General features: G+C 70.8%; 40 protein-coding genes and 9 pseudogenes. 29 read left to right on the top strand and 20 right to left on the bottom strand.

Features of this window, described 5'->3' with window-relative positions:
* From Sri02f_RS38360 to Sri02f_RS38330, 7 genes are all read left to right on the top strand, one after another.
* Positions 1-328, top strand: a 328-nt coding sequence (locus Sri02f_RS38360) for an ABC transporter permease subunit (RefSeq protein ID WP_159106790.1), incomplete at its 5' end; no start/stop codon positions are given.
* A gap of 12 nt (positions 329-340) precedes the next feature.
* Complete coding sequence (locus Sri02f_RS38355; protein WP_109004066.1) at positions 341-1,321, top strand: ABC transporter substrate-binding protein; 981 nt, start codon at positions 341-343, stop codon at positions 1,319-1,321.
* A gap of 225 nt (positions 1,322-1,546) precedes the next feature.
* Positions 1,547-3,985 (top strand): GcvT family protein, encoded by a 2,439-nt coding sequence (locus Sri02f_RS38350; RefSeq protein ID WP_109005926.1) that lies wholly within the window; start codon positions 1,547-1,549, stop codon positions 3,983-3,985.
* Between the two features lie 37 nt (positions 3,986-4,022).
* Entirely contained in the window at positions 4,023-4,883 is an 861-nt protein-coding gene (locus Sri02f_RS38345) for a bifunctional methylenetetrahydrofolate dehydrogenase/methenyltetrahydrofolate cyclohydrolase (RefSeq protein ID WP_109005925.1), read from the top strand.
* 58 nt (positions 4,884-4,941) lie between these two features.
* On the top strand, positions 4,942-6,174 hold the full coding sequence (locus Sri02f_RS38340) for a sarcosine oxidase subunit beta family protein (protein ID WP_109005924.1): 1,233 nt from the start codon (positions 4,942-4,944) through the stop codon (positions 6,172-6,174).
* 11 nt (positions 6,175-6,185) lie between these two features.
* A complete protein-coding gene (locus Sri02f_RS38335; RefSeq protein ID WP_109005923.1) occupies positions 6,186-9,431 on the top strand; it encodes a sarcosine oxidase subunit delta family protein in 3,246 nt (1,081 codons plus the stop codon).
* On the top strand, positions 9,424-10,026 hold the full coding sequence (locus Sri02f_RS38330) for a sarcosine oxidase subunit gamma (RefSeq protein WP_109005922.1): 603 nt from the start codon (positions 9,424-9,426) through the stop codon (positions 10,024-10,026). The genes Sri02f_RS38335 and Sri02f_RS38330 overlap by 8 nt, the downstream gene beginning before the upstream one ends.
* A gap of 76 nt (positions 10,027-10,102) precedes the next feature.
* Here Sri02f_RS38330 and Sri02f_RS38325 read toward each other — a convergent pair.
* A pseudogene (locus Sri02f_RS38325) lies at positions 10,103-10,396 on the bottom strand (IclR family transcriptional regulator domain-containing protein); the annotation flags it as partial.
* A gap of 2 nt (positions 10,397-10,398) precedes the next feature.
* Between Sri02f_RS38325 and Sri02f_RS43410 the strand changes: the two are divergent.
* The 7 genes and pseudogenes from Sri02f_RS43410 to Sri02f_RS38290 all read left to right on the top strand — a co-directional run.
* Positions 10,399-10,542 (top strand): annotated as a pseudogene (locus tag Sri02f_RS43410) (MBL fold metallo-hydrolase); the annotation flags it as partial.
* 41 nt (positions 10,543-10,583) lie between these two features.
* Positions 10,584-11,717, top strand: coding sequence for an aromatic ring-hydroxylating oxygenase subunit alpha (locus Sri02f_RS38315; RefSeq protein ID WP_109005921.1), 1,134 nt, complete (start codon positions 10,584-10,586; stop codon positions 11,715-11,717).
* A gap of 79 nt (positions 11,718-11,796) precedes the next feature.
* Positions 11,797-12,356: pseudogene (locus Sri02f_RS38310) on the top strand (aminotransferase class I/II-fold pyridoxal phosphate-dependent enzyme); the annotation flags it as partial.
* Positions 12,357-12,593 (top strand): annotated as a pseudogene (locus Sri02f_RS43745) (L-serine ammonia-lyase, iron-sulfur-dependent, subunit alpha); the annotation flags it as partial.
* Between the two features lie 247 nt (positions 12,594-12,840).
* On the top strand, positions 12,841-13,890 hold the full coding sequence (locus tag Sri02f_RS38300; RefSeq protein WP_307721073.1) for a hypothetical protein: 1,050 nt from the start codon (positions 12,841-12,843) through the stop codon (positions 13,888-13,890).
* On the top strand, positions 13,887-14,495 hold the full coding sequence (locus tag Sri02f_RS38295) for a hypothetical protein (protein ID WP_109005920.1): 609 nt from the start codon (positions 13,887-13,889) through the stop codon (positions 14,493-14,495). Before Sri02f_RS38300 ends, Sri02f_RS38295 begins: the two co-directional genes overlap by 4 nt.
* Before the next feature lie 248 nt (positions 14,496-14,743).
* Positions 14,744-17,314, top strand: coding sequence for a GH32 C-terminal domain-containing protein (locus tag Sri02f_RS38290; RefSeq protein ID WP_109005919.1), 2,571 nt, complete (start codon positions 14,744-14,746; stop codon positions 17,312-17,314).
* Between the two features lie 133 nt (positions 17,315-17,447).
* Here the strand turns inward: Sri02f_RS38290 and Sri02f_RS38285 are convergent, their stop codons facing one another.
* A complete protein-coding gene (locus Sri02f_RS38285; RefSeq protein ID WP_109005918.1) occupies positions 17,448-18,209 on the bottom strand; it encodes an isocitrate lyase/PEP mutase family protein in 762 nt (253 codons plus the stop codon).
* Between the two features lie 231 nt (positions 18,210-18,440).
* A complete protein-coding gene (locus Sri02f_RS38280; RefSeq protein ID WP_245970982.1) occupies positions 18,441-21,785 on the bottom strand; it encodes an ATP-binding protein in 3,345 nt (1,114 codons plus the stop codon).
* Between the two features lie 236 nt (positions 21,786-22,021).
* Here Sri02f_RS38280 and Sri02f_RS38275 point away from each other — a divergent pair, with 236 nt between their 5' ends.
* Together Sri02f_RS38275 and Sri02f_RS38270 are read left to right on the top strand one after the other, a co-directional pair.
* Entirely contained in the window at positions 22,022-22,720 is a 699-nt protein-coding gene (locus tag Sri02f_RS38275) for a hemerythrin domain-containing protein (RefSeq protein ID WP_245970981.1), read from the top strand.
* Positions 22,717-23,658 carry a pyridoxamine 5'-phosphate oxidase family protein gene (locus tag Sri02f_RS38270; protein ID WP_109005916.1) on the top strand — a complete coding sequence of 314 codons (942 nt, stop codon included), beginning with the start codon at positions 22,717-22,719 and terminating at the stop codon, positions 23,656-23,658. The genes Sri02f_RS38275 and Sri02f_RS38270 overlap by 4 nt, the downstream gene beginning before the upstream one ends.
* Positions 23,659-23,795: 137 nt before the next feature.
* Here the strand turns inward: Sri02f_RS38270 and Sri02f_RS38265 are convergent, their stop codons facing one another.
* Together Sri02f_RS38265 and Sri02f_RS38260 are read right to left on the bottom strand one after the other, a co-directional pair.
* Positions 23,796-24,632, bottom strand: coding sequence for an ATP-grasp domain-containing protein (locus Sri02f_RS38265; protein ID WP_109005915.1), 837 nt, complete (start codon positions 24,630-24,632; stop codon positions 23,796-23,798).
* A 42-nt stretch (positions 24,633-24,674) separates the two neighbouring features.
* A complete protein-coding gene (locus Sri02f_RS38260) occupies positions 24,675-25,595 on the bottom strand; it encodes a helix-turn-helix domain-containing protein (RefSeq protein WP_109005914.1) in 921 nt (306 codons plus the stop codon).
* A 185-nt stretch (positions 25,596-25,780) separates the two neighbouring features.
* Here Sri02f_RS38260 and Sri02f_RS38255 point away from each other — a divergent pair, with 185 nt between their 5' ends.
* Positions 25,781-26,563 (top strand): MBL fold metallo-hydrolase, encoded by a 783-nt coding sequence (locus tag Sri02f_RS38255; RefSeq protein ID WP_109005913.1) that lies wholly within the window; start codon positions 25,781-25,783, stop codon positions 26,561-26,563.
* A 158-nt stretch (positions 26,564-26,721) separates the two neighbouring features.
* Here the strand turns inward: Sri02f_RS38255 and Sri02f_RS38250 are convergent, their stop codons facing one another.
* Positions 26,722-27,732 carry an alpha/beta fold hydrolase gene (locus Sri02f_RS38250; RefSeq protein ID WP_245970980.1) on the bottom strand — a complete coding sequence of 337 codons (1,011 nt, stop codon included), beginning with the start codon at positions 27,730-27,732 and terminating at the stop codon, positions 26,722-26,724.
* Positions 27,733-28,359: 627 nt separating this feature from the next.
* Positions 28,360-28,510, bottom strand: a pseudogene (locus tag Sri02f_RS43405) (IS5/IS1182 family transposase); the annotation flags it as partial.
* A 122-nt stretch (positions 28,511-28,632) separates the two neighbouring features.
* Between Sri02f_RS43405 and Sri02f_RS38235 the strand changes: the two are divergent.
* Positions 28,633-28,947 (top strand): Imm32 family immunity protein, encoded by a 315-nt coding sequence (locus Sri02f_RS38235; RefSeq protein ID WP_109005912.1) that lies wholly within the window; start codon positions 28,633-28,635, stop codon positions 28,945-28,947.
* On the opposite strand, the pseudogene Sri02f_RS43400 reads toward Sri02f_RS38235, so the two are convergent.
* The 6 genes and pseudogenes from Sri02f_RS43400 to Sri02f_RS38210 all read right to left on the bottom strand — a co-directional run.
* A pseudogene (locus tag Sri02f_RS43400) lies at positions 28,937-29,227 on the bottom strand (hypothetical protein); the annotation flags it as partial. The gene Sri02f_RS38235 and the pseudogene Sri02f_RS43400 sit on opposite strands and share 11 nt — an antisense overlap.
* Positions 29,228-29,285: 58 nt before the next feature.
* Positions 29,286-29,975: a TetR/AcrR family transcriptional regulator gene (locus Sri02f_RS38230; protein ID WP_245970979.1), complete on the bottom strand. Its 690-nt coding sequence runs from the start codon at positions 29,973-29,975 to the stop codon at positions 29,286-29,288.
* A 218-nt stretch (positions 29,976-30,193) separates the two neighbouring features.
* The gene (locus tag Sri02f_RS38225) at positions 30,194-30,952 is read right to left on the bottom strand and encodes an SDR family oxidoreductase (RefSeq protein ID WP_109005911.1); all 759 of its coding nucleotides are present in this window, start codon (positions 30,950-30,952) and stop codon (positions 30,194-30,196) included.
* Positions 30,949-31,737 (bottom strand): enoyl-CoA hydratase/isomerase family protein, encoded by a 789-nt coding sequence (locus Sri02f_RS38220; RefSeq protein WP_109005910.1) that lies wholly within the window; start codon positions 31,735-31,737, stop codon positions 30,949-30,951. Before Sri02f_RS38220 ends, Sri02f_RS38225 begins: the two co-directional genes overlap by 4 nt.
* The gene (locus tag Sri02f_RS38215) at positions 31,734-33,377 is read right to left on the bottom strand and encodes an AMP-binding protein (protein ID WP_109005909.1); all 1,644 of its coding nucleotides are present in this window, start codon (positions 33,375-33,377) and stop codon (positions 31,734-31,736) included. The genes Sri02f_RS38220 and Sri02f_RS38215 overlap by 4 nt, the downstream gene beginning before the upstream one ends.
* Entirely contained in the window at positions 33,374-35,122 is a 1,749-nt protein-coding gene (locus Sri02f_RS38210) for a CocE/NonD family hydrolase (RefSeq protein ID WP_218029933.1), read from the bottom strand. The genes Sri02f_RS38215 and Sri02f_RS38210 overlap by 4 nt, the downstream gene beginning before the upstream one ends.
* Before the next feature lie 329 nt (positions 35,123-35,451).
* On the opposite strand from Sri02f_RS38210, the gene Sri02f_RS38205 reads away from it, so the two are divergent.
* The gene (locus Sri02f_RS38205; RefSeq protein WP_109005907.1) at positions 35,452-36,492 is read left to right on the top strand and encodes an NAD(P)-dependent alcohol dehydrogenase; all 1,041 of its coding nucleotides are present in this window, start codon (positions 35,452-35,454) and stop codon (positions 36,490-36,492) included.
* Positions 36,493-36,632: 140 nt separating this feature from the next.
* On the opposite strand, the gene Sri02f_RS38200 is transcribed toward Sri02f_RS38205, so the two are convergent.
* On the bottom strand, positions 36,633-36,986 hold the full coding sequence (locus Sri02f_RS38200) for an ArsR/SmtB family transcription factor (protein WP_109005906.1): 354 nt from the start codon (positions 36,984-36,986) through the stop codon (positions 36,633-36,635).
* A 420-nt stretch (positions 36,987-37,406) separates the two neighbouring features.
* Positions 37,407-38,372: a hypothetical protein gene (locus Sri02f_RS38195; protein WP_109005905.1), complete on the bottom strand. Its 966-nt coding sequence runs from the start codon at positions 38,370-38,372 to the stop codon at positions 37,407-37,409.
* Between the two features lie 489 nt (positions 38,373-38,861).
* On the opposite strand from Sri02f_RS38195, the gene Sri02f_RS38190 reads away from it, so the two are divergent.
* The 5 genes and pseudogenes from Sri02f_RS38190 (at position 38,862) to ypfJ (ending at position 44,607) form a co-directional block, all read left to right on the top strand.
* Positions 38,862-39,311, top strand: a complete 450-nt coding sequence (locus Sri02f_RS38190; RefSeq protein ID WP_109005904.1) for a hypothetical protein — start codon at positions 38,862-38,864, stop codon at positions 39,309-39,311.
* Between the two features lie 134 nt (positions 39,312-39,445).
* On the top strand, positions 39,446-39,886 hold the full coding sequence (locus tag Sri02f_RS38185) for a hypothetical protein (protein WP_109005903.1): 441 nt from the start codon (positions 39,446-39,448) through the stop codon (positions 39,884-39,886).
* Between the two features lie 139 nt (positions 39,887-40,025).
* Positions 40,026-42,983, top strand: coding sequence for an aminotransferase (locus Sri02f_RS38180; protein WP_109005902.1), 2,958 nt, complete (start codon positions 40,026-40,028; stop codon positions 42,981-42,983).
* A 52-nt stretch (positions 42,984-43,035) separates the two neighbouring features.
* Positions 43,036-43,551: pseudogene (locus Sri02f_RS43395) on the top strand (glycoside hydrolase family 2 protein); the annotation flags it as partial.
* 165 nt (positions 43,552-43,716) lie between these two features.
* Positions 43,717-44,607, top strand: a complete 891-nt coding sequence (gene ypfJ / locus Sri02f_RS38175) for a KPN_02809 family neutral zinc metallopeptidase (RefSeq protein ID WP_109005901.1) — start codon at positions 43,717-43,719, stop codon at positions 44,605-44,607.
* A 157-nt stretch (positions 44,608-44,764) separates the two neighbouring features.
* On the opposite strand, the pseudogene Sri02f_RS38170 reads toward ypfJ, so the two are convergent.
* Positions 44,765-44,995: pseudogene (locus Sri02f_RS38170) on the bottom strand (YciI family protein); the annotation flags it as partial.
* 200 nt (positions 44,996-45,195) lie between these two features.
* Between Sri02f_RS38170 and Sri02f_RS38160 the strand changes: the two are divergent.
* Positions 45,196-45,948, top strand: coding sequence for an ASCH domain-containing protein (locus tag Sri02f_RS38160; RefSeq protein ID WP_218029932.1), 753 nt, complete (start codon positions 45,196-45,198; stop codon positions 45,946-45,948).
* A gap of 119 nt (positions 45,949-46,067) precedes the next feature.
* On the opposite strand, the pseudogene Sri02f_RS44390 reads toward Sri02f_RS38160, so the two are convergent.
* The 3 genes and pseudogenes from Sri02f_RS44390 to Sri02f_RS38145 all read right to left on the bottom strand — a co-directional run.
* Positions 46,068-46,350: pseudogene (locus Sri02f_RS44390) on the bottom strand (helix-turn-helix domain-containing protein); the annotation flags it as partial.
* An 83-nt stretch (positions 46,351-46,433) separates the two neighbouring features.
* Entirely contained in the window at positions 46,434-48,206 is a 1,773-nt protein-coding gene (locus Sri02f_RS38150; RefSeq protein ID WP_109005899.1) for a S8 family serine peptidase, read from the bottom strand.
* A gap of 429 nt (positions 48,207-48,635) precedes the next feature.
* Positions 48,636-49,529: a LysR family transcriptional regulator gene (locus tag Sri02f_RS38145; protein ID WP_109005898.1), complete on the bottom strand. Its 894-nt coding sequence runs from the start codon at positions 49,527-49,529 to the stop codon at positions 48,636-48,638.
* Between the two features lie 139 nt (positions 49,530-49,668).
* Here Sri02f_RS38145 and Sri02f_RS38140 point away from each other — a divergent pair, with 139 nt between their 5' ends.
* Together Sri02f_RS38140 and Sri02f_RS38135 are read left to right on the top strand one after the other, a co-directional pair.
* Entirely contained in the window at positions 49,669-50,487 is an 819-nt protein-coding gene (locus Sri02f_RS38140) for a 3'(2'),5'-bisphosphate nucleotidase CysQ (protein WP_109005897.1), read from the top strand.
* Between the two features lie 41 nt (positions 50,488-50,528).
* Complete coding sequence (locus tag Sri02f_RS38135) at positions 50,529-51,125, top strand: NADPH-dependent F420 reductase (protein ID WP_109005896.1); 597 nt, start codon at positions 50,529-50,531, stop codon at positions 51,123-51,125.
* Positions 51,126-51,363: 238 nt separating this feature from the next.
* Here the strand turns inward: Sri02f_RS38135 and Sri02f_RS38130 are convergent, their stop codons facing one another.
* Positions 51,364-51,843, bottom strand: a complete 480-nt coding sequence (locus tag Sri02f_RS38130; RefSeq protein ID WP_109005895.1) for a CGNR zinc finger domain-containing protein — start codon at positions 51,841-51,843, stop codon at positions 51,364-51,366.
* Between the two features lie 103 nt (positions 51,844-51,946).
* Here Sri02f_RS38130 and Sri02f_RS38125 point away from each other — a divergent pair, with 103 nt between their 5' ends.
* Both Sri02f_RS38125 and Sri02f_RS38120 read left to right on the top strand, forming a co-directional pair.
* A complete protein-coding gene (locus Sri02f_RS38125) occupies positions 51,947-52,813 on the top strand; it encodes an alpha/beta fold hydrolase (protein WP_109005894.1) in 867 nt (288 codons plus the stop codon).
* Between the two features lie 384 nt (positions 52,814-53,197).
* A complete protein-coding gene (locus Sri02f_RS38120) occupies positions 53,198-54,415 on the top strand; it encodes an IS110 family RNA-guided transposase (protein WP_109002418.1) in 1,218 nt (405 codons plus the stop codon).
* Positions 54,416-54,482 lie beyond the last annotated feature (67 nt).

Here is a 54,482-nt window from a genome sequence, read left to right as displayed (position 1 = left end):
CGCGGATGGGGTGCGGGCCGTGCCCGCGACCACCGTGGAGGCGGCCACCGCCGCCGGGTGCGACACCTGGCAGATCATCGCCAAGGTCCAGCTGCCGATGGCGCGTGGCGCCCTGACCCTCGCCACCAACCAGGGCCTGATCTACGTCCTGTCGATGGTCGTGGTCGGCGGCCTGGTGGGGGCGGGCGCCCTCGGCTACGACGTCGTGGCCGGGTTCTCGCAGGGCCAACTGTTCGGGAAGGGGCTCGCCGCAGGGCTGGCCATCGTCCTTCTCGGAGTCATGTTCGACCGGATCACTCAGGCAGCCGCGCGCCGCGCGAGCGCTTAAGGAGCACGACACATGGCAAGGCAAGCAAGACGATGGAGAGCCGGCGCGGCCGGCCTGGCGGTCCTCGGTCTCACCCTCACCGCGTGCGGCGGGGCGAAGGTCGGTGACAGCTCCTCCGCCTCCGGCGGCGGCGCGGGCGGTTCGGGCAAGTGCGGGGTCTTCAACCTCGCGGTCAACCCGTGGGTGGGCTACGAGGCGGACGCGGCGGTCGTCGCCTACGTCGCGCACCAGGACCTGGGCTGCACGGTCACCAAGAAGGACCTCAAGGAGGAGATCGCCTGGCAGGGGTTCGGGACGGGCGAGGTCGACGCCGTCCTGGAGAACTGGGGCCACGACGACCTGAAGAAGAAGTACCTCGGCGGGCAGAAGACGGCCGTCTCGGCCGGCTCGACCGGCAACAAGGGCATCATCGGCTGGTACGTGCCGCCGTGGCTGGCCAAGGCCCACCCCGACATCACCGACTGGAAGAGCCTGAACAGGTACGCGGCCGAGTTCAAGACCTCCGAATCCGGCGGCAAGGGCCAGCTCCTGGACGGCGACCCGTCCTACGTCACCAATGACGAGGCCCTGGTCAAGAATCTGAAACTCGACTTCAAGGTGGTGTACGCGGGCAGCGAGACCGCGCTCATCCAGGCCTACCGCAAGGCCGAGAAGAACAAGGAATGGGTGATCGGCTACTTCTACGAGCCGCAGTGGTTCCTCTCCGAAGTCCCGCTCGTGAAGGTGAACCTGCCGGCGTACAAGGCGGGCTGCGACGCCGACGCCGCGAAGATCGCCTGCGACTATCCCGTCTACGACCTCGACAAGATCGTCAGCGCGAAGTTCGCCAAGTCCGCCAGCCCCGCCTACCGCCTGGTGAAGAACTTCCACTGGACCAACGACGACCAGAACACGGTGGCCAAGTACATCGCCGTCGACAAGATGACCCCCGACGCCGCGGCCAAGAAGTGGGTCGACGCCAACCGCGCCAAGGTGGACGCCTGGATCAAGTAGGGGCGCAGACCGGACGCGGGAATCCGGTCGGATCGTGCCCGGTGGGCGGCGCGCGCGAGATGCGCGCCGCCCACCGGGCATCGCCGTGTTCCGGTCTGTTCTCCGAGGTCTCGGGGCCCTTGACACCCACCTGCGCGGAAGGCACATTGAGTTGCGCAACCTGAACCGCGTTGCGTAAACGGCAACTCGATCGGCTCGGCTGATCAACAGACCGGAGGTGCGGCGATGGCGGGACCCCGAGTGGTCATCATCGGAGCGGGAGTCGTGGGCGCGGCTCTCGCGGACGAGATCTCCGCGCGAGGCTGGACCGAGGTGACCGTGGTCGACCAGGGCCCGCTGCCCGCCACCGGGGGCTCCACCTCACACGCCCCCGGCCTGGTCTTCCAGACGAACTCCTCCAAGACCATGACCGAGCTGGCCCGGTACACGGTCGAGAAGTTCTGCTCCCTCGACGTCGACGGCAAGCCCTGCTTCCTCCAGGTCGGCGGTCTCGAAGTGGCCACCACCCCCGAGCGCCTCACCGAACTGCACCGCCGCCACGGCTGGATCACCGCCTGGGGCATCGAGGCCCGCCTGCTCACCGCGGACGAATGCCTCGAGCAGCACCCGCTGGTCAACCCCGACAAGGTCCTCGGCGGCCTCCTCGTTCCCACCGACGGCCTCGCCAAGGCCGTCCTCGCCGTCGAGGCCCAGATCCGCCGGGCCACCGAGCGCGGCGTGACCTTCCTCGCCCGCCACGAGGTACTCGACGTCCTGAAGGCGGACGGCGAGGTCACCGGTGTGCTGACCGACCAGGGTGAGATCCCGGCGGACATCGTCGTCTGCTGCGCCGGCATCTGGGGCCCGAAGATCGCCCGCATGGCCGGGATGAACCTCCCGCTCACCCCGCTCGCCCACCAGCTCGCCTGGACCGGCCCGATCCCGGCCCTCGCCGGTCAGACCGAGGAGGCGGTCCGGCCGATCCTGCGCCACCAGGACGCCGACCTCTACTACCGCGACCGCTTCGACGGCATCGGCATCGGCTACTACGGCCACCGCCCCATGCCCATCACCGCCGACGAGATCCTCTCCGTCGACGACGCCGACGGCATGCCGTCGGTCCTGAAATTCACCGAGGACGACTTCGCGGACGCCTGGACCGAGACCCAGGCGCTCCTTCCCGTCACCAAGGAGGCGAAGGTCGAGGAGGGCATCAACGGCCTGTTCTCCTTCACCACGGACAACTTCCCGCTTCTCGGCGAGTCACGGGACGTCAAGGGCTTCTGGGTCGCCGAGGCGGTCTGGGTCACCCACTCCGCCGGCGTGGGACGCGCCATGGCCGAATGGCTGGTCGACGGCTACTGCTCCTCCTTCGACCTGCACGAGTGCGACATCAACCGCTTCGAGCCGCACCAGCTCTCCCCGGAGTACGTCCTGGCCCGCGACTGCCAGAACTTCGTCGAGGTCTACGACATCCTCCACCCCCTCCAGCCGTCCGGGGACCCGCGCCCGATCCGCACCAGCCCCTTCCACGCCCGCCAGCAGGAGCACGGCGCCTTCTTCCTGGAGGCGAACGGCTGGGAGCGCCCGCAGTGGTACGAGGCCAACGCCCCCCTCGTGGACGGCCGCAGCATCCCGACCCCGGGCGACTGGGCCGCGCGGTTCTGGTCGCCGATCGTCGGCGCCGAGGCCCAGGCCACCCGCGAGACCGTCGCGATGTACGACATGACGGCCCTCAAGCGCCTGGAGGTGAGCGGCCCCGGCGCCGCCGACCTCCTGGAGCGTCTGTGCACCGGCAAGGTCGCCAAATCCGTCGGCTCGGTGACCTACACCCTCTTCCTCGACCACGACGGCGGCATCCGCAGCGACGTCACCGTCGCACGGCTGGCCCGCGACACGTTCCAGATCGGCGCCAACGGCAACCTCGACCTGGACTGGATCACCCGTCACCTCCCGGCCGACGGCACGGTCCAGGTCCGCGACATCACCCCCGGCACCTGCTGCATCGGCCTGTGGGGCCCGCTCGCCCGCAAGGTCCTGCAGCCCCTCACCGACACCGACTTCTCGAACGACGGGCTGAAGTACTTCCGCGCCAAGCCCGCCTACATCGGCTCGGTGCCCGTCACCGCCATGCGCCTGAGCTACGTCGGGGAACTGGGCTGGGAGATCTACACCACCGCCGACCAGGGCCAGAAGCTCTGGGACACCCTGTGGGAGGCCGCCCGGCCCCTCGGCGGCGTCATCGCCGGCCGCGGCGCCTTCAACAGCCTGCGCCTGGAGAAGGGTTACCGCTCCTTCGGCACCGACATGACCTACGAGCACGACCCCTACGAGGCGGGCGTCGGCTTCGCGGTCAAGCTCGACAAGGACGACTTCGTCGGCAAGGCGGCACTGCTGCGCCGCAAGGAGAACGTCCGGCGCAAGCTGTCCTGCCTCGTGATCGACGACCCCCGCTCGGCCGTCCTGGGCAAGGAGCCCGTCTTCGACGGCGACCGGCCGGTCGGCTACGTCACCAGCGCCGCCCACGGCTACACCATCGGCAAGGGCATCGCCTACGCCTGGCTCCCGGCGGAACTCGCGACCCCCGGGACCGTGCTGCACATCGGCTACTTCGACCAGCGCGTCGAGGCGGTCGTCACCGAGGAGCCCCTGTTCGACCCCACCATGTCCCGCCTCCGTGGCTGATCCCCGGCCACGACCGAAGAGGGAAGGAACACCGCCGGTGAACGCACAGCTGCTCGACGGCAAGGCCGCTGCCGCCGACATCCGACGCGAACTCACGGAGCGCGTGGCCAAGTCGGCCGCCACCGGCGGCCGCCCGCCGGGCCTCGGCACGGTCCTGGTCGGCGACGACCCCGGCAGCCGCGCCTACGTCGGCGGCAAGCACCGCGACTGCGCCCAGGTCGGCATCGCCTCCATCCGCCGCGACCTGCCCGCCGACGCCACCCAGCAGCAGGTCGAGGACGTCGTCGACGAGCTGAACGCCGACCCGGCCTGCACCGGCTACATCGTCCAGCTCCCGCTGCCGCGCCACCTCGACGCCAACGCCGTGCTGGAACGCATGGACCCGGCCAAGGACGCCGACGGACTGCACCCCGTCAACCTCGGGCGGCTCACCCTCGGCGTCGACGCCCCGCTGCCCTGCACCCCGCGCGGCATCGTCGAACTCCTGCGGCGCCACGGGGTACCGCTCGCCGGCGCCCGGGTCTGCGTCATCGGCCGGGGCATCACGGTCGGCCGCCCCATCGGCCTGCTGCTCACCCGCCGCTCGGAGAACGCCACCGTGACCCTGTGCCACACCGGCACCAAGGGCCTGGCCCGGCACACCCGCGAGGCCGACATCGTCATCGCGGCGGCCGGTTCGCCAGGGCTGATCACCAAGGACATGCTGCGCACCGGCGCGGCCGTCCTGGACGTCGGCATCACCCGCACCGACCAGGGCCTGGTCGGCGACATCCACCCGGACGCCGCCCAGGTCGCCGGCTGGATCGCGCCGATGCCCGGCGGAGTGGGCCCCATGACCCGCGCGATGTTGCTGGCCAACGTCGTCGAGGCCGCCGAGAGGAACGCCACCGCCCTATGAACGTGCACGTCCCCCAGCACCCGCAGCATCCGTGCCTCCCGGAAGACGGAGACGTCCGATGAGCCCCCGCACCCCCGGCGCAGACCTCCCCGAGCACCCCGACTGGCTGTGGCGTGACCCCGAGCCCGAGAAGTCGTACGACGTAGTGATCGTCGGCGGCGGCGGACACGGCCTGGCCACCGCCCACTATCTGGCGAAGAACCACGGCATCACCAAGGTCGCGGTGCTGGAGAAGGGCTGGCTCGGGGGCGGCAACATGGCCCGCAACACCACGATCATCCGTTCCAACTACCTGTGGGACGAGAGCGCCGGGATCTACGAGCACGCTCTCAAGCTCTGGGAGGGACTGGAGGAGGAGCTCGACTACCCGATCCTCTTCTCCCAGCGCGGTGTGCTGAACCTCGCCCACAGCCTCCAGGACGTCCGCGACAGCGTGCGGCGCGTGGAGGCCAACCGCCTCAACGGCGTGGACGCGGAGTGGCTCGACGCCGATGGCGTCAAGGAAGTCTGCCCGATCGTCAACATCTCCCAGGACGTGCGCTACCCGGTGCTGGGCGCCACCTACCAGCCGCGCGCCGGCATCGCCAAGCACGACCACGTGGCCTGGGGCCTGGCCCGCTCCGCCGACGCGGCCGGCATCGACATCATCCAGAACTGCGAGGTCACCGGTCTCGACGTGGTCGACAACCGCGTCGTCGGCGTCCGGACGACCCGCGGCCGCATCGCGGCCGGCAAGGTCGCGCTCTGCTCGGCGGGCCACACCTCGGTCCTCGCCGCCATGGCGGGCATCCAACTCCCCGTCCAGTCCCATCCGTTGCAGGCCCTGGTCTCCGAGCTCCTGGAGCCGGTGCACCCGACGGTCGTGATGTCCAACGCCGTCCATGTGTACGTCAGCCAGGCGCACAAGGGCGAGCTGGTGATGGGCGCGGGCATCGACGCGTACAACTCCTACACCCAGCGCGGTGCGTTCCACATCATCGAGGAGCAGATGGCCGCGGCCCTGGAGCTCTTCCCGGTCTTCGCCCGCGCGCACGTCCTGCGCACCTGGGGCGGCATCGTCGACGTCAGCCCCGACGCCTCGCCGATCGTCGGGCTCAGCCCCGTCGACAACCTCTACCTCAACTGCGGCTGGGGCACGGGCGGTTTCAAGGCCACCCCGGGCGTCGGCTGGGTCTACGCCCACACCATCGCCCACGACACCCCGCACGCCCTCAACGCCCCCTTCTCGCTCGACCGTTTCACCACCGGCGCGCTCGTCGACGAGCACGGCGCGGCCGCGGTGGCCCACTAGGGAGCCCAACCATGCTGCTCATCCCCTGCCCGTGGTGCGGGCCCCGCGACGAGGCCGAATTCCACTACGGCGGCCAGGCCCACGTGGCCTACCCCGAGACCCCCTCGGCCCTCACCGACGAGGAGTGGGCCCGCTACCTCTTCTTCCGCGACAACACCAAGGGCCCGTTCGCCGAACGCTGGAGCCATGCGGCGGGCTGCCGCCGCTGGTTCAACGCGGTCCGCGACACCTCCACGAACGAGATCCTCTCGGTGTACCGCTCGGGCGAGGACCGCCCGGCGACCCCCGCCCCGACGCCCGCGCCGCCGGCCCGTCCGGCCTTCGAGGGCGAGGCCGTTCGGGCCGCAGGGGAGCCGGCGAGCGCAGGCCCCGGGAGCGGGGTCGAAGGAGCGGAGTCCCGTCAGGACGGGACGGCCAGGGGCGGCGAGGGCGAGACGACCCAGCCGTTCCGCCACCCCACCCGAGGCCGCATCGACCGCGACACCCTCCTCACCTTCACCTTCGACGGCACGCAGTACCAGGGCCACCGGGGCGACACCCTCGCCTCCGCCCTCCTCGCCAACGGCGTCATCCACGCGGGCACCAGCATCAAGCTCGGCCGCCCCCGAGGCATCTTCTCCGCCGGCGTCGAGGAGCCCAACGCCGTCATCCAGATCGAGGAACCCTTTCCCGAGCCGATGCTCCCCGCGACCACCGTCGAGCTCTACGACGGCCTGGTCGCCACCAGTCTCCCCGGCCAGGGCCGCCTCGCCACGGCCCCCGACCCGGCCCGCTACGACGCCGTACACGCGCACTGCGACCTCCTGGTCGTGGGCGCGGGCCCGGCCGGCCTCGCCGCCGCCGCCGCGGCGGCGAACAGCGGCGCCCGCGTCATCCTCGCCGACGACCAGCCGGAGCTCGGCGGCAGCCTCCTCGGCACGGCCGAACACCTCGACTGGGTGGGCGAGACCGCCGACCTGCTCGACGCCGCCCCGGAGGTCCGGGTCCTGCGCCGTACGACCGTCTTCGGCTACTACGACGACAACCACCTCCTCGCCGTCGAGCGCCGCACCAACCACCTCGGCGGCGCGGCCCCCGCGAACGTCTCCCGGGAACGCGTCTGGCGCATCCGGGCCCGCCGCGTCGTCCTCGCGACCGGCGCCCACGAACGCTCGCTGGCCTTCGCGGACAACGACCGCCCCGGCGTGATGCTGGCCTCCTCGGCCCGCACCCACGTCAACCGGCACGGCGCCCTGCCCGGCCGCCACGCGGTCGTCCTCACCACCAACGACAGCGCCTACGCGGCGGCCCTGGACCTCGCCTCGGCGGGCCTGGCCGTCACGGCGATCGTCGACACCCGCCCCGAACCGGGGGAGTGGGCCGAACGTGCCACGGCCGCCGGCATCGAGGTCCTGGCCGGTCACGCCGTCACCGGCACGGAGGGTGGGGCCCGCCTCACCGCCGTGACCGTCGCCCCGTACGGGGAGTCCGCCGGGCAGCGGGAGTTCGCGGCCGACCTGCTGCTGGTCTCCGGTGGCTGGAACCCGGTGGCGCACCTGTTCAGCCAGTCCGGCGGCACGTTGCGCCACGACGGGACACTGGGCTCCTTCGTGCCCGACACCGGCCGCCAGGCCGTCGAGGTCGTGGGCAGCGCGAGCGGTGTCCTCGACCCGGCCGCCGTCCTCGCCCAGGGCGCCGCCGCCGGCGCCCGCGCGATCGAGGCCGAGGGGTACACGCCCGAGCAGCCCCGCCTTCCGGCCGTGGCGGCGCAGCCACGGCCGGCGCCCGCGATGCATGTATACGTCGTCCCGGGCGAGTCGGACGCGCCTCGGTTCGTCGACCTCCAGCGCGACGTCACGGTGGCCGACCTGGCCCGCGCGACCGGCGCCGGCCTCCGCTCGGTCGAGCACACCAAGCGCTACACCACGGCCGGCACCGCCAACGACCAGGGCAAGACCTCGGGCGTGCTGGCGAGCGGGGCCGTCGCCGAACTGCTCGGCGTGGACGTCTCGGCCCTCGGCACGACCACGTTCCGCCCGCCGTACACGCCGGTCTCCTTCGCCGCCCTCGCCGGCCGCGACCGGGGCCTGCTGAGCGACCCGGTCCGCACGACCGCGCTCCACGAGTGGCATGTCGGGCACGGGGCGCTGTTCGAGAACGTCGGTCAGTGGAAGCGGCCCTGGTACTACCCGCGAGGCGGCGAGGACATGGAGGCCGCGGTGCTGCGCGAGTGCGCCGCCACCCGCGAGGGCGTGGGCTTCATGGACGCCTCCACCCTCGGCAAGATCGACGTGCAGGGCCCGGACGCCGCCGCCTTCCTCGACCTGCTCTACACCAACATGATGAGCACCCTGAAGGTCGGCATGATCCGCTACGGCGTCATGTGCCGCCCGGACGGCATGGTCTTCGACGACGGCACGGTCATCCGGGTCGACCGGGACCGCTTCCTGGTCACCACGACGACCGGCAACGCGGCCGCCGTGCTGGACTGGATGGAGGAGTGGCTCCAGACGGAGTGGCCCGAACTGAAGGTCCACTGCACCTCCGTGACCGAGCAGTGGGCCACGGTCGCCCTGGTCGGCCCGAGGTCCCGTGAGGTGATCGGCTCCCTCGCCCCCGGACTCGCCGTCGCCAACGAGGACTTCCCGTTCATGGCCTGGCGCGAGACGACCGTCGCCGCCATCGAGGCCCGGGTCTGCCGGATCAGCTTCTCCGGTGAACTCGCCTACGAGATCAACGTGTCGCCGTGGGAGGCGCTGACCCTCTGGGAGGCGGTGTACGAGGCTGGCGCCCCGTACGGCATCACCCCCTACGGCACCGAGACCATGCACGTCCTGCGCGCCGAGAAGGGCTACCCGATCATCGGCCAGGACACCGACGGCACCGTCACCCCGCAGGACCTCGGTATGGGCTGGGCGGTCTCCAAGAAGAAGCCGGACTTCATCGGCAAGCGCTCGTTCGCCCGCGCCGACACGGTGCGCCCGGACCGCAAGCACCTGGTCGGCCTGCTTCCCGAGGACCCGGCCGCCTTCCTGCCCGAGGGCACCCACCTGGTGGCCGGCGGCGAACTGCCGGCCCCGCCCGTCCCGATGCTCGGCCATGTCACCTCCAGCTACCGCAGCGCGGCCCTCGGCCGGACCTTCGCGCTCGCCCTGGTCAAGGGCGGCCGGGACCGCATCGGCGAGCGGCTGTACGCCCCCGTGGGCGACCGACTGGTCCCCGTGACCGTCGCGAGCCCCGTCCTCTACGACCCCGAGGGAGCCCGCCGCGATGGCTGACACCGCCCTGACCTCCCGGCCCCGCAGCCCGCTGTCCCGGGCCGCCGACCGGCTGGCCGCCGCCACCCGCGACAGCGGGGGCATGATCCGGCTGGCCGAACTCCCCTTCCTCACCCAGCTCGACGTGCGTCTCGACGCGAAGGGGGCGGCGGCCGGCGCCGTCGGTCTCGCGCTGGGACTCCAGCTTCCCCTGGAGCCCGACACCGTCGTCCGCGCGGGGGAGTTGACCGCGCTGTGGCTCGGCCCCGACGAGTGGCTGCTCGTGGGGCCGCCGGGCGGCGAGCGCGAACTGGAGAGCCGGATCCGGGAGGCTGCGGGTGAGGAGCCGGTCTCGGTCACCGACGTCTCCGCGCAGCGCACGACGGTCCTCGTCGCCGGCGGAGGAGCCCGTGACCTGCTGGCCCACGGCTGCTCGCTGGACCTGCATCCGAGGGCCTTCGGTTCCGGCCGCTGTGCCCAGACCACCCTGGGGCGCACCCAGGTCGTCCTCGTCGCGCGTGAGGAGCCCAGCGCCGGTTTCTGGGTCCTGGTCCGTTCGTCGTTCGCCGCGTATCTGGCGGACTGGCTGCTCGACGCGGCGACGGAGTACCTCTGACACCGGCGGGGGCGACGCCGTCGCCCCTGTGGGAGCTCCGGTGAGGGGCCCGGGCTGAGCGTCCCTTCGCGGGCGGTCAGCCCGGATGGCCCATCCTGCGGCTGATCTCCTCGGCCCCCCGCGTCAGCACGGGCGCGAGTGCGCGCATGCGTTCCTCGGTGAAGCGGTAGGCCGGGCCGGAGGCGCTGAGCGCGGCGATGACCTCGCCCTCGCGGGAGCGGATCGGGGCCGCCATCGCGTGCAGTCCGGTCTCCAGCTCCTCCAGCGTCATCGCGTACCCGAGCTCGCGTGCCTCGGTGAGGCCCTTCTCCAGCTTCGCCACGGCGGTCAGGGTGTGCGGCGTCAGCCGGCGCAGCCCGGACGCCTCCAGCGGACTTCGGCACCATCATCGCCTCCGTCCGGGACCGGCTGCTGACGCTCCCCGCCGACACCACCGTCCACACCGGCCACGGCGGCACCACCAGCATCGGGGCCGAGACGCCCCACCTCGACGAGTGGATCGCCCGCGGCCACTGAACAGCCCGCCACCGCTTCCCGAATGTCCCGAAGGTGACCCGATGACCCTCACGAACCTGCCGCCCAGTCTGATCCCCACGCTGTCCGGCGAGTACTACACGGACCCCGCGGTCTTCGCCCAGGAGCAGGAGCGGGTCTTCGAGGCCATGTGGTTCTGCGTGACCCGCGCCTCCGAGCTGGCGAAACCCGGTGCCTTCCGCACCTACCAGGTCGGACGTGAGAGCGTCCTCGTCTCCCGCTCCCGGGACGGGTCGGTCAGGGCCTTCCTCAACATCTGCCGGCACCGCGGGGCCAAGCTCTGCACCGAGGAGTCCGGCGAGGTCAAGCGGGCCTTCCAGTGTCCATACCACGCATGGACCTACGGTCTGGACGGCAAGCTGGTCGCCGCTCCGAACCTGACGTCGATGCCGGACATCGACCGGACCGAGTACGGCCTGATCAACGTCCATGTGCGGGAGTGGCTCGGCTATGTGTGGGTGTGCCTCGCCGACGAGCCGCCGTCCTTCGAGGCGGAGGTGCTGGGGGCGGTCGTCGAGCGCCTCGGCGACCTGGAGTCGATCGAGCGGTACGGCGTCGACGGCCTTTCCGTCGGTCGTCGGATCACGTATGACGTGAAGGCGAACTGGAAGCTCATCGTCGAGAACTTCATGGAGTGCTATCACTGCGCCACGATCCATCCCGAACTGACCGAGGTGCTGCCGGAGTTCGCGGACGGGTATGCCGCCCAGTACTACGTGGGCCACGGCGCGGAGTTCGGCGAGGAGGTGCAGGGGTTCACGGTCGACGGCTCCGAGGGCCTGGACCGCATCCCGGGAGTGTCCGGCGATCAGGACCGCCGTTACTACGCGATCACCGTCCGGCCGCAGGTGTTCGTCAACCTGGTCCCCGACCACGTGATCTTCCACCGGATGTACCCGGTGGCCGTGGACCGCACGATCGTCGAGTGCGACTGGCTGTATCTGCCGCACGTCGTCGAGAGCGGCAAGGACGTCAGCCGGTCGGTCGAGCTGTTCCACCGGGTGAACCAGCAGGACTTCGACGCCTGTGAGCGCACCCAGCCGGCGATGAGCTCGAAGGCGTACGCCAAGGGCGGTGTGCTGGTGCCCAGCGAGCACCACATCGGCGAGTTCCACACCTGGCTCCAGAACAAGCTCGGCGTCGGACCCGCGCGCTGACCCGGCCCCGACCCTCGGACCCCCGCCCGCCCGCCGCCGCTCTCCCTCCTCCCTCCGGTACCCTCACAGGAGACCGCTGATGACCCTGCTCAACCAGTCCCTGCACGATCTCGACCCCGAGGTCGCCGCCGCCGTCGACGCCGAGCTGAAGCGCCAGCAGTCCACCCTGGAGATGATCGCCTCGGAGAACTTCGCTCCGGTGGCGGTCATGGAGGCCCAGGGCACGGTCCTGACCGACAACTACGCCGAGGGCTACCCCGGCCGCCGCTACTACGGCGGCCGCGAGCACGTCGACGTCACCGAACAGATCGCCGTCGACCGCCTCAAGGACCTCTTCGGCGCCGAGTACGCCAACGTCCAGCCGCACTCCGGCGCCTCGGCGAACCAGGCCGCGCTGTTCGCCCTGGCCCAGCCGGCGACACCGTCCTCGGCCTGGATCTGGCCCACGGCGGCCACCTCACCCACGGCATGCGCATCAACTTCTCCGGCAAGCAGTTCGACGTGGTTCCCTACCACGTCGACGACTCCGGTCTGGTCGACATGGACGAGGTCGAGCAGCTCGCCAAGGAGCACCGCCCGAAGGTGATCATCGCGGGCTGGTCGGCCTACCCGCGTCAGCTCGACTTCGCCGCCTTCCGCACCGCACCGACGAACGGCGCGGCCGGCATCATCCCCGCCGTCCTGCGCTACTTGCTCGATTTCGTCCCGGGCGCCGACGACGACGGCATCGTCCGCTTCCCGCTTGCCGCCGGCGCCATCGGTCTGCTCTTCAAGGAGAACGCCTCCATATCCGGCGCCGAGGTCGGCTGTCAGGGCGAGGTCGGCGCCGCATGCTCCATGGCCGCCGGGGGCCTCGCCGAGGTCCGCGCGGCATCGTGGCGGTGGCGGACAGCACGTGGTCGGACACCACCACGGCGTGGACGGGCCAGTGGACGTCCATGGCCCTGTGGACCCGCACTCTGCTCTTCTACCTGTGGCCGCTCGCCGTAGGACTCGGAGCACTGCAGGGCCTGCGCGAGCACCGCTCGAAGATCTCCGATCTGCTGACGAGCACACCGCGTCCCCCTGGCACCGCGCGGCCACGCTGGCGGGCACGACGGCGGGCGCCCTGGTCGCGGCGTTCGTGTTGCTGATCCTGGTGGGCGCGGTCCAGGTGTTCGCCCACGCCGGGTACACCCACCTCGGGTGGCTGCCCATCTCGCTGGTGGGCGTACTCGCCCTCGTCGCGGGGGCCGTGCTGGGCATGGGGGCCGCGCGAGCCCTGCCTTCCGTGCTCACCCCGCCCGCGCTCGCCATGGGCGCCTTCGTCTTCACGGCCGTCCTGGCCCGGACGGAGACCGCCCCGATGCCCGGGGCCCCCGGCGCGGAGCCGAACCGGCTCGTCCTGCTGTCGCCGGCCGTGGAAAAGGTACCGAACGCGCTCGTCACCCTCTCCGCCTCCGTGCACCTCGGGCAGTCGATCTGGATGCTGGGCGTGGCGTCGACCGGTTTCGCGCTGCTGGTCGCCGCGACCCTGCGCACCCGGCTGCTGGCACTGGCGCCCGTCCTGGCGGGCGCGGCGCTCGCCCTGCTCGTCCTGCCCTCCGACCCGCGCCGGATGTTCGTCGTCGACGAGGCCGCCGCGAAGCCGGTGTGCGACGGCGCCGTCTGCGTGAGCAGGACGCAGCAGGCGCGACTCGCCGGCCTGGCGGGCCCCGGCAAGGAGGCCCTGCGTCTGCTGCACGGCGCGCTGGACGGCCGGGCGCCGGAGACGGTCCGGGAGAACACCGCCATGCTGTCGGACGGCGCCACGCCCCGGTGGTCCCGCACGACCGTGCTCTTCGACTTCGACGACGACATGTTCGCCGCCGCGAAGGGCGAGGAGATGACCAGGGCTCTGATCGCCCAGGGCATGGTGCCGGGATGCAGTCCCGTCGGCTGGAGCACGTTCGGAGACGACCAGTTCGCGCAGACCGTCGCGGCGGGCTGGGTGCTGGGGGATCTCGACCCGCTGCCCGGCACCGGGTCGGCAGCGTTGAACCGCGCCGTCGTCGCCAGGGTCCGCCCGGTGTGGGTGGAGCTCATGGCGCTGCCACGGGCACGACAGCTCGAACGCATCGACGCGATGCGCGCCGCCGCTCTCTCCTGCGAGGGCGACGCGTTCGTGGCGCTCAAAGGCGGTCCGTCCCGGTGAGATGGCTGATGCTGTACGCACGCTCGCGTCAGGCGCCCGCGTCGCTCGCCGCGGTGCTGATCAGCGCCGTTGCCGTGTGGGCGCTCAGTCGGGACGGCAGCGCCGCGCCCGGTGGGACGCAACTGCCCGCGGTCGTCCTCACCGCGGGCGCCATGGCCCTCTCGATCGGACTCGGTGGGCAGGACGTCGACCTGGACCGCGGTGCCGCGATCCGCTGGGCGCCCCGCAGAGCGGCGCACGTGCTGCTCGACGGCGCGATCGTCGGCGCCGTGCTCCTGACCGTGCAGGCGGTGGGCCAGGACCTGGCCACGACCGCGTTCGTCGTCCGGGACTGCGCGGGACTGGCGGGGCTGGCCGCCCTCGGCGCGGCGGTCGCGGGCGGGCGGCACGCCTGGGCGTTCCCCTTCACCTGGTTCGCATTCGCGTTCCTCGCTCCGGCCTCGGAGACCAGCGTGCCCGTGAAGGTGGCGACCTGGATGCTGCTGCCGACCGGCACGCCTGCGGCGACCTGGACGGCACTGTGCCTCACGGTGGTCGGCACGGGGCTCTACGCCCTCGCGGGACCGGAAGCCCTCACACTGGCCGGGCGTGGTCGGAGCCGCTGAGGTCACTGATCATCTCGCCTGACCCGGCGAGCAGCCGCGCAGCGGTGACATGGCGTCAGAGCTGTTGACGCCCTGGTCGGATTGCCCCCATCATCAGGGCCACTCGATGTCATCGCTGACATAAGTCAACGATGACACACCTTGTCGGACGCCGTGGACGTCGGCGCCCGGCAGGGCGTCGACTTCCGTTCGCTTTCGCGCCGGGCAGCAGGGTCCGCTGCGCGAAGAGCCGCAGCACAGGAGGCGCTATGAGCTCTGGAGGTGCATCCCGGCATGCCCGGCATGCCCGCACACGGATGTTGGCGGCGGTGGCGACCGTCTGCGTACTGTCCGCAGCTCCGCCGGCCCCTCGGGCCGCCGCTGCCGACACCCCGCCGCACTCCGAGGTCTACCGGCCCCAGTTCCACTTCACCCCGGAGAAGAACTGGATGAACGATCCGAACGGCCTCCTGTACTACAAGGGGGAGTATCACCTCTTCTACCAGTACAACCCCGATGGCAACGCGTGGGGCGACATGTCCTGGGGGCACGCGGTGAGCACGGACCTCGTGCACTGGAAGGAGCTGCCGCTCGCCCTGTCGCACGACGACAAGGAGATGGTGTTCTCCGGCAGTGCGGTCGTGGACTCGAACAACACCACCGGGTTCGGCACGAAGAAGAACCCGCCCATGGTGGCGATCTACACCAGCGCCTACAACGACGGCAGCAAACAAGCCCAGTCGCTTGCCTACAGCACCGACCGCGGCCGCACCTGGAGCAAGTACCAGGGCAATCCCGTACTCGACGTCGGTTCCAGGGAATTCCGTGACCCGAAGGTCCAGTGGTACGCACCGACCAAGAGCTGGCTGATGACGGTGTCACTGTCCACCGAGCACAAGGTGCGGTTCTACTCGTCCAAAAATCTCAAGGACTGGGACCTGCTCAGCGAGTTCGGGCCGGCCGGCGCGACCGGCGGCGTGTGGGAATGCCCCGACCTGTTCCCCCTCGCGGTCGACGGGGATCCGCACCACATCAAGTGGGTCCTGGTCGTCAACATCAACCCCGGTGGCATAGCGGGCGGTTCGGCAGCTCAGTACTTCATCGGCGACTTCGACGGCGAGCGGTTCACGGCCGAGGACAAGGGCGCCTACACTCCGCCCACCGGAACGGTCGTACAGGACTTCGAGGGCGGCGACTTCGGTACGTGGACGACCACCGGCACGGCGTTCGGCGACGGACCGGCGGCCGGGACACTGGCCGGCCAGGGCACCGTCGACGGCTTCGACGGCAAGGGCCTCGCCAACAGCTTCCACAGCGGAGACGGGGCCACCGGCAGCCTCACCTCGCCCGCGTTCACCGTCGACAGCCCCTATCTGAACTTCAGGATCGGCGGCGGGCGGCACCCGCACGAGGCCGGAACCGTCCCGGAGCAGGGCCCCCCGCCCGCGGGCACGGTCCTCGCCGACTTCGAAGGCGGCACTTACGGAGCCTGGACGACGACCGGAGACGCCTTCGGCGCCGCACCTGCCACCGGCACCCTCCCCGACCAGCAAGAGGTCTCCGGCTGGCTGGGCGACGGCCTGGTCGATACCTACCTGGACGGCGACCACACCACCGGCACCCTCACTTCACCCGAATTCACCATCGACAAGAACCACATCAACTTCCTCATCGGCGGCGGCGACCACCCCGCCGGCTCCCCCGACCCCACTGCCCTGGAACTCCTCGTCGACGGCCGGGTCGTGCGCAGCGCCACCGGCAAGGACGCCGAGGCACTCGCCTGGGCTTCCTGGGACGTCGGCGACCTCGCCGGCAAGAAGGCGCAGATCAGGATCGTCGACGACAACACCGGGGGCTGGGGTCACCTCAACGTCGACCACATCATGCTCTCCGACACCAAGGCCCGGCCCGTCTCCCAGGAGACGTCCGTCAACCTGCTCGTCGACGGCCAGGTCGTCCGCAGCGCCACCGGCTCCGACAGCGAGACCCTCGACTGGGCCTCCTTCGATCTGCGCCCCTACGCCGGCAAGGAGGCGAAGATCCAGGTTGTCGACGCGAATACCGCCGGGTGGGGCCACGTCCTGGCCGACCAGTTCACCGCCGCCGACAAGCCCGCCCGGTCCCTCGTACAGCGCGCCGACTGGGCCGACTACGGCAAGGACTACTACGCGGCCGTGTCCTGGGAGAACGCGCCGGGCGGCAAGCGGTACATGATCGGCTGGATGAACGACTGGGACTACAGCGGCGCCATCCCCACCTCCCCCTGGCGCGGCGCGCAGAGCATCCCCCGGGAAATGGCCCTGCGCACCGTCAACGGCCACATCCGGCTGACCAGCAAGCCGGTGAGCAGCCTGGAGTCCCTGCGTCGGGGGAGCCCGGCGACGGCGGCCGGCGTCACCGTCAAGAGCACCGCAAAGCCCCTGACCGGCCCCGCGAGCAAGGGAAAGGCACTCGACATCGAGGCCACCTTCTCCCTCAAGGACGCCGACCGCTTCGGCCTGAAGGTGCGTACCGGCGCCGGAGGGGAGGAGACCGTCATCGGCTACGACACCACGACCCAGGAGCTGTACGTCGACCGCACCCACTCCGGCGCCGTGGACTTCAGCAGCTCCTTCCCCGGCGTCCAGCGAGCACCGTTGCAGGCGAAGGACGGCAAGGTGAGACTGCGGATCCTTGTCGACTGGTCGTCCGTCGAGGTCTTCGGCGGCAGCGGCGATGCGGTGATCACCGACCAGATCTTCCCCGACCCCGCCAGCCAGGGCGTGCAGGTCTTCGCCGAGAACGGCTCGGTGAAGCTGGACCAGGCCCGCGTCTGGCACCTCGATTCCTTCCGTGACTGACCTCGCGTCACCCCGGACCACGCAGAACCACACGCCGTGAAGCAGCCCGTGCTCGCCGGGCTGCCCGCCCGGAGGACGCGGGGAAAGGAGGGGACCCCCCCCCGCGTCCGCGGGGTGGTCCAAACGACAGATCCTAGGGAGCCCACCGCCCGAGCATGCCCTTCATCGCGTCCGTCAAGGCGAATTGCAGCAGCGGGCCGTAGGTGATCCGGCCGACGCCGAGGCGGCGGAAGCGCTCAAGGTCGTGCTTGACGGGATGCGCCGTGGAGTTCACGGGGACGGCGACGGCGCCGGTCACCGCGGTCAGCAGGTCGTCGTCGTCCTGAATGCCCACCGGGTAGACACTGTCGGCACCGGCCCGCTCCAGGGCACGCAGTCGCTCGATCGCCTCGTCGAGGACGGCGGAGGCATCCTCAGCGTGGAGGAAGAGGTCGGTGCGCCCGTTGACCCACACCGGGATCCCGGCGTCGTCAGCCGCTGCGCGCAGGCCGGCGACGTAGTCTGCGTGTTCCTGCGTGGTGCGCACGCGTCCGCCGTCCGAGTGGACGGTGTCCTCGATGTTGAGGCCGACACCGCCGACCTCGGTGAGTCCGGCGATGAGGTCCACGGGTTCTTGTCCGTAGCCGGCCTCCAGGTCGACGGAGACGGGAACGTCGACCGCCGCGATGATGGGCCTGACGGCGGCGAGTACCTCCTCGAAGGTCTGCCCCTCGTGGTCGTCGGCGCCACGGGAGTCGGCGAGCGGATGGCTGCCGATGGTGAGCGCGGGGAATCCGGCGCCGGCTGCCGTCCGCGCGGACCAGACGTCCCATACGGTCGGCAGCACGAGCGGCTGGTACTCGGCGTGCAGCTGCTTGAGTCGTTGAGCGCGCTCAACGGTGGTGCGAATGTCCATGTCGAGGACGCTACCCCCCCGGGCCGCCACAACTACGCGTCGACGGCGCGCCGCCCGATCGCGAAGACACTCGGCTGCGACAACAAGACCGCAAGACCACCTGGTTCCACCGGCCGGCCGAAGAACGGCCGGCGGACGTGACGGAGCCTGACCTGCAAGGGCCGCAACGTGGTGGCAGGCTGCGGACCAGTTCGCCCGCGTGGTGTGCGGGGCCGAGCCGGGGAGCGAGCGTCACGTCGTGAACGTCCGCCGACGGGCCGAGTGCGTGGACAGTTCCGCGGCGGCCCGGCGGGCGGCAGTCGCGTGGTGGGGTGCGCTCCAGGTCGACGCGACACGTTCTGCCAGGGCGTAGGCGTCGGCGGCGGCCTGGTTCTCGCCGACGAGCCGGTACAGGTCCGCCAGGGCGTGAGCGAGGGGACGGGTAGCGTACGCGGCGCCGGCGGTACCGGCGAACTGCTCCTTGAGGGGAAGCACATCGGCGATCAGGCCGACCGCCGTGTCCACGTCTCGCTGGAGGACCGCGATCGCGCAGCGGTAGTCGAGTTCGACGCCGTAGAGGTGGTCGGTCACCGGCCGCGGCGGGCAGGGAACGGCGCGCGCCTCATCCAGCCGGCCCAGACGGGAAAGGACCAGAGCGTGAGCCACGGCGACGGGGGCGCCGACGGCGGCATGCAGATCGCGTACCTCCGGCTCGATGTCCGCTGCTCGCCCTTGCGTGAGCCGGATCGTCCACAGACCCAGCGTACGAGGCCCCTGCGCGTAGCGCGTCCCGACGCGTTGGAACACGTCGTCGGCCTGCGCGTAGGTGGCCTCTGCGTCGTCGAAGCGTCCCGCGATGGCCGCCAGCATGGCCGTCGTGGTGAGGTTGATGCCCTCCGCCCACAACATCCGGTACCGGCGCGACAGTCGAAGGCCCTCGGCAGTGTGCCGGCGTACCGCGACCGGATTGTTGCGGGTTGCGGCGGTCATGCTGTCGAGGTGCTCGCACACCCAGCGATAGGCGGGCAGGTCGTGCTGCCGGGCGAGCACGCGCAACTCGCCGATGAGCGGGGTGCGGGCACCGCCCTGCACCTCGTGCGGCAGCAGCTTGGCGGAGGTCATCAACGCGGAAGCCAGCAGGCGCGGTTCGCCGACGGCCCGCGCCAGCCCGAGCTGGGCGCGTGCCGCCTCCACGGCGCGCGGCGCGTCTTCGGCGGCCACCGCATCGACCAGGACCTGCAGCACCCGTGCACGCGTCGGATCGTCAAGCGTGTGGTCACGGGCGAGCCGTTCAAGCCGCGCCAGCGCCGCCCGGTCGTAGAAGCCCTCCAGGCGACTGCGCCAGGGCGAGGGTTCGGTCCACGCCCCGTAGACCGACGCGACCAGGTCGTCCCGGCCCGCCCGTACGGCCAGGTCGGTCGCCCGCTCGCGGGTGCGCCGGGCCGCGTCGGTGGCGCCGCAGCGCACCTGTGCCCCCAGCAGCCGCACCAGCAGGCCGACCGTGTGTTCCGGGTCGACGTCGGCAGCGGGGGTCGCCGCCGTGTACGTTTCCACGGCCTGCTGGATCAGGTCGACGGCCACGTCGTGGGCGTACCGCCGTTCGGCCGTTTCGGCGGCGCGCAGCGCGTAGTCGACGCTCGCCGCGGCGTTCGCGGTCCTGCCCGAGCGGGCGAAGTGGTGCGCCAGGGCGGCGAAGTCGTCGGGACGGTGTCGGCGCAGTCGTCGAGCGATACGGTCGTGCAGGCGGGAACGGCGGATGCCGGACAGATCGGTGTACACGGTGTCGCGGACCAGCGCGTGCACGAAACGGACCCGTCCGGGACCGGGTTCACTCAGCAGGTCTGCGGCCACGGCGGCGTCGAGGCCCGCGAGCAGGGTCTCCTCGTCCACGTCGGCGGCACCCGTCAAGAGCGCGACGTCGGCCTCCAGCCCGGCCACGGCCACGAGTTGTACTGCCGAGCGCGCCTGCGGCGGAAGCAGGGCCAGACGCCTGCGCAGAACGTCCCGGACGCCTTGCGGGACTTCCGACACGGCCACCAGGGCGCCTTCGCTGGCCAGCAGACGAGCGCTCTCCCAGACGTAGAAGGGATTGCCGCCGGTGCGTTCGGCGAGCGCTGCAACCGTGACGTCGTCCACCGGGGTCGCGCAGACGGCGCGGACCACTGTGGCGACGTCCTGTGACGACAGGCCGGTGAGTGCAATACGGTGCGGAACCAGAGGAGCGAGATGGGCCAGGGACTTGACCAGGTTCTCCCCTGCCTCCGCCGGGCGATAGCTGACGACGCTGAGAAGCGGAACGCCGCTGATCCCGGCCGCCGCTTCGAGCAGGGCGAGGGTCTGCCCGTCGGCACGGTGCACGTCTTCGAGGAGGACGGCGAGCGGCTGCCGGGCGGCCGCATCACGCAGCCAGTCCGCCACGGCGCCGTGCAGGCGGAAGCGCCCGGCCGCCACCTCGTCGCGTGTCACCGCCGCTGTGTCGTCGGAATCGTGCAGCAGGGCCGCCAGATGCCGGGGAAAAGCCGGGGGGATGTCATGTGCGAGCGCGCCCAGCGCCTCCGACCAGGCCCAGGCCGGCGGAGCCCCCTCAAGCTCCGGGCAACGGCCGACCACCACCCTCCAGCCCTCGCCTCGCAGGCGGTCGCCGAGTCGGCTGAGGAGAGCGGACTTTCCGGCGCCGGCCTCCCCGGTGACCAGCACCACGCCCCCGCGGTGGCGGGCTGCCCTGGTGGCGGCGGACAGGGCATGCAGTTCCCCCTTCCGCCCTACGAAGAGGCCGGGTCCGCTGCCGTGCACACCGACCGGAGCGGTGGCCGGCGGCGGCTGTGGTGGGGGTGCGACGGCGTGCAGTACCTCGAGACGCCGGGTGAGGACCGCATGCTCCAGTTCTTCCAGGGCCGATGAGGGGTCGCAGCCGAGCTCGTCGCGGAGTACGGCCTTGGCGCGGCGCAACGAGGACAGGGCGTCGCTCTGCCGGCCCGCGGCCCAATGACTGAGGGCGAGCAGACGCCATCCCTCCTCCCGCAACGGGCCCTCCCGCACCAGGGCTTCGGCCGCCGCGGTCGCCTCGGACGTGTGCCCGGTGCGCAAATCGGCTGCGACGGCCAATTCCCGAGCCTCGGCGAACAGGGCGTTCAGGCGTACGACTTCGAGCTCCGCCCAGGTCTCGTCCGAGTATCCGTGGAAGGCGGGCCCGTGCCACCAGCCCAGCGCCTCACCGAGCATGTCCCGCGCCTGCGCGGCCGGTGCCGTACGCGCGCGGCTCACCCGGGCCTCGAAGCGCCAGGCGTCCACCGCGTCCTGGGACAGTCGCAGTGCGTAGCCCGGAGGTGTGGTGACCAGGAGGGAGGCCGGAGTTCGGGGTGGCCGCTCGGGTTCGAGCAGTCGGCGCAGGTTCGACACATAGGCGTGCAAGGACACGGTCGCCTTGCCGGGTGGCGCCCCCTGCCACAGCTCGTGCGTCATGCGGTCGACGGACACCACCTTGTTGCGGGCAGCGATCAGCAGCGCGAGAACGGCCCGCTGTCGCGGGGCGCCCAACGCGACCGTTCTGCCCCCGAGCTCGGCTTCCAAGGGGCCGAGCACTCGAATGCGCAGCACACGGCCGGAATCTACCCCAGCGCCTCGCGCATTCCCTCAACGGAGGATGAACGCCCTGGCCCCGCATGACGACGGGCCACCAGAGAGCCACCCGGACAGCACCGACGAGCCACGCAGAGATCGTCCGCGGGCCGCCAAGCGAGACGCCAAGCGAGTCGCCAAGTGATCGCCAAGCGGGTCGCGACACGGTCGGCGCCTGTGGTGATGTCCGATCCTGAGCACTGGAGCAACCGAGCGTGACCGCCAGTAGTCCATCGTCCGAACTGACCGCCGCCGGGGGCCCCTGCACCCACGAGATGGTCGTGGTCCACCGCGTCTTCCGCCGCGAGTCGGCGCTGCTGCCCCGTCTGGTGCGTGCCGTACCGGACGGGGAAACCGCCCGTGCGGCACAGGTGTCGGCTTACCTTGACGACTACCTCATGGGCCTGCACCATCACCACACGGTCGAGGACGAGCTGATCTGGCCGCTGCTGCGTGCCCGGGCGGCTGCCGACGACCTGGTCGCCCGCATGGAAGAGCAGCACGAACACCTCGATCAGAGCCTGGCGGCGGTCGCCGAGTGGGGGCCGGTATGGGGCCGTTCGGCGGACAGCGTCGCCGCGCAGGAACTCGCCCTGGCGCTGGACGAGCACCGATCCGCCCTGCTCGAGCATCTCGACGAAGAGGAACGGCTGGTCCTTCCACTGATCGCCGACCACCTGACCGTCACCGAGTGGGACCTCGTGGGCCGCCGCGGACTGGAGACCCTGCCGAAGAACAAGATCATGCTGGCCCTCGGCGCCATCCTCGAAGACGCCACCGAACAGGAGCGCACCCACTTCCTGAGCAGAGTCCCGCTGCTCGGCCGGCTGCTGTGGAAGACGGTGGGACGACGCCAGTACGCCGCGTCCTGCCGCGCCATGCGAGCGCCGCTGAACGGGGAGGCGGGACAGTGACCGTACTCGACGCCGTCCCGCACGAAGTCCTCGACGCCTACCGCACATGCGAGTTCGCCACCCTCGGTCCGGACGGAACGCCGCTCGTCTGGCCGGCGGCAGCAGCACGCCGTGCCGACGGAACGCTGCTGCTCACCACGTCCCTCGCGTTCGCGCAGAAGGCCCTGAACGTGCGCCGCGACGGACGCGTCGCACTGCTCTTCTCCGACCCCACCGGCAGCGGCCTGACCGACGCCCCGCACATCTTCGTCGGCGGGCGGGCCGAGTGCCCCGACGCCGTCCTGACGGGTCCGCAAGGCGCCGAGGACTACTGGCGGATGCTTTTCGAGCGGCAGCCGCACAGCCGCGCGTACCTGTCACGTCCCATGCGGTGGCTGATGGACTGGTACTACCTGCGGCTCCTCATCACGGTCACGCCCGAACAGGTGATCCTGCGCCCCGCAGCCCCGCTCCCCGTCCCACAGGCACCCGCGACTGCGGACGGCGGTGCCGCGCTGACGGGCGCCGGAGAACTCGCCCGCTATCCCAGTGCGGTACTCGCCGCCCGTGACGCCGCCGGGGCGCCGGTGCTGGCCCGGGTCCAGCCGAAGCCGACGGCCAGTGGCTACGCACTCCTGGTGCCGTCCGACTGCGCCGCGACACCGGGCCCGGCCTCGTTGCTGGTGCACCGACACGACGAACGCCTCAACCACATGAGGAACGCACTCGTCCGAGGACGGCTGACGGACAGCGGAACCGGCCTGGTGCTGGTGCCCGACCGGGTGGTCCAGCCGATGGGCTCCGGACGACCGAGCGACGCGCTGCGGCTTCTGCGCCGCACCCAAGAGTCCACCGACCGGTACCTCGAACGCCGCGGCCTCCCACGTCCCGCAGTGCAGTGGAACGAGTTCCGCGCACTCGCGGCGGCCGCCCGGCAGCGGCAGCGGCAGCGGCCCTGACCGACCGGTCACTTCTTCGTTCCCCGCACCACTGACCCCGCGAACGACGTCGACCCTCGATCGTCACAGGATCAGGCGACCCCGAACCGGAGATCAGGTCACGTACCGCCCTCTGAGGTGACCGGCGGCCTGCCGGTTCAGGGGCGGCGTGACGTTCCCAGGAACCGGTGGAGGGAGGTCGTCATACTGGTGACGAACGTGTCGCGGGTCGGGTCGTCGAGGTGGTCCAGGGACAGGTAGGGGTTGAGGTCTTCGAGCTCGACCAGGAGCAGGGCACCCTCCTGGGTGCGGCAGGCGTCCACGCGCTGGATGCCGTGGTCGAGGGTGTTCCAGTCGATGAAGCGGCGGGCGAAGTCGAGGTCGGCTTCGGTGGGCTTGTAGGGCTCGAGGACCCAGCGCCGTTCGGGGTCGGGGGCGTGCAGGGCGTACTGGAAGGCGTCGTCGACGTAGTAGAACGACACCTCGTAGCGGAAGTCGATGCGAGGCTGGACCAGGATGTCGCCGTAGGCGAGGCCGGCCAGCTGCTCCTGAGGCAAGAAGCGCAGGCCGATGGAGTCCGCCCCTGCCTTCGGCTTGACCGCGTACTGGTCGGCCTCGGGCAGGCGGCCGAGGTCCTGGGGCCGGTCGATGGTGGGGATGACGGGGTATCCGGCTGCGGTCAGGTCCAGCAGGTATTGCTTGCCGGCCATGTCGGCCCGGCCGGACAGCGGGTTGTAGACCCGGGTGCCGCGCGCTGCGGCCTGGTCGCGGAAGGCGTCGTATTCCTTCTGGTAGTGCAGCACCGGGCCGCTGTTGCGGACCACGACCGCGTCGAAGGCGTCCATCAGAGCCGCCGCGTCCAGCGGATGGCACAACGCGACGTCGAAGTCGTTCCGCAGCCGTGACGACAGGAAGACGTCCTCGTCGCAGTAGCGCCGCCCACGGGCCTCGTAGGCGAGATCGGTCACGAACAAAACGCTGGGGCGGTCGGGCACGGGGAGTCTCCTGGTTCGGTGGTCTTCGGGTGGCGTGGGCGGCTAGGTCGGCGGCAACGCGCGTTGTGAGGCGCGGAACGCCAGGGGAGTGCGGCCGGTGTGGCGTTGGAAGAACTTGCCGAAGTGGGTGGCGCTGGTGAAGCCGAGGTGGGCTGCGACGGCGGAGGCGGGTTCGGTGCCGTGTGCGAGGAGGCGCTTGGCCTCCAGGGCGAGGCGCTGGTCGAGGTAGTCCTTGGCGCTGAGGCCCGCCGCTGTCCGGGTGGCGCGGGTGAGGGTGCGAGTGGAGTAGCCGAGTTCGCGGGCGTAGTCGTCGATGCGGTGGGTGCGGGAGAAGTCTCGTTCGACGGCGTCGCGAAAGCGGAGGAAGGGCTCGGGGGCGGATTCCGCGCCGTGGCCGTGCTGCTGCAGGCGGGCGAGGCGCAGGAGCACGACATCGAGCAGGCGGTGCAGCAGGGCGGCGTGCACCGGCGGCGGACGGCGGTTCGACCGGGAGAATTCCGCGGCCAGTTGTTCGGCCGCCGCTGCCAGAGCGGGGGCCTCCGAAGGACCGGGGCTGCACACGGGCATCGGGGCGGTGGTGACGCCGAGGCCGGCCAGTTCGGCGGTCTCGGGGGCCACGAAGTCCTCCTGGAAGAGGATCATGACGGCCTCGGCCAGGTCGGGATTCTGCCACTGGTGCACCTGGCCCGGCCGGATCCACAGCCAGGAGCCGGGCGGCAGCACGTACCCGGTGAAGTCGACCCGGTGCCGCAGAGTGCCGGAGGTGACCAGCAGCAGGGCGTGGAAGTCCTGCCGGTGCGGGGTGGCGATGTGCCAGGGCCAGTCACGGGTGCGGTCGCGGAAGTCGGCCAGGGTCATCACCTCCAGGCCCTCCTGGGTTCCGGCCGGAGGCTGGAAGACGACCTTCGGCAGTCCCGTCTCCTGCCGACCGGGCTGCTGCGGCGCATGTCGCCTGTGGACCATCACAAGACCGCAGCGTACCTCGCGGGCTGTCGGGTTCCGTCGCAGTATGGAGTGGTTCCAGGGGCAGCGAGCCTACGGCGCGGGAGTCAGCCGCTGTCCGTTGCGGTCGATGGCCGATCGAGAGCCGGCCACCGACGATCCGCCCCTTCCCCCATGTCCTCACCCACGTCGGCAGGAGCAGAGCCATGCACGGAACCCTCACAGTCATCGACAAGGGACCCGTCCGTATCCACAGCTACGGCGCGCCCGAGGACGGCCTGGACGTCAACACCCAGCTGATCGAGACGCCGTCGCGGATCGTCGCCGTCGACGCGCAGTTCGTCCTCGCCTACGCCGACGAGATCGTCGCCTACGCCAAGAGCCTCGGCAAGCCGCTCGACCGCCTTGTCATCAGCCATGCGCACCCCGACCACTACCAGGGCGCGGCCCGCTTCGGCGTTCCCGTGCACGCGCTGCCGGAGACCACCGCGGAGATCGTCGCCATGGGCGACAAGACCGACCTGCCCACCGGCGCCCCGATCCCGCTCGCCGACATGACCCCGACCGTGGAGATCACCCCCGGCACCGAGGTCATCGACGGCATCCCCTTCGAGTTCGAGAAGGTCACCGGCGGCGAGATCCACACCACCCTCGTGATCAAGCTGCCCGAACAGGGGGTCCTGGTCGCCCAGGACGTCGTCTACAACCGCACCCACCTGTGGTTCCTGGACAAGGACTTCGACGGCTGGCAGGCCAACATCGACCGCTTCGCCGCCCACTCCGAGTACGACACCATCCTGCCCGGCCACGGCGAGCCGACCACCCCGGCCGTCTGGGCCGAGCTCACGGAGTACGTCGACGCCGGCCGCGAACTCCTCGGGGACGACGGCGACGCCTACAAGAAGGCCATCACCGAGCGCTACCCCGCCTACCGGGGCGCCGCCCTCATCGACGTCGCCAACGCCTACATGTTCGGTCCCAAGTCCTGACGCCTTCAGCCGCGTCCAAGACCACGGGTGACGTGAAGGTCCTGATCAACAACGCTGGCACAGGCACCACTGGCGACCTGGGCAACGGCCACACGACGTCGACGGCGTCGTCGCCGCCGGCGCCTACGGTTGGCGACCGTCTTGCGCCGGATGTGCTGTCAGCGGTCGAGGAAGGTGTTCACCTCGGTGCCGAACTTGACGGCGTACTGGTAGAGGAACCCGTGGCCGGCGTCCGGGTAGATGTGCAGCTGGGCGTTGGGGAGGTACTTGGCCAGCAGGTGGGAGTTCTCGGGCGGCATCAGGATGTCGCTGTCGCCGTCGGCGACCAGGACGGGCTGGAAGAGGGACTTCAGGCGGACCAGCTTGGACTTGTCGGTGATGCCCCAGTCGGACCACGCGGTGAGCTGGTGGTCGCGGGTGACGAGGCTTGTGGGGGTGTCGGGGTCGGTGGTGCGCTGCCCGAGGCGTTGCAGGAACTCCGTTCCCGCGGCCTGGCTGGAGGCGGTGTTCTTGAAGAACAGGAAGAGGTAGTCCTCAGGCCCGGGGTTGTCCTTCAGGCTCCTCTGCAAGATGTCGGGGTCGGTCGCGCGCTGGTTCACTCCGCCCTGGGGGCCGGTACCGGCCAGGACGACGCGGCGGACCTGCCAGGGGCGGCGCAGGGCGACCTCCTGGGCGACCTCGCCGCCGAGGGAGAAGCCGAACAGGTCGTAGCGGGGCAGTTTGAGGGCGTCGATGAAGTCGATGGCGTCCAGGGCCATCTGCTGGTCGGTGCTGGGGGTGATGCCGGTGGAGCCGCCGACGCCGACGTTGTCCACGAGGATGACCTCGCGCTTGGCGGCGATGGTGTCGACGAGCTTGGGGTCCCAGCCGTCGATGTTGCCGCGGAAGTGCTGGAAGAAGACCAGGGGCACGCTGCCCGCGCTGGGGTGGCCGAAGCGGCGGTACAGGTAGGTGACGCCGTTGGCGGCCTTGACGCGCAGGTTGGGGGCGGTGCTGGCGCTCTCGGCGCTCTGCGTCTGGGTGACCGCCTGCCGCGTGCCGCTGGAGCTGCCGCTCACGGCATTGGCCACGCTCGGCGCCGTGGCGGCGACAGCCGCGACGACCGACATGCCGGCCAGCGCCATCGCGGTGCGCCGGGAGATATGGGTGCGTCGGTTGGTTGAGGACATGCGAATTCCTTGAGTCGGGCCGGAGGGGTCCCCCGGCGCGTTGAACTTGCCGTGCGCTCCGCGTACGGATGTCTGCGGGGCGCGCGGATCGTGGAGCTGTTCCTGACCCGGCGACCTCGTCAGGTCGGGCCGGTCGACACAGGGTCTGAAGGACCCGATGGGTCCTGGGAGCGGTTGAGGTGCGGACCGGAGGCCATGGCCCGCGCGAGTGTGGGGGAGCTGGGAGCGACGACGCCGGTAGCCCGGGGGCGGCGAAGGAACTCCCGCATGATCGACATGCCCAGAAACTAGGAAGCGGCTGTGTCGTCGGGCGTCATCCTGAGCGCCCGACACGTTCATCCGCCAGGGCGAACCAGTCCGCTCTCGTAGGCCAGGACGACGGCCTGGATCGGGTCGGGGACGTGCAGTTGGCGAGGACGCGGGCCACGCGGGTCTTGACAATGGTCTCGCCGAGGAACAGCTTCGCGGCGATCTCCCCGTTGTTCAGCCTGCGGCCGACCAGACCCAGCGCCTTCCGCTCGCGAGCGGTCAGTACGGCGAGGCGTGCATCGGCAACGGGAGCGACGTTGTCCGGTGACCTGCCGGTCGATCAGCCGCCGCATCATCGAAGGGGCGACGATCGTGTCCCCGCGCCACGTGGGCGTCGGCTGGTGGCCCGGTGCCGGGCGCGCTGCGGCCACGGCAAGGCGGGTGTCGGCATCGATGACGACTGCACGTTCACGGAGAACCGGTGGTTGCGGCTCGAGGCACTGACCTTGCGGTCGCGGACCGGGACCAGTTCTTGAGGTGCCGGGCAGCCGCCGGTCCGGCCCAGGCGCGTGCATCGGCGCGCGAGGCGAACGGGTTCTGTACAGCGGGGCAACCACAGAGCTCGAGCTCTCTGGGGCGCGTCAAGGGCTCTTGCCGCTCGGGCAGCTGCTGCGGGGGAAGGCCGGAAGCTGTGATCTCGCGGAGAGCCCGCATCCCTTTCCCTACGAGAGGTCGCTGTCCACGATCGCGTTTCGGGAGGATCCGGAGCGCGACACCGCTTCGATCGTCACGGAGGACCAGGCCCTGCGGATCCAAGGAGGGCGCAAAGCGCTCGACCTCCTTGCCGACAACATCGAAGACTTCGCCTCCGAAGCAGATGCAAGCGATCATCGCCACGTCGACTCCCCGGCATGCGACTACATCGCGCCGGAGTCGGACCCACTGGTGATCGCGTTCACGAGGTGAGCGGAGAGCCTTCGGTCACACGGCGGTCGAGCCCGCAGGCCTCAGCCCGAGAGAGCGACCGTGGGCCTGGTCGGATTGCCGGCCGGCCTCGGGTGAGGCGGCGGACCATGACGCCGATCATCGCCCAGCGGATCATCGTCTCCGAATGGGCGGGACTGGTCTTGTTGACCCTGGCCAGGCGTCGGTGGGCGGTGAGTCACGAAACGGTTCGCTCCACCGCCCACCGCTTGGGCTGGACCTGGAAGCCGCGCTGGTCAGGGGCCTTTCGGACGACCTCCAGGTCACGCTCTCGGTCAGAGAGGATCCGCGAAATGCATCCCCATCCGCTTTTCTCCGCTTTACCCGGGTGTCGGGGCTTGGCCGCTGGGGGAGCGGTCAGCTGTGGAGGGAGGGGCGAAAGCGCCCTGTGTCGAGCTGAGGCCGTCCAGCAGGAGGTCCCCGAGTTCGGAGAAGGCGTCGCCGGCGGTCAGGCCGGTCCTCTCCAGGAGAACCCCCGACTGGACCGCGTCGATGGTGACTGCCACGACCTGGGCGGCGAAGTGGCCGTTGAGCGCCCGGAAGACGCCGGCCTGCACGCCCTCCTCGATGAGTTCGTGGACTCGGTGCGCCGCGGCGGCGGAGTTCTTGCGATAGATCTGCGCCGTCGGTTCGTAGCCGACCATGTCGTCGTAGAAGGCATGAGAATGCCGGCGCATGGCCGTGCCGACGCCGGCGAGATAGACCCGGATGCGCTGCCGGGGGTCGGGCTCGGCCTGGACGGTCTGCTCGATCTCGGCGGTCGCCTCCCGGAAGAAGGCGCGGGTGACCGCCAGCACCAGCTGTTCCTTCGTGGAGGCCAGGCTGTACAGCGTCGCCTTGGAGCACCCCAGCCGCTGGGCGAGCTCATCCACGGTCACCGCGGTGAAGCCTTCGGCCAGGATGATCTCCTCGGCCTGGCGCAGCAGTTGTTCCCGCCGACCAGTGTCGACGACCCGCCTGCGCGCCGTTCGGCGCGGGCGTCGGTCACGCGAGTCGGTCTGGGCCGTCACCGCAGCAGTCTCCCATGAGCGTCCCCGCCCGGAAGCGGGGGATGGCTGCGGGTCGGAAGGCCGACCCGCCCCTTGCGTACGGGTACGAGCGTACCGCCTGACGTACCCGGGGTGCGCTCGGTGAGTGACGTTGAGGCGAGGGTGGAGGAACGGAGTGTGGCGGGCCGGACGACGGTCGGTTGCCGTGACGAGTATCTGCTCGCCCGCCGGTTTCGTGGTTACCGGATGGAGGATCCGATGGAGATGCCGCCGTCCACGTCGAGGACGATGCCGGTGATGTAGCCGGCGGCTTCGCTGGCGAGGAAGGCCGCGGCTTCGGCGATGTCCTCGGGCCTGCCGGTGTGGCGCATGGGGATCTTGTCGGTGAGCTTGTCGCGTGCGGGGCCGTTCATGGAGGCGAGCATGGGGGTGTCGATGAGGCCGGGGGCGATGGCGTTGGCGGTGATGCCGTGGCGGGCGCCCTCGAGTGCGAGGGTGCGGGTCATACCGACGATGCCCGCTTTGGCGGCCACGTAGTTGGTCTGGCCGAAGTTCCCGCGCCACGACATCGAGGAGAAGCTGACGATGCGTCCGTAGCCCTGGCGTTTCATGGGGGCGAACGCGGCGCGGGCGCAGTGGAAGCCGCCGGTGAGGCTGACGGCGATGACCGCGTGCCAGTCGTCGTCGGTGATGTCCTCGATGCGGTTGTCGCGGATGATGCCGGCGTTGTTGATCAGCACGTCGAGGCGGCCGAGATCAGTAGTGATGCCGGTGATCCAGGCGTTGACCTGGGTGGAGTCGGTCACGTCCACCACGTCGGTGCGGTGTTTCGCGTCGTGGGTGTCGGTGACGGTGGTGGCGGCGTGGGTGAGGGCCTGTTCGTTGACGTCGGCCAGGGCGACGGTGGCGCCCTCGGCGGCGAACCGGGCCGCCATGGCGAGGCCGAGTCCTTGGGCGGCGCCGGTGATGGCGACGACCCGTCCCTGGTAGCGATTCACTGGTTGTCCGCTTTCGTCGTGGAGGGAGTGAGGAAGGCCCGCAGGGCGTCGGCCACCGAGCTGGCATGCCAGTTGTCGGCGAAGGCGGTCAGTTCCTCGCGCAGGGCGTGCTCGGAGGAGGCGCCGTCGATGCGGTGCAGCAGTGTCTTGAGCCGTTGCTGTGCGGGGCTGTGACGGTCGGCCAGTTGGTGGCAGACGCGGGTGGCGGTGGCGTCGAGGTCGGCCTCGGGCACGATCGCGTGGATCCAGCCGGTGTGCGCGAAGGCGGTCGCGGGCAGCAGTTCGCCGGTGAGCAGGAGCCAGCGTGACAGACCGCGTCCGACCGCGCCGGGGAGACGGACGCTTGACCCGCCGGCCGGTACCAACCGCCGCTTGAGGTGGCCGTCGCCGATGAGGGTGGTGTCGGCCGCGACGACGACATCGCAGGCCAGCGCGAGTTCGAGGCCTCCCGCGACGGCGTGGCCGTGCAGGACGGCGACCCAGGGTTTCGGACTGGCCGCGATGCGGCTGAAGCAGGCCGAGACGTCGGTCAGGAAGTCGACCGGGTGGTGACCGCGGTCGTGCAGGTCAAGGAACTGGTGGAAGTCCCCGCCGGCACAGAAGCTCGGTCCCTTGCCGGCCACGGCGATGACCGCTGTGCCTGGGTCGGCCTCTGCGCTGGTGATCTGCTTGTCCAGTGCTTCGACGAGGGTGGCGTCGAGGGCGTTGCGCCGCTGCGGGCGGTTGAGCCACAGCCACCGGACGGGGCCGCGTTGCGCGACGAGCAGTGGTTCGGCGTCGGTCAACGTGGCTCCGGGGTGGCGAGTTCGGTGCGGCGTCGCCTGCGCAGCAGGTAGCGCTGGGTCTTGCCGCTGGGAGTCTTGGGCAGGGCGTCGATGAAGTGGATCGTGCGCGGGTAGGCGTGGGCGGCGTAACGGGTCTTGACCAGCAGCTGGAGTTCGGTGGCCAGTTCCTCCGTGCCTTCGGTGCCGTGGCGCAGGACGACGTACGCCTCGATGACCTCTCCTCGGACCTCGTCGGGTGCGCCGATGACGCTGCACTCGGCGACCGCGGGATGCTGGGCGAGGACGCTCTCGATCTCGAACGGCCCGATCCGGTAGCCGGCCATGATGATGACGTCGTCGTCGCGGGAGGAGAAGAAGAAGTCGCCGTCCGAGTCGACCCGCCCGGCGTCGCCGGTGAGGTAGTAGCGGCCGTCCGCGGTGAACTTGGCGTCGCTCTGCCCTGGGAGCTGGTAGTCGCGGAAGGTCATCAGCGGGCTCGCCGCGACGTCGATCGCGACCCGGCCGAGCAGGCCCGGTCCGGCGGGCTCGTCCTTATCGTCGGCCAGCACGGTGAGGTTCCAGCCGGGCACCGGCCGGCCCATCGATCCGGCCTTGAGGGGGCGGCGGAGTTCGGGATGGTGGTGGTTGGCCAGGGGCATGCCGACCTCGGTCTGGCCGAAGTGGTCGTGCACCGCCAGGCCGAGCGCGGCGCCGGCCCACTCGTTGACCTCGGGAGTCAGCGGCTCGCCCGCGCTGGACGCCCGCTCCAGCCGCAGGGCCCCGGGCACCGGCACCGACGAGGAGCGCAGTCCTCGGTACACCGTGGGGGCGGCGGTGAAGTCGGTGACCTGGTGGTCGTCGAGGGTGCGCCAGGTCGTCTCCGGAGAGAACCCGCCGGACAGCAGCAGGCTGGGGATGCCGGCCGCCAGCGGAGCGACGATGGCGGCGTACAGGCCGTAGGCCCAGCCGGGGTCGGCGGCGCACCAATAGGTGCTGTCCTGGGTGACGCCGAGACCGTACTCCAGATAGATCTGCCATGCCGCGATGTAGGAGACGGGGTGGACGACCCCCTTGGGCTTGCCGGTGGTGCCGGAGGTGAACATGTGCACCAGAGGCCCGTCCCCGCTGGTGGCGACGGCGGGCACCGGCTCCGGCGACGCGGCCGCGACGAGGTCGGCGAGCGACACGTCACCGTGGTGCGCGGCGGTTCCGGTGACGACGACACGGCGCCGAGGGTCGTCCGGCATGTCGGGGCCCGGGTTGAGTTTGCGGCGCTGGTCCGGGTCGACGACCACGACGTGCGCACCCGCGCCTTCCAGGCGCAGGGCGATGGCCTGGGGCGCGAAAGCGGTGAACAGCGGGACGTAGACCGCCCCGAGCCGCCAGATCGCCAGGATGAGGGTGACCAGGTCGGTGCCCTTGCCCATCAGGGTCGCCACCCGGTCACCCGGACCGACGCCGAGCCCTTGCAGCGCCCGGGCGTAGCGGTGCGAGTCCGTGGCGAGTTCGCCGTAGGACAGCGTGGAAGCTCCACCGGTGCCGTCGACGACGGTGAACGCGACGCGGTCGGCGGGGTGTTGGTCGCACAGCAGGCCGGCCACATCGAGGGAAGGAGCTGTGAATGTCGCGGTCAGCTCGGCGACCCGGTCGGCGGCGCTCACGGCTGGTCCTTGCGGTCGATGACCGGCAGGACCAGACGGCTGGGGTGGTTCGGGCCGTGATGGATGTGGTTGACCGCGGGGATCATCTGCTCCTCGGTCTCGCGGGCGATGACGCCGCCGGTGTTGGTGTTGCGGTCGTAGCGGGGGAAGTTGCTGCTGGAGACGTCCACGCGGATGCGGTGCCCGGGAAGGAACACATTCGAGGTGGCGGTCATGTCGACGGTGATCTCGTAGACCGTGCCGGGCTCCATCAGTTCTTCCGCGGCGAGGCCGCCCCGGTAGCGGGCGCGCAGGATGCCGTCGCACAGGTTGATCGCCTTGCCGTCGGGGAAGACGTCGACGAGCTTGGCGGTGAAGTCGGTGTCCACCGCCGACGAGGACACGAACAGGGTCAGGCTGACCGGACCGGTCACCTCGACAGCCTCCTCCAGCACGGGGCCGGCGAAGCACAGGACGTCCTCGCGGGCGGTGACGGTCCGCTGGTCGACCGGGCCGCCGAACCCCGGCGTCATCGGCAGGCACGCCCCGCCGGCCGTGGGGACAGGTCGGCGCGGGTCGTAGAGGTAGGTGTCGTGCCCGGCGTCGGCCGGCGGCTCGGTCGTCAGCACGCCGTCGCCGTCCGCTGTGTTGGCGTGGCCGGCGCTGCTCAGGTGGAACTCGGTCCACCTGGTGTCGGGCAGCGGCCACTCCTGCTCGTCGCGCCACTGGTCGATGCCCATCACGAAGATCTTCACCGGTGCCACGTCGTCCAGGGCGGTCGTGTCGCCCCGCAGCCAGCGGTCGAAGAACTTCACATGCAGGCCGGTCATGCCCAGCATGTCGGCGCCGGCCAGCGGACCGAAGGAGCGGTCGGGATAGACGCCGGTCGCGGCCATGTGGTCCCACGGACCGATGATCAGCCGCTGCCCCTCGCGCGCCTGCGCGCTGCCTGCCTGTTGGCGGGCGGTGGTGTAGGTGCGCACGGTCTGCCCGATGTAGAGGTCGTACCAGCCGCCGATGTTGAGCGCCGGGACGGTGACGTTCTTGAGCTCGGGCGTGAGCTCCATGGCATCCCAGTACCCGTCGTGGGACGGGTGGGCCATCCAGTCGTCCCACCACTTGCCGTACGCCGCCAGGACCGGAACCTCCGCCGTCGGCAGCACCTCGTTGAGGGACTCGGCGGACAGCAGCGCCTGACCGAGCTGCTGCACCTGGTCCACGGAGCCCTCACCGGCCGCCAGAGACCGCTGCGCGTCAGCCGTGTACATCATGGCGTTCCAGAACGTGACCAGGCTCAGTGAGAGCGCACCGCCCGCGCCGTACCAGGGTGCCTCGTAGTTGTCGATCGAGGTGACGGACGGCGCGATCGCCTTGAGGGCGGGGGCGCCGGTCACGGCGGTCTCCCACTGGACCATCCCGAGGTAGGACCCCCCGTACATGCCGACCGTGCCGTCCGACCAAGGCTGTTCGGCGATCCAGGCGACGGTGTCCGCGCCGTCGGCCCGGTCGGCCATATGCGGAACGAACTCGCCTTCCGAGCGGTGGGTGCCCCGGCAGTCCTGCACCACCACCGCGTAACCGGCCTCCAGCAGAGCCAGGAGACCGGGCATGACCCCGCCCAGGGTGACACCCATGACGTCCTTGCCGTAGGGCATGCGCACGAGCAGCGTCGGGGCCTGTCCCTCGGCCGGATGCCACACGTTGGCCGCCAGGGTCACACGGTCGCGCATCGGAATCCGGACATCTATGTCGTATACGTGCTGCATCGGCGCTCCTCGTTGAGCTGGCGGCGTTGCTTCGGTGTTGCTCCGGCGTGGGTACGTTAGGAGGTACGTTCGTACCCTGTCAATTACCGCGAGAACGTCGACCTCTGGTGATTCGCCTTGGGCGACGGCGCCGGTGATGGGGGCGGAGGTGGTTCGCTGCCGACGCGGCGCCGGTGGCGGGGCTGGTTCGCTGCCGAGGCCTTCCCGGGGGTGCGAGGGGAGGGGCGGCGGCCTCATGTTCGCGCTGACGCGAACATGAGCTACAGTGAAAACGCACCCGGCCGGAAGAAGGCGGCCTGGCGCGCAACCCCCGCTAGGAGAACCACGGCATGACCACTGTTGCTGCGTACGCCGCGCTCGCCGCCAGCGCTCCGCTGGAGCGCACCACCATCGAACGTCGTGCGGTCCGCGAGTTCGACGTGCTGATCGACATCAAGTTCGCCGGTATCTGTCACACCGACATCCATCTGGTCCGCGAGGGTTGGGGCGAGGCGATCTTCCCGATGGTCCCGGGCCACGAGATCGCGGGTGTCGTCTCCGAGGTCGGTCCGGGCGTGACCAAGTACAAGGTCGGCGACCGTGTGGGCGTCGGCTGTCTGGTCGACTCCTGCCGAGAGTGCGAGAACTGCAAGGCCGGCCAGGAACAGCACTGTGTACGGGGGGCTGTCCAGACGTACAACGCCGTCGGCAAGGACGGCGAGATCACCTACGGCGGTTACGCCACGCAGGTCGTCGTCGACGAGAACTTCGTCGTCCGCATCCCCGACGGGCTGCCCCTGGACGCCGCCGCGCCGCTGCTGTGCGCGGGCATCACCACGTACGCGCCGCTCAAGCAGTGGGGCGCGGGCCCCGGCAAGAGGGTTGCCGTGGTCGGCCTGGGCGGTCTGGGCCACGTGGGCGTCAAGATCGCGCACGCGCTCGGCGCGGAGGTCACTGTCCTGTCCCAGTCGCTGCGCAAGAAGGACGACGGCCTGAAGCTGGGCGCCGACCACTACTACGCGACCAGTGACCCGAAAACGTTCGAAGAACTCGCCGGCTCCTTCGACCTCATCGTCTCCACGGTGTCGGCGCCGCTGGACCTGGGCGCCTACCTCGGCCTGCTGAAGACGGGCGGCGCCCTGGTGAACGTGGGCGTCCCGGAGGAGCCCATCGCCTTCCACCCGTTCTCCCTCATCGGTGGCAACAAGATCCTCGCCGGATCGATGATCGGCGGCATCCCCGAGACCCAGGAGATGCTGGACTTCTGCGCCGAGCACGGGATCGGCGCGGAGGTCGAGCGGATCGCCGCCTCCGAGATCAACCAGGCGTACGAGCGGGTGCTGGCGAGCGATGTGCGGTACCGGTTCGTGATCGACAACGCGACCATCTGAGACCCGTCACACGTACGAGGGCCCCGGCGGATCATCCGCCGGGGCCCACGGCTGTCGGGCCGGCTCGCACGCGGGCGAGTGCTTTTGAACCAGGGTCGGCAGATGGGGCCGCCCGCGGAGGGGTGTCGTGTCCCTCAGTGTCAGGCGCTCTCGGCGTTCACGTAGGGCTCCACGCGGCCGACGCTCTCCTTGAGGACGAGGTCGAGCAGTCCGGGGAAGCGCTGATCCAGGTCTTCCTTGCGCAGGGTGTTGATGCGGCGGGTGCCGACGTCGTGCTGCCGGATGAGACCGGCCTCGCGCAGGACGCGGAAGTGGCGGGTGAGCACGGACGCGGTGACGTCCTGCGTGAAGCCGCTGCAGGCCAGACCGGGAGAGGCGGCGAGGGTGACGACGATGGTGAGCCGGGTCTCGTCGGTCAGTGCGCTCATGATCTTGAAAAGATCGAGGTCGTCCATGTCGGGGTGGACGAGGGGTGACGAGGTGCGGCTGGCCATGAGGGAAGGATAACGCCCGACCTATGTTCGCGCCGGCGCGTACACGATGGGCGATCTCGTCCGGGATGGCGACGCGGCCGGTGGGGTTGGGTGCGTCGAGTTCGGTGGGGGGTCGGTGTGGGAGGCGCCGAGCAGTCGGCGGCGGGGTGTCGACGTTGCCCGTCCGACACTCGCTCGAGGACGGAGCGGCCCTCGATCACGCGCAGGTTCTGCGTTCGCGCGGACGGCGTCGAGGTCCGCCGCGAGGGCGGCGTAGCCGGTGACGCAGCACCGGATGCCGCGCGATTGACCAGGGCCGGCACTGGCGCCGGCGGTGCCGAGGTACTGCGCCGAAGAGGCGTTCACGCGTTCACCCTGCTGCGTCCGCACGTCGGCGAGCCATCCCTCGACACACTGGTGTCCCGCCTCATCGGGCGACGGTCAGGCGGGGGCGCGGTCCGTCGCGGCGGCGATGACCTCTCGGCGTCGCCGGTGGCGCTGTTCGTACTCCGCCACCTGGCGCGCCGTTGCGGCCGGTGCGTCCCGCAGGCTCGCGGTGATCCCGGCCGCGTCCAGGGCGTCGTAGCCGGTCCATGGTTCGGGTGCGCGCAACCGCTCGATGGCGTTCAGGACCTCTTTGCGGCGGGCGTGCGCGCGCTCGTACCCCTCGACCACGGTCAGCTCGAGCTGGGTCAGGGTGGGCAGCCGCCCCTCGATCTGTTCGGTGCTGAGGCGGCCGAACCGGGGGATCGGCAGGTCTTCCTCCCGTCTGACCGCTCCGAGGACCTCCTCGGCCATGGGGCCGGGCTCGGGCCTCTCGCGCGCGGTTTTCCCGACCGTGCCTCGGGCTCGCCGGATGCCGCGCTCGGCGACGTTCCGCGCCACCGTACGGGCGTGTTCGGTGAGCAGGACCTCCAGATCCCGCATCAGTGCCTCGTCCTGGCGGCGGAGCGAGCCGAGCAGGTGGGCGGCGGTCTCGTCGCCCACCTGCTCGGCGAGGACCTCCCCGGCCCGGCACGCCGCCAGCGCCCGTGCGGCGGCCGCGTACTCGTCCTCGGTGTTCCTCAGCAGGAGTCGCGGATCGGCCGGGCCCCCGCCGGGGAGCAATCCCCGGACGACGACAGATCCGATGGCCAGCGGCAGCATCGCCGTACGCAGGGCGCCGCGTGAGAGGAGCAGCGTCGCACCGACGGCGGATTCCAGGAGGCCCCGGGGGCGCAGGGAGCGCTCGAGGCGGTGGATGCGCGCCAGACCGATCCGGACCTCGGCGGCCTGGCGTTCGAGCGTCTGAAGGTGTGGCCCCGGCGGAGTGACCACCGCGTCCGCCCCGAACCGGTCGAGGAGTGCCGCATGCGCCTGGCGGGCGTCCTCGAGCACCGGTACGAGTTCCTCCGTCGTCGCTGCCATGAGGTGCTCCCTGGGGGAAGGGGTGCGGCGGCCCCGCCGCACACGGAAAGAGGCAGCCCCGACGAACTCGCCGTGGCGGGCCACCAGCACCATCCTGCGGGACGATCGCCCGTATCGCCCGTATCGCCTGCGCCGGCGCGACCGGTGGACCTCGGCCCGTGGTGCGGACCGGGCCCCGACGCCGCCGCGCGGGACCCGGGAGCGCCACGCCTCCCGTATCCCTCGTGCGGCAGGCACTCGAACGGGAACGTGTCCCGAACCCTTACCGCCTCTTCGCCGGTAAGGGTGATGCCGGATGCACCCGAGTAGCAGACGTCACGCACCGGTCCGTGGGGCCTTCCACCCGCCCGGCCTTCCACTCGTCCAGCCGACCCGAGCGGCGGCAGCCGGGCGGGGGACGGGCGGACCGGCCGTTCGGGCGATGCGCGTCCCCGGCATCGCTCGAAAGACGGCGGTGCGAGAGGGGGGCAACGGGACACTCATGTCCTCATGAGCGATCGCAACGACGGCCCCGACGCCTCCCACCGCCGACCGGGCGGCGTGTCCGACACCACCGTGGAAGCCCTCGGAGCCCTGTCCAAGGCCCTGGAAACGACCGAACGCGCACGCGGCCACCTCTACGCCTTCCACCAGTTGACCGGCGGCGCCGACTTCGAACTGGACCGCGCGGTCGCGCTCCTGCGCGAGGCCGGTCACCGAGACTGGGCGGGGCGCGTCCAGGAGGAGATCCTGGGCCGCAACGTCATCCCCGGCCACTGGACCTTCCAGATCGTCGAGTCCTACAACGACACCTACTACGAGCCGTTCAAAGCCCTCGAGAAGAAGGCCCGCCAGGAACTCGCCGAAGGCAAGGACCACCTGTACGAGGCGGAGCTGAAAGAGGCACGCCGGACCAGCGGACACCCGCACCACACAGCCAGGCCGGACGCCTCTGAGTAGCCGTGCACATGGCTTCTCATGGTCATCCCCAGCGCCCTCGCCGGTCACGCGACCGGCCCCCACCCACGAGGCGGCCCGGCGCTCGCCGGGGCCCTGGTGCGCGGGGTGGCGGCCGGGCAGGCTAGCTTGCTCGGATGAGCCTCCTTGATGATGTGGCCGAGCGCGACGGCTGGCGCTGCTGGGTCTGCGACGAACCGGTCGACCCCGACAAGTCCGTGAACGACCCGCGAGGGCCCAGCGTCGACAGCCGGACCGCCGACCGGAAGGCAAAGGTCGCCGAGCGGCTCGCCCACCGCGGTTGCAACACCCGCAAGGGTGCGGTCAAGGCGGTCATCGCCTGGCCGGACCACCTGTACGTGGTCGAACCCGCCCCGCTGATCACCGTCGCCGGGAGGCTGGAGCGCAAAGGGGGCCGCGAGATGGTGGGCCGTTGCCCGACCAGGCCCGACGCCCAGGAGACGGCGGACTGGCTCGTGGACCGGTTCTCCCGACTGGTCCCGGGACTGCCGGTGACCGCCGACATCGAGGCGGGCGGCGGTCAGTTCCTCGTCGTCCTGTCCACCGGCCGCCGCTGAGCGGGCTCACCGGCGGGCGCCGCCGCGTCGCGCAAGAACCCTGCCCGCTCGCCCACCGGAGCGCCGGCGGCGCCCACGCGTACCGCCCGCCACCCCTCGCCGCCGCCGCACGCCCGCTCACCCAGCCGAGGACCCCCGCATGCCGCACGACGAGCACCGCACCGTCGACTTCTTCGCCCGGGACGCCCTTCCCGCGCCCGAGGTGACCGCTGCCCAGGCCGAGCGGATCGCCGCCCGGCACCTCGGCGTCACGGCCTGTGCCACGGCGCTGGGAAGCCAGCAGGACGCCAACTTCCTGCTGCGCCCGGACGACGGGACCGGCCCGGTGATCCTCAAGATCGCCAACCCGGCCTTCGGTCTCGTGGAGATCGAGGCACAGGACACCGCCGCCGACCTGATCGCCGAGGCGCACCCGGAACTGCGCATCGCGACGGTCCTGCGTCACTCCGACGGCTCCCCGCGGTGCGCGACGGTGCACACCGGCGACGGCCCGGCTGTCGTCCGGCTGCTGCGCTACCTCCCGGGCGGCTCCCTCACCGGACCACGGCACCTGTCCCCGGCCGCGGTGGCGGCCATGGGGACGATCGCCGCGAAGGTGAGCACCGCGCTGCGCGACTTCCACCACCGCGGCCTCGACCGCATACTCCAGTGGGACCTGCGGCACGCCCCGCGCGTGGTCGCCGCACTCGCCCAGTACGTCGACGAGCCCGACCGGCGCGCCGCCGTCCAGGCCGCGACCGCCGAAGCCGGCGCCCGCATCCAGGCCCTGGCGGACGCGCTGCCCTCCCAGGCCGTGCACCTCGACCTCACCGACGACAACCTGATCCGCTCGCCCGGCGCCCGCCCGCCCCTGCCCGACGGCGTCATCGACTTCGGTGATCTGACGACGACCTGGGCGGTGAGCGAACTCGCCGTGTCGCTCTCCTCGATGCTCCACCACGACGGCGTCGAACCTCACCACGTGCTGCCCGCAGTCCGGGCCTTCCACGCCCTGCGGCCGCTGTCCGCCGAGGAAGCGGAAGCCCTGTGGCCGCTGGTCGTGCTGCGCGCCGCGGGCCTGGTCGTCAGCGGACGTCACCAGGCCCGCGTCGACGAGGACAACACCTACGCCAAGGCCGCGCTCGAGCGCGAGTGGCGCGTGTTCGAGCAGGCCACCCGCCTGCCCCAGGAGGTGATGACCCACCTCGTGAAGGAAGCGGCCGGCCTCGCCACCGCACCCGCGGCGGCCCACCCGCCGGAGCACGCCTTGCTGCGCGGCGTCGTCGCCGCCGACATCGCCGTTCTCGACCTGTCCGCCGACGCGGACTCGACGGACCACGGTGCCTGGCTCCGGCCCGGCGTCGAGGACCGGCTCGCGGCCCGCGCGCTGGAGACGGGCGCGGCCGCGGTGGCCACCCGGTACGCGCAGGCTCGGCTCACCCGGGCTCCGGCCCTGTCGGCCGAGTCGCCCGCCACCGTGCCCACCGGCGTCGACCTGTGGCTCGGCCGCGACGTCGTGGCGCAGGCGCCGGCCGGGGGAGAGGTCCTGGCGGCGGCGCCCGGACTCCTGAAGATCGCCCATGGCGGCCGCGTGCTGACGCTGACCATGCCCGCCACGGTCACCCCGCGGGTCCGCACCGGGTCGGCGGTCCACGCGGGCGAGGACCTCGCCGAGGTACCGGCCGGGGCCTGGCTGCACATCGCGCTGCTCGACGCCGGCGGGCCGGCCGCCCCGCGCCTGGTCCGCCCGGAGTACGCCGCCGGCTGGCTCGCGCTCACGGCGGACCCCGCCCCGCTCATCGGACTCCCGGCCGCCGGCCCCGCGCGCCCCGACGACCTGCTCCAGCGGCGCGAGGCCGTGTTCGCGCCCGTGCAGGAGCACTACTACGCCGCCCCGCCCCGCATCGAACGCGGCTGGCGCCACCACCTGCTCTCCGCCGACGGCCGCTCCTATCTGGACATCGTGAACAACGTGACGCCGCTCGGCCACGCCCACCCCCGGGTGGAGCAGGCGGTCGCCCGGCAACTGCGGCGGCTCAACACCAACTCGCGCTTCCACTACGCCTCGGTGGTGGAGTTCACCGAACGTCTCGCCGGCCTGCTGCCCGAGCCGCTGGACACGGTGTTCCTCGTCAACTCCGGTTCGGAGGCGGTGGATCTCGGTCTGCGCCTGGCCATCGGAGCCACCGGACGGCACGACGTCGTCGCACTGCGCGAGGCCTACCACGGCTGGACCTACGCGTCCGACGCGGTGTCGACCTCGCTCCAGGACAACCCGAACGCCCTGGCCACCCGGCCGGACTGGGTGCACACGGTCGACTCGCCCAACCCCTACCGCGGCAGGCACCGCGGGGCGGACGCGGCACGCTACGCGCCCGAGGCGGTCGCGGTGATCGACGAGCTGGCCGCCTCGGGCCGCCCGGCCGGCGCCTTCGTCAGCGAGACCTTCTACGGCAACGCCGGAGGAGTGGCCCTGCCCGACGGCTACCTCGCCGAGGTGTACGCGGCGGTCCGCCGTCACGGCGGCGTGACCGTCGCCGACGAGGTCCAGGTCGGGTACGGCCGGCTGGGCCACTGGTTCTGGGGCTTCGAGCAGCAGGGGGTCGTGCCCGACGTCGTCTGCGTGGCCAAGGCCATGGGCAACGGTCATCCGCTCGGCGCCGTCATCACGTCCAGGGCGCTCGCCGACCGGTACCGCGACCAGGGCTACTTCTTCTCCTCCACCGGAGGCAGTCCGGTCTCCAGCGTGGTAGGCCTCACCGTCCTGGACACCCTGCGCGACGAGGATCTCCAGGGCAACGCGGTGCGCGTCGGCGGACGTCTGAAAGGCCTGCTGGAGGAACTGGCGTCCCGCCACGCCGTCGTCGGCGCCGTCCACGGCTCGGGACTCTACCTCGGCCTGGAACTCGTGCGTGACCGCGGCACGTTGGAGCCCGCCACCGAGGAGACCGCCGAGCTGTGCGACCGGCTGCTCGACCTCGGCGTCATCGTCCAGCCGACCGGCGACCACCTGAACATCCTCAAGATCAAGCCACCGCTGTGCATCGACGCCGACGCGGTCGACTTCTTCGCCGCCATGCTGGACCGCGCACTGACAGAACTCGCTGACGAGGGATAGTTCCTGACCGGGCGTCGATACGGGTGCGAGGATGACGTCCAGCGTGGGCCGGAGGCTCGTCGCCGAGTTCGGCCGGCAGGTCCCGCCCGCACTGACCACGCTGCGCCGCGTGCTGCCGGGAGAGACTCCCGGTCCCCGACTCGCCGGGCATGATGCCCACCAGAGGGCCGACGACGGCAATGGCAAGCTCGACCGGGGAGTCAGCCGCCACGTCGTCCTGCCCGAGGGCGACTTCGACCGCCGGCACTGCCTCACCCAGGTCGTCCAGGCCCGCGCCGTCGTCGCCGGGATCGAGCACTGGCGTGCGCACTGGCCTCTGGGCGCGGGCACGATGGTCCGGCAGCTCAACGACTGCAGGCCGGTGTCGTCCTGGTCCGCCGTCCACGGGGACGGCCGTCTCAAGCCGCTCCACCACGAACTCCGTGGCCTATACGCCGACCGCCTGCTCTCCATCCCGCCCGATCCTGCCGGAACGACCGTGACAGTGGTGAGCCAGCCGGCCCATCCCGGGCGCACCTCGGTCACCCGAGTAGGCGGCGGTCGGCGTAGACGACCTTGTGGCGACGGTCGTGGAGGCGGGCTTCTTCTCCGGGCGGGACGGCGGATCGGGCGGCGGAGCGGACGGGATCCCTCCGCGCGACGCACAGGGCCGGCCCCTCGCAGGCACCGGGCGCGGCAAACGGGGTACAAGGAGCAGCGGCCCGGCAACGACATACGGCAAAGGCGGCGACTCATGCAGTTCGACGACAACGCCCGTCTGGACACCTCCGAGGTGCAGGACGTGCGCGGCAGTCGGATCCCCGGTGGCGGTGCGACCATCGGCGGCGGAATCGCCGGCCTCGTCGTACTGGTCGTGGGACTCGTGCTCGGCATCGGCCCCGACCAGTTGGGCCTTTCCTCCGGTGGTGACCAGCCTGCGCCGGCCTCGTCCTCGCTGGCCCGGGTCGAGCAGGCCTGCCGCACCGGTCAGGACGCCAACACCAAGGACGACTGCCGCATCGTGGCGGTGGTCAACAGCGTTCAGGACTACTGGACACAGGCGTTGGGCCGTGGCCAGGTCGCTTACACAAAGGCGCCGACGGTGCTCTTCAGCCGGCAGGTGAACACGGCGTGCGGCAACGCCACGTCGGAGGTGGGGCCCTTCTACTGCCCCGGCGACCGGACGGTCTACCTCGACCTCGGCTTCTTCGACGAGCTGCGGACGAAGTTCGGAGCGAGCGGTGGGCCCTTCGCGCAAGCCTATGTGGTGGCACACGAGTACGGGCACCATGTCCAGGACCTCGAGGGGACGCTGGACAAGTCCCACAACGGGCTGACCGGCGCCGACAGCGCTTCGGTCAAGACGGAACTGCAGGCCGACTGCTACGCGGGCGTGTGGGCGCACCACGCGACGACCGTCAAGGACGAGTCCACCGGCAGGCCACTGATCACCAGCCTCACGGGCGCGGACATCCAGGACGGACTGGACGCGGCCGCGGCTGTCGGAGACGACCGTATCCAGGAGGAGTTCCAGGGGCGGGTGACCCCCGACACCTGGACCCACGGCTCGTCCGAGCAACGGCAGCAGTGGTTCGGCGTCGGATACCGCACGGGGGACATGGCCCGGTGCGACACCTTCCGCTGAGCGCCGCTCCGAGCCCGTGAAGCGGCGATCGTGTCCCGCTCCCGATCGACGTTGTCAGACCTGCCGAGGCGTCGGTCACCTGATTCCCCACCCTCCCATCCAGGGCGCACCGCTCATCGAGGACGGGAGGGGGCCGAGCGGCGAGGACCGGCGAACGTCAACAGCCCAGGGCGAGAAGCGAGCGCGAGGCAGGGTGCACTCGTCCGGGAGTGAGCCTGGTGATGCTGTCCTTCGCGATGTCGTTGACGACGAAGGGGTTCTGCGAGGTGATCTGCTCGATCGCGGAGCGGTCGACACCGTGGACGACGATCACACCGCCGATCGATGTGCGGACGGTCTGGCCGGAGACCAGGAAGGCGCCGTCGCGACGGTGTCGTTCAAGGTAGACGACGTGGCTGAGCGGCGCGGCGTGCCGGAGGGCAGGTCGTGCCGTACGAGTGACCGCGCGAAGGGCTCACCGCTGCGCCGGGCGTACGTCATCCGCTCGCGCACCTCCCGCACACAACATGACGAAGCGCTCCTGGTGCTCTGACCGCGAACGTTCACCGGGGTGCGTGGCTGGGGGCGTGTATGAGTAGTGTCTGTCGGATGGACTGCACGATGCATTTACCGGAAGAAGATCTGGCGCTGGTCGAGTTCGCCCAGCGCGTTGTTGAGACGAACGGTGATGGTGAGGTGCACACCGTCGGGGCAGCTGTGCGAGACGCACAGGGCCGGATGTTCGGTGGCATCAACCTCTATCACTTCACGGGCGGACCTTGCGCGGAGTTGGTTGCGCTTGGGCATGCGCGTGCTGCGGGAGCGCGTGACCTCACGGCAATTGTTGCCGTCGGTGACATGGGGCGCGGTGTGCTCGCGCCGTGTGGCCGGGACCGGCAGGTCCTGCTGGACTACCACCCAGGTATCCGTGTCCTGGTGCCGGTGGCCGGCGGCATTCGGAGTGTCGCGATCACCGACCTCCTGCCTCATGCCTATGTCTGGGAGGAGCAGTCCGCAGCGTCCGACCGAGCGCCGGGCTCGGCTGCGATGCAGGCCCTGCATTTCCATCCCACCTATCTCGACGCCGTACGCACTGGGCGGAAGACGAGCACGGTGCGGTTCCGCGACCCAGTGGAGACGGGCCCGGTGAACATGGTGTTCGAGTTGGATGACGAGGTAGTGCTGTCCGGTGTGGTCACTCAGATCACTTCGAAGATCGTTGCCGAGTTGACCGAGGCGGACGCTATCGCCGACGGGTTTCGCGATCTTGCCGAGCTGCAAGACAGGCTGCGGTTCCACTACCCCGACGTCAAGTCAACCGATGACGTCGCCGTTGTTCACTTCCGTCTAGGCCATGTCTAGGTTCGGCTTCCTGTGCGCGCCCCGCACGATGATGATCAATATGTGGGGCGAGGGGATCTTTCTGATGAGCAGTGGTCGGTGCTGGAGTCGTTGTTGCCTGAGGGGCCCGAACTCGTCGTAGGGGTGAGCAGGCGGGGACGGCCTCCCGCCCACCGAGGGTCCAGGCAGGCCAGGCCGATCTCGCTGAACTGGTGGGTCACATCGCGGATGGTGTCCTCGCCGGCCTGTACCAGCTGGGCGACCACCGGCACTCGGTTCCCGCCGGCCGAGGCGAGCAGCATCATCGCCCGCCGGTAGCGCACCGAGCTGCTGCTGCCCCGGCGGACGATCTGCTGCAGCTTCTGCCCTTCCTGATCGGTCAGTCTGATCGGCCATTCCGCGTACCCGCACAGGCTCGGCCACCACACCTCCAGCAGTCGCAATGGACGTCACCGCCCATCCAGCCGCCCTGACCGCCAATCCGGCGAACCTATGCGGTCACAGCGCTAGAAGGTCAGGTTCCAGGCGTCGATCTTGCCTGTGTCGGAGGCGGCGTTGTCGTTGACGCGCAGCTTCCAGGTGCCGTTCGCGACCTCCGAGGAGGCGTTCACGGTGAAGGTCTGGGCGATGTTGTCGGCGCTGCCGCCGGCGCGGTCGTGCAGCGTGTGGACGGTGCCGTCCGGCGCCACCAGGTCGACCTTCAGGTCACCGATGTAGGTGTGCTTGATGTCCACACCCACTTTGAGGGTGGCCGGGGCGTTGCCGGTCACGCCGGTGACGGCGATCGGGCTCTCCACGGTCGCGTTGTCGTTGATGGCGAAGTCCGTGAGGTTCTCGAAGTACTTGCCGGGCGGCGGGGTGGTCCCGACGGCCTTGAGGGCGTCGACCTGCCCTTCGCCGAAGAACGAGTTGTCGGCCGTCGTGCCCGTGCAGCGGCTGTCCGAGGGGCAGGCGACGTGGTTGGCCTGGGCGGCCAGCTTGGCGCGGATCTGCGCAGGGGTGATGCCCGGGTTGGCGCTGGCGATGAGTGCCGCCACACCGACCACGTGCGGGGTTGCCATCGAGGTGCCGCTCTTGCTGCCGTAGCCGCCGCCGGGGACGGTGGAGTACACGTTGCTGCCCGGCGCCGCGACGTCGATGACGTCCTGCCCGTAGTTGGAGAACGAGGCCTTGGTGACGCCCGTGCCGTTGGCCGCGACCGTGACCACGCCCGGGAGTTCGGTCGGGATGTCGAGGCAGGCGTTGGTGATGGTGCGGGTGACCGGCGTCGAGTCGTTCGGGCTCGCGGAGTCGGTCGTCTTGTGGGCGAGGTCGTAGTTCTCGTTGCCCGCGGCGGCGATCTGGAGGGAGCCCTTGCCCTCGGCGTACTCCTGGGCGCGCTTGACGCCCTCGATGATGGCGGCCTGGTCGATGTTGTCCGGGCAGTTGAACTGCCACGGGTCCGTGTAATAACTGTTGTTGGTGACCTTGAAGCCGTGGTCACCGGCCCAGACGAAGCCGCAGACGGTGTTCTCGGCGAAGAAGAAGGAGTTGCCCGGCTCGGCCACCCGGACCGCGGCGATCTTCACCCCGGGGGCCACGCCGACGACGCCCTTGCCGTTCTTGGCCGCGGCGATGGTGCCCGCTACGTGGGTGCCGTGCGTGTCGACGTCCCGCCAGGCGCCGGCACGGGTGTCGGGCTTGCCGTAGGCGCAGGAGACCGAGTCGGCCGCGTCGAAGTTGGGCGCCAGGTCCTGGTGCTGGTCGTCCACGCCGGTGTCCAGGATGCCGACCGTGACGGAGGCGGAGCCCGGGTTCACGGCCCAGGCCTGGTCGGCCTTGATCTGGCTCATGTCGGCCCGGACCGGTTCTCCGGCCGGGGTCGAGGCCTGGGCGGGATTGGCCGGCAGCGCCGGGTTGTAGGCATCGGCCGGGACGTCCGAGGTGCGCGTGGCGCCGACCTGCTGCACGCCGGCGACGCCGCGCATGGCAGCGGCGAATCCGCTGGACGCCGAGTGGGCGACGATCACGCCGATGGCGTCGAAGTCGGAGAAGACGGTGCCGCCGTTGGCCGTGATCGCGGAGCGGACCGCCGAACTGTCACCGGGGGCGGTGATCACGAGGTAGGCACGGGTGCCGGCCACCCAGGCCGCACTCCGGGAAGCCGGCACGGCGGCCGGAGCGTGGGCCGGAGCGGGGGCCTTGGCGGCCGGCGCGGTGGAGGGGGCGACGGGGAGCGTGCCCGCGAGGGCGCCCGGGGCGCCGAACGCGAGGACGGCGCCGAGCGTGGCCGCCAGCACCAGCGTGCGTCTAGGTCGGCTGGATATCTGGGATATCAATGCGTCCTCCGGAGACGGCCCGGCCGTGCTGAGGCACCGGCCGGGCCGTACGAAACGAGTGGTGGATGCAAGATGTCAGGCGCGTGCTCCTGTACGGAAGTACCTTTCCGTGCAGGGACGTTGGAGGGGCATGGCTGAAAAGAGACGTCCTCCGGGCGTCGGGGGGGTCGGGATCCGCCGGGACGCGCCGCGCGGGCTGCCCCGCGGGCGCGGTGAGCATCTCCAGCAGCGGCCGCCACGGCTCGAGCGCCTCCGGCGCCGGACCGGCGCCGGGACCGGGGACGGCTCCCGGACGGTACGCCGGGCAGACGGCAGTGAGGCATGCGCCGTCCCGTAGGTGTCCTTCCGGTCGGCGATCTCCTGCGCGGACGGCGCCGACCTCGACGCTCCTCACATGGCCAGCGCGGTCCGCGCCAGCGCGCGCAGCCAGGCGTGGGCGTGGTCGGTGTCGTAGCGCTGATGCCATGACAGGTACAGCGGCGCCGACGGCAGTTCGAGCGGGAGGGGGAGCACGACCAGGCCGAGGTCGGCGACCGCTGACCGCGTGGTGGCTTCGGGGACGCTGATCAGGATGTCGGATCCGCGCGCGAACTCCAGCGCGGCCGCTTCCGTGGGCGCGGTCGCCACCACGCGGCGGGTGAGGCCGAGCCCCGCGAGGGCGTCGTCGATGGCGTTGCTGAGGTTTCCACGTCGCGAGACGGTGACGTGCTCCGCGGCGGCGTACCGCTGTGCGGTGACGGTCCTGACGCGGGTGAGGGGGTGTCCCTGCCTCGCGACGACGACGAGGCGGGTCTCGCCCACGCTCTCGGCACGGATGTCCGGTGCGCTCGGGCGGTTGGCGTTCGCCTCGAGGTCGACCTCGCCGCGCCGCAGTTCGGGGGTGTCGGTGCTCGATTCCGCGACGAAGCGCAGTCGCACGCCCGGCGCCTGTCCGCGCACGGCTGCGAGCAGTGCGGGGCCGCTCAAGGCGACGAGGGAATCGTGCCAGCGGAGTGTGAAAGTGCGCTCCAACGTTGCCAGATCGAGTTCGCGGCTCGGTGCCAGCACTCCCTGGACCTGGTGCAGCAGCTCATGCACCTGTTCCCGGACGGCGATCGCATACGGCGTCGGCGTCATCGTGCGGCCGGTGCGCACCAGGATCTGATCCCCGGTCGTGCGCCGGATCCGGCCCAGGCTCCGGCTCATCGCGGGGGCGGTGACATGCAGGCGGGCCGCCGCCCCGGTCACGCTGCCCTCCTCCAACAGCGCGTCGAGCGCGGCGAGCAGGTTCAAATCCAATTGCATGCGAGTAATCCTAGCCGTGCCTGACATGCATTTGAAGTTAATGATGGGGGTGCATACCGTTGAGGCGAAAGCGCAGGAAGCAACGCCCGGTTCGGCCCTCGACCGGCCTCAGCACCCCTCCTCAGACGGGAACACCCCCATGTCCGAAACGCTTCAGACCACTGACGTCGCCGCCTCCGACGCGGACCTGCTCGCCCAGACCGTGATCGCCGTGCGGGATGCGGGTTCGGCGCTGCGCGAGCGCTTCGGCGAGGTGGTCCGCTACCGGAGCCGCGAAGAGCTGATGCGCGCGCTCGCCGACAACGACGACACGGCCCTCGACATCCTGCGCCCCCGCCTCACGCGCCTTCGCCCGGAGGCCGGCTGGGTGGAGGATGAACTGGACGGCGGGGCGCTGCCGTCCGGCGAGTGGTGGGTCGTGGATCCGTCCGAGGGCAACGTCAACCACCTGCACGCCCTGCCCGAGTGGGCGGTGACCGCCACCCTCGTGCGTGAGAACCAGCCGGTGCTCACCGTGGTCCACCTGCCGTTGACCGGCGAGACCTACACCGCGCTCACCGGCGCGGGCGCCCACCTCGACGGCCGGCCGCTGCACGTATCCCAGAGCGCGGACCTCGGCCTGAGCATCGTGGCCACCAGCCAGGCCCGGCCGGACGAGGACGAGAAGGTCGTGCACCGCGTCGGCTCCTCGATCACCGCGATGCTCTTCGACGCGCTCGTCGTCCGCGTCGCCGTGCCCGCGACCCTGCACCTGCTGAACGTGGCCGCCGGCCGGATCGACGCCTTCTGGCAGTTCGCCGGCGCCCGCGCGGACCTGCTTCCCGGAGCGCTGCTCGTCACGGAGGCCGGGGGACGGATCTCCGACGCCGAGGGCCGCCCCTGGACCCCGCAGAGCCAGAGCTTCCTGGCTGCCGCGCCCGGCGTCCACGCCGCGGCCGCATCCACGCTCTCGCGCTGACCACGCACCTCACCCTGTACGCACGGAAGGACCAGAACACCATGACCATGATCGCAGTTCTCGGAAACGGCCGCGTCGGCGGCAACCTGGCCGCGGCCCTCGCCCGGGCAGGACACGAGGTGACGGTGGCGGACCGCACGCCGGGCGCGGCCGCCGATGCCGCCCGGACGGCCCGGATCGTCATCAACGCCACCCCGGGTGCCGGCTCGCTGGACCGGCTCGCCGCTCTGCGCGAAGAACTCCGGGACAAGATCCTCGTCGACATCGCCAACGCCACCATCGACGGACCGGACGGACTGCCCGGCGACCTGATCTACCCCGGCTCGAGCCTCGCCGAACAACTCCAGGAAGCGCTCCCCGAAACGCGCGTCGTCAAGACACTCAACACCATGCTCTTCCCGGTGATGACCTCGCCGGCCACGCTCTCCCAGACGCCGACCGCGTTCCTCTCCGGCGAGGACCCTGAGGCCAAGCAGACCGTCCACGAACTGCTCACCGACCTCGGCTGGCACAAGGAATGGATCACCGATCTCGGCGGGATCCGGACCGCCCGCGCCACAGAGGCCGCGATCCTGTTCGTACCGCACCTCGTCCGCTCCACCGGCTTCACACCCTTCGCGCTCACCATCGCCCGCTGACTGTCGAGCCGCGCCGTCCGGATCACCGCTGTGGAGGCGGCCTGTCGGGGGTGGAGGGTGGTGGGGCGTGTGCGGGGGCAGCAGGCGGCTGTCCGGGGGAGTGGGCCGCCTGCAGCTGGAACGATCAGTGAGGTTCGCTGGTCGAGGACCGCAGCTCGCGCGGTTGCGGACGGCGATTTCGCCGTACCGCGTGACGACCGGCTTCACTTCTCACCGGCCCTGCTCGTCGAGGAACTGATCAGCGGGTGCGTTCGTAGTGGCGGCGGGCTTTTTCGCGGTTGCCGCAGACGGCCATCGAGCACCAGCGGGCACGGTTGGCACGGCTGCGGTCGAGCAGGAACAACTGGCACTCGTCATTGGCGCAGGGGCGTAGCCGGCCGGGCATGTGCTGCTCGGTGGCGGCCCAGGCGAGAACCGCCTCGACGGCCAGCCGGGCGTGCGGCGGAGTCCTGACCGTCCACTGAAGACCGTCCGAAGTGATCTCCGGGATCTGGTGGACCCCTTCGAGCAGCGGGCTCAACGCGGCGGGCGAGCGTTCTCCGCGCACTATGTCCCGCAGGATGTCGCGCGTCTCGCGCAGCAGCGCCAGTTCCGCGAGGCTGCCTTCGCCGCCGTGCTCCCGCGCCCAGCGTCTGCCTGCGGCCGGGTCGCCGAGCGCGTCCTGTTCCTCGCCGTTGACCAGTGGCCTGCTGTTGAGCAGGTCCAGCAGCGTGTCCATCGGGCCACTCCCCTCTAACCGGATCGAGTCATTTGACAGGTTAGCTCACCGCGTGCTTGCATGGCGAGCAGCTAACCAGATCAAATACTTGAAAGGGTTAGAAATGAGCTCGGTGCACTACCGGACCGCCACTGTCGACGGCCATGAGATCTTCTACCGTGAAGCCGGCCCCGCCGACGCCCCCGCGATCGTCCTGCTGCACGGCTACCCGACCAGCTCGTTCATGTTCCGCGAGCTCATACCGCTGCTGGCCGACGACTACCACGTCATCGCGCCGGACCACCTCGGCTTCGGTCACTCCGACGCCCCCCTCGTGGGGGAGTTCGCCTACACATTCGACGCCCTCGCCGAACTCACCTCCGGACTGCTCGACCAACTGGGCCTGGACCGCTACGCCCTCTACGTGCAGGACTACGGCGCCCCCATCGGGTGGCGCCTCGCGCTCCGGCACCCCGAACGGATCTCCGCCCTCGTCACCCAGAACGGCAACGGCTACGAGGACGGTTTCGTCGAGTCGTTCTGGACCGACGTCTGGGCCTACGGGGCGAACCCCGGTCCCGACACCGAACCCGCCGTCCGCGCCGCGCTCAGCGTCGACGCCATCCGCTGGCAGTACGTGCACGGCGTGCCCGATCCGAGCCTGGTCAGCCCGGACACCTGGGAGCACGACTTCGCTCTCGTCTCCCGCGAGGGCAACGACGAGGTCCAGCTGGCGCTGTTCCGCGACTACCAGAACAATCGCCCGCTCTACCCGCTGCTGCACGAATTCCTGCGCACCAGCGGGGTCCCCGTGCTCGCCGTGTGGGGCCGCAACGACGAGATCTTCGGCCCAGCGGGCGCGCGAGCCTTCGCCCGCGACGCCAAGGACGCGGAGGTGCACCTGATCAACGGCGGTCACTTCCTGCTGGAGAGCCACCTGGACGTCGTCGCGGGTTACCTGCGCGGCTTCCTCGGGCGGGTGCTGCGATAAGCAGGCTCGGGGCCGGAAACGGAGCCTTCGCAGGCCACCACGTCAGCCTCCGATTCCGTGAGCCGCACCTCGTACGCCCCGCCGGGTGTCGGGCGGTCAGGCCGCGCTTCCACCAGGCCCGCCCCGTTATGTTTTCCGCGGTTCCGCAACGGGGCCGCTGGCCTCCGGGCCCGGCATGACTGTTGCCCCCTGTCGAACGGATGACCTGGGGGGTGGTGTCACCGGGCCCGGGAGGTGCCGTCGGAGACGCTGATGAGAGGTCCGGCCACCGCCCGGTCCGGCGCACTGCCGGACAGCTCGCGAGCGGCAGGTCTGCATAACGTGGATGCGCGCGTACGACACCGAAGCCGAGGCCGGCACCGTCAACACCCTGGGAAAGGCGCGATGTTCGACACCGAAGACGTGGGCGTGTTCCTCGGCCTGGACGTCGGCAAGAGCAGCCATCACGGCCACGGGCTGACCCCGGCCGGGAAGAAGGTCTTCGACAAGCAACTGCCGAACAGCGAGCCAAAACTGCGGGCCGTCTTCGACAAGCTGACCGCGAAGTTCGGCACCGTGCTGGTGATCGTGGACCAGCCCGCCTCCATCGGCGCCCTCCCGCTGACCGTCGCCCGTGACGCGGGCTGCCAGGTCGCCTACCTGCCCGGACTCGCCATGCGCCGGATCGCCGACCTCTACCCGGGCGAGGCCAAGACCGACGCCAAGGACGCCGCGGTCATCGCCGACGCCGCCCGCACCATGCCGCACACCCTGCGCTCGCTGGAACTGACCGACGAGATCACCGCCGAGCTGACCGTGCTCGTCGGCTTCGACCAGGACCTCGCCGCCGAGGCCACCCGCACGTCCAACCGGATACGCGGCCTGCTCACCCAGTTCCACCCCAGCCTCGAACGCGTCCTCGGCCCTCGCCTGGACCACCAGGCCGTCACCTGGCTCCTGGAGCGCTACGGCTCCCCGGCCGCCCTGCGCAAGGCCGGCCGTCGCAGACTCGTGGAACTGATCCGGCCCAAGGCGCCGCGCATGGCCCAGCGGCTGATCGACGACGTCTTCGACGCGCTCGACGAACAGACCGTCGTCGTGCCCGGCACCGGCACCCTCGACATCGTCGTGCCCTCCCTGGCCGCCTCGCTCGCCGCCGTCCACACCCAGCGCCGGGCCCTGGAAGCCCAGATCAACGCCCTGCTGGAGGCCCACCCTCTTTCCCCGGTCCTGACGTCGATGCCCGGCGTCGGCGTCAGGACCGCCGCCGTCCTGCTGGTCACCGTCGGCGACGGCACCAGCTTCCCCACCGCCGCCCACCTCGCCTCCTACGCCGGCCTGGCCCCGGCCACGAAGTCGTCCGGAACCTCGATCCACGGCGAACACGCACCCCGAGGCGGAAACCGTCAGCTCAAACGGGCAATGTTCCTCTCCGCCTTCGCCTGCATGAACGCCGACCCCGCCTCCCGCACCTACTACGACAAGCAACGAGCCCGCGGCAAAACCCACACCCAGGCCCTCCTCCGCCTGGCCCGCCAACGCATCAGCGTCCTGTTCGCCATGCTCCGAGACGGCACCTTCTACGAACCCCGCATCCCTGAGGACGTCGAACTCGCCGCATGACCCCCACAAGTCACACCACCCCAAACCGAACCTGGGTGCCTTGACGAAAGACATAGAGGCACCCCCC

Source organism: Streptomyces rishiriensis (genome assembly GCF_003112535.1).
GTDB lineage: Bacteria > Actinomycetota > Actinomycetes > Streptomycetales > Streptomycetaceae > Streptomyces > Streptomyces rishiriensis.
The sequence above is the reverse complement of the archived record's forward strand: the minus strand, read 5'-3'. Positions and strand labels throughout refer to the sequence as shown.

Bases quoted from the DNA above. Each gene is read 5' to 3' on its own strand.
- Sri02f_RS38180 (WP_109005902.1), top strand. From the start codon at position 40,026: ATGCCGCACGACGAGCACCGCACCGTCGACTTCTTCGCCCGGGACGCC.
- Sri02f_RS38195 (WP_109005905.1), bottom strand. From the start codon at position 38,372: ATGGCAGCGACGACGGAGGAACTCGTACCGGTGCTCGAGGACGCCCGC.
- Sri02f_RS38185 (WP_109005903.1), top strand. From the start codon at position 39,446: ATGAGCCTCCTTGATGATGTGGCCGAGCGCGACGGCTGGCGCTGCTGG.
- Sri02f_RS38140 (WP_109005897.1), top strand. From the start codon at position 49,669: ATGTCCGAAACGCTTCAGACCACTGACGTCGCCGCCTCCGACGCGGAC.
- Sri02f_RS38285 (WP_109005918.1), bottom strand. From the start codon at position 18,209: ATGGACATTCGCACCACCGTTGAGCGCGCTCAACGACTCAAGCAGCTG.
- Sri02f_RS38135 (WP_109005896.1), top strand. From the start codon at position 50,529: ATGACCATGATCGCAGTTCTCGGAAACGGCCGCGTCGGCGGCAACCTG.
- Sri02f_RS38200 (WP_109005906.1), bottom strand. From the start codon at position 36,986: ATGGCCAGCCGCACCTCGTCACCCCTCGTCCACCCCGACATGGACGAC.
- Sri02f_RS38355 (WP_109004066.1), top strand. From the start codon at position 341: ATGGCAAGGCAAGCAAGACGATGGAGAGCCGGCGCGGCCGGCCTGGCG.
- Sri02f_RS38160 (WP_218029932.1), top strand. From the start codon at position 45,196: ATGGACTGCACGATGCATTTACCGGAAGAAGATCTGGCGCTGGTCGAG.
- ypfJ (WP_109005901.1), top strand. From the start codon at position 43,717: ATGCAGTTCGACGACAACGCCCGTCTGGACACCTCCGAGGTGCAGGAC.
- Sri02f_RS38205 (WP_109005907.1), top strand. From the start codon at position 35,452: ATGACCACTGTTGCTGCGTACGCCGCGCTCGCCGCCAGCGCTCCGCTG.
- Sri02f_RS38145 (WP_109005898.1), bottom strand. From the start codon at position 49,529: ATGCAATTGGATTTGAACCTGCTCGCCGCGCTCGACGCGCTGTTGGAG.
- Sri02f_RS38190 (WP_109005904.1), top strand. From the start codon at position 38,862: ATGAGCGATCGCAACGACGGCCCCGACGCCTCCCACCGCCGACCGGGC.
- Sri02f_RS38120 (WP_109002418.1), top strand. From the start codon at position 53,198: ATGTTCGACACCGAAGACGTGGGCGTGTTCCTCGGCCTGGACGTCGGC.
- Sri02f_RS38125 (WP_109005894.1), top strand. From the start codon at position 51,947: ATGAGCTCGGTGCACTACCGGACCGCCACTGTCGACGGCCATGAGATC.
- Sri02f_RS38255 (WP_109005913.1), top strand. From the start codon at position 25,781: ATGCACGGAACCCTCACAGTCATCGACAAGGGACCCGTCCGTATCCAC.
- Sri02f_RS38290 (WP_109005919.1), top strand. From the start codon at position 14,744: ATGAGCTCTGGAGGTGCATCCCGGCATGCCCGGCATGCCCGCACACGG.
- Sri02f_RS38250 (WP_245970980.1), bottom strand. From the start codon at position 27,732: ATGTCCTCAACCAACCGACGCACCCATATCTCCCGGCGCACCGCGATG.
- Sri02f_RS38315 (WP_109005921.1), top strand. From the start codon at position 10,584: ATGACCCTCACGAACCTGCCGCCCAGTCTGATCCCCACGCTGTCCGGC.
- Sri02f_RS38210 (WP_218029933.1), bottom strand. From the start codon at position 35,122: ATGCAGCACGTATACGACATAGATGTCCGGATTCCGATGCGCGACCGT.
- Sri02f_RS38260 (WP_109005914.1), bottom strand. From the start codon at position 25,595: ATGGTCCACAGGCGACATGCGCCGCAGCAGCCCGGTCGGCAGGAGACG.
- Sri02f_RS38335 (WP_109005923.1), top strand. From the start codon at position 6,186: ATGCTGCTCATCCCCTGCCCGTGGTGCGGGCCCCGCGACGAGGCCGAA.
- Sri02f_RS38340 (WP_109005924.1), top strand. From the start codon at position 4,942: ATGAGCCCCCGCACCCCCGGCGCAGACCTCCCCGAGCACCCCGACTGG.
- Sri02f_RS38350 (WP_109005926.1), top strand. From the start codon at position 1,547: ATGGCGGGACCCCGAGTGGTCATCATCGGAGCGGGAGTCGTGGGCGCG.
- Sri02f_RS38330 (WP_109005922.1), top strand. From the start codon at position 9,424: ATGGCTGACACCGCCCTGACCTCCCGGCCCCGCAGCCCGCTGTCCCGG.
- Sri02f_RS38130 (WP_109005895.1), bottom strand. From the start codon at position 51,843: ATGGACACGCTGCTGGACCTGCTCAACAGCAGGCCACTGGTCAACGGC.